This window comes from Streptomyces sp. NPDC023541 (assembly GCF_055559995.1).
The window spans coordinates 57672-115044 of the sequence record NZ_JBVHJO010000015.1; the positions used below are offsets into that span (position 1 = coordinate 57672).

The following is a 57373-nucleotide window of genomic DNA, read 5'->3' on the forward strand; positions in this document are numbered from 1 at the left end:
CAGGGGCGGCTGGACGAGGCGGAGCAGCTCGCCTCCCAGACGGCCGACGTGATCGAGCCGCGTCTGTCGCGGGCGACGCCGGACGAGTGTGCGGCGTGGGGATGGCTGGCGCTTCGGGCAGCGGCTGCTGCGGGCCGCAACAACCGCCCCGACGAGGCCCGGCACTACCACCGCGTCGCGAGCACCGCGGCGTCGGCTGTGGGCCGGGAAACGGAGGTGTTGTTCGAGACGGTCGATCCGGTGCTCGTCAGGGTCGATTGGGGGAAGTTGATCGGTGTACGTCAGGGTTCGGGGTGAGTGAAGTCGGGGCAGGGGCGTCTCGTAGGGTTCGGGGGTGAATCGAGACAACTCATCTGAATCCAGTGCCGGTCACGGCGGCGAGAGCGTCGAGGAGTTGCTGCGCGGGGTGCACGCGCGGCTGCTGCCCGTCGGGTTGATCACGCCGGAGGTCGCCGGTGGCATGCGGTACGCCCGGGTGATCGCCGACGAGCTGGTCTTCGTCTACGCCTTCGACGGGCCCACCAGCGTGCGCTCCCTCACCGACGACGACGTGGAGCGCGTCGGGATCGAGGAGTTGGGGCAGGCGGCGTACGCCAACCTGATGCGGGTGCCCGTCACGCACGAGGAGATCTCCCTGGAGGGGCATGCCACGCTGCAGTCCGTCTTCGGCGACTCGCACTTCGTGGCCTCCAAGGCGCTGTACCTCGGGGAACTCGCGCGGCAGGTCACCCATGCGGCCCTGCCGTCCGCCGGCGCCCTCGTCGTCGTCCCCACCCGGCACCTGCTGGCCTTCCACCCGATAGCCGACGGCTCGGTCGTGGACGCCCTCAACGACCTGGCCATGTACGCCCTTGGCGCCTACGAGGACGGCCCCGGGCGCCTGTCGCCGCGGGTCTACTGGTGGCACCGGGGCGGTCTGACCTCCCTCACGGTCGTCGACGAGGACACGCGCACGCTGTCGCTCAAGCCGCCGCAGGAGCTGCTCGCTTTGATGAAGGGCCTGGTCCGCCTCGATCGCGCCGGCCGGATCGCCACCCCCGCGGACGGAGCCGCCCCGGATCCGGTCGCACTGGCGCGTGCGACCGTCGAGTCCGTGGCGCGGCTCGCGGAGGATCCGTCGGGGCTGGGTGACGCCTTCGCCTCGGCCTTGGCGTTGGCCCATGTCCGCTGCACCGCCGATCCCGTCGTGTCCGAGCTCGACACGTGGGACGCCTGGGCGACGGCCGTGCGGCTCGGCTCCGCGCTGTTCACCGGATCCGAGTCGGAGCAGTGGTACCTGGGCGAGGAGAACACCCTCCGGTTGCCCGCCGCGGCCGCCGTCCCGCCCGCCGATGCCCGCGCCTGGCTCGACGCCGTCTACCTCGCGCTCACCTGCCGCGCGCACGACCGGGTGGCCCGGCTGTGCCGGGTCCCGCTGGAGACGCTGCGGGAGGACGACACCGTCGACGCCTACGTCCTGCACTGGGTCGACACCCTGCAGACCTACCTCTCCGGCGGCACCGGCGACGCGGTCGTGGAGAAGCTGCTCGCCACCATGCAGGCGTCCCTGCCCGAGACGCTGACCCACTCCCCGGACGAGTTCGTGAACCGCGTCGACTACCAGCCGGTCGCGCTCTTCCACCGCCTCTTCACCCGGGACCACGAGGGCTTCGGCGAGGCGCTCGCCGAAGCCCTCGCGGAACACGGCGGCTACTGGGCTGAGTCGGCGGCGCCGCGCGCCCGGGTGGCGCTCGGCCCGCTCGCCATGGCCTGCCTCGCCCACGACCAGGGATTCCCGATCGATCCGGAACGGCTGCCGCACCTGCCCAGGTACCTCGTCGACGGCAAGAGGGTCGAGCACATCTCCTGACGTATCGGCGGCGTGCCGCAGCGCGGGGATATTGTCCGATTGCGTTAGGTTTGCCCGCGTATGAGGTGCTGATGTTCCTGGAAGGACACTCATGGCGATCGAACTGGACAAGGTGCTCGACAAGGCGTGGGCCGACAAGTCGCTGGCCGATGTGCTGGCCGCGCCCGTGGCCGCGCTCAAGGGCGTCAGCGAGAAGGACGGCGAACTGCTCCACGAGGCGTTCGGAGTCAAGACCGTCGCCGATTTCGGGCAGCTGAAGTACGTGCGCTGGGCGCAGGCCCTCGTCGCGCTGAACCAGACCGTCAAGGTGTAGCCGGCCGGCGGTGCGCGTACTCGGGGTACGCGGTTCCGACGGTGAGAAGGCCGTCCTGCCCACCCGCTGAAGGGGTGGGGAGGACGGCCTTCGTCGTGCGGCCTGCGAGCGGCGGACCTACTCCGCCTCACCCTCCAGATTGCCCTCGGTGTCCAGGTACACCTGGCGCAGCGCTTCGAGGATCTGCGCGTCCGGCTTCTCCCACATGCCGCGCGACTCGGCTTCGAGGAGGCGCTCCGCGATGCCGTGCAGGGCCCACGGGTTGGCCTCTTCCAGGAAGGCGCGGTTGACCGGGTCCAGGACGTACGTCTCGGTCAGCTTGTCGTACATCCAGTCCGCGACCACGCCCGTCGTGGCGTCGTAGCCGAAGAGGTAGTCCACCGTGGCCGCGAGCTCGAAGGCGCCCTTGTAGCCGTGGCGTCGCATCGCCTCGATCCACTTCGGGTTCACGACGCGGGCGCGGAAGACGCGCGAGGTCTCCTCGACCAGGGTGCGGGTCTTGACCGTCTCCGGGCGGGTGGAGTCGCCGATGTACGCCTCGGGGGCCGTGCCGCGCAGCGCGCGGACCGTGGCCACCATGCCGCCGTGGTACTGGAAGTAGTCGTCCGAGTCCGCGATGTCGTGCTCGCGGGTGTCGGTGTTCTTCGCCGCTACCGTGATCCGCTTGTAGGCCGTCTCCATCTCGTCCCGGGCCGGGCGTCCTTCGAGGCCGCGGCCGTAGGCGTAGCCGCCCCACACCGTGTAGACCTCCGCGAGGTCGGCGTCCGTACGCCAGTCGCGGGAGTCGATCAGCTGGAGGATGCCCGCCCCGTACGTCCCCGGGCGCGAGCCGAAGATACGGGTCGTCGCGCGGCGCTCGTCACCGTGCAGGGCCAGGTCCGCCTGGGCGTGCGCGCGGACGTAGTTGTCGGACTCCGGCTCGTCCAGCGAGGCCGCGAGCCGCACCGCGTCGTCGAGCAGGCCGATCACGTGCGGGAACGCGTCGCGGAAGAAGCCCGAGATGCGCAGTGTCACGTCGATGCGCGGCCGGCCCAGCTCCTGGAGCCCGATCGGCTCCAGCCCGGTCACGCGGCGCGAGGCCTCGTCCCAGACCGGGCGGACGCCGAGCAGCGCGAAGACCTCGGCGACGTCGTCGCCCGCCGTGCGCATCGCGCTCGTGCCCCACAGGGACAGCCCGACCGAGGCCGGCCACTCGCCGTTGTCGGTGCGGTAGCGCGTGAGCAGGGAGTCGGCCAGGGCCTGGCCCGTCTCCCACGCGAGGCGGGACGGAACGGCCTTGGGGTCGACGGAGTAGAAGTTGCGGCCCGTCGGCAGGACGTTGACCAGGCCGCGCAGCGGCGAGCCCGAGGGGCCCGCCGGGACGAACCGGCCGTCCAGGGCCGCGACCACGTGGGCGATCTCGTCCGTGGTGCCCGCCAGGCGCGGCACCACCTCGTTCGCGGCGAAGGTCAGGACCGCCGCCACCTCCGCGGAGTGCCCGGCCGCGACGGCGGAGACCGCCGACGGGTCCCAGTTCGCGTCCTCCATCGCCTGCACCAGTGCGCGGGCCGTCTCCTCGACGGCGTCCGCCGAAGTACGGGTGGCCGCGGACTCGTCCAGGCCGAGCGCCTCGCGCAGACCCGGAAGGGCCGCGGTGCCGCCCCAGATCTGCCGGGCGCGCAGGATGGCGAGGACCAGGTTGACCCGGGCCTCACCCGTCGGCGCGCCGCCCAGGACGTGCAGACCGTCGCGGATCTGGGCGTCCTTGACCTCGCACAGCCAGCCGTCGACGTGCAGCAGGAAGTCGTCGAAGCCGTCGTCGTCCGGGCGCTCCTGCAGACCCAGGTCGTGGTCGAGCTTCGCCGCTTGGATCAGCGTCCAGATCTGCGCGCGGATGGCCGGCAGCTTCGCCGGGTCCATCGCCGAGATCTGGGCGTACTCGTCCAGGTGCTGCTCCAGCCGCGCGATGTCGCCGTACGACTCCGCGCGTGCCATCGGCGGCACCAGGTGGTCGACCAGGGTGGCGTGTACGCGGCGCTTGGCCTGGGTGCCCTCGCCCGGGTCGTTGACCAGGAAGGGGTAGACCAGCGGCAGGTCACCGAGGGCGGCGTCCGGGGCGCAGGCCGCGGACAGGCCCGCGTTCTTGCCGGGCAGCCACTCCAGGTTGCCGTGCTTGCCCAGGTGGATCATCGCGTCGGCGCCGAAGCCGCCGTCCTCCGCACGGGCCTGGATCCACCGGTACGCGGCCAGGTAGTGGTGCGACGGCGGCAGATCGGGGTCGTGGTAGATCGCGATCGGGTTCTCGCCGAAGCCGCGCGGCGGCTGGATGAGGATGAGGAGGTTCCCGCGGCGCAGGGCGGCGAGGACGATGTCGCCCTCCGGGTTCGCGGAACGGTCCACGAACATGTTGCCCGGGGCCTCGCCCCAGTGCTCCTCGACGCTGCCCCGCAGCTCGGCCGGGAGCTCGGCGAACCAGCGCTTGTAGTCGGCGGCGGGGATGCGGACGGGGTTGCGGGCCAGCTGCTCCTCGGTGAGCCAGTCCTGGTCGTGGCCGCCGGCCTCGATCAGGGCGCGGATCAGCTCGTCGCCGTCGCCCGAGACCAGACCGGGGATCTCGGTGACCGGGCCGAAGTCGTAGCCCTCGGCGATCAGGGTGCGCAGCAGCTCCACCGCGCTGGCCGGGGTGTCCAGGCCGACCGCGTTGCCGATGCGGGAGTGCTTGGTCGGGTACGCCGAGAGGACGAGGGCGATCTTCTTGTCGCGGCGCTCGATGTGACGCAGCCGGGCGTGGCGTACGGCGATGCCCGCGACCCGGGCGGCCCGCTCGGGGTCGGCCACGTAGGCGGGCAGGCCGTCCTCGTCGAGCTCCTTGAAGGAGAACGGGACGGTGATCAGACGGCCGTCGAATTCGGGCACGGCCACCTGGGTCGCGGCGTCCAGTGGCGAGAGGCCCTCGTCGTTCTCCTCCCAGGCGGAGCGGGAGCCGGTCAGGCACAGGGCCTGGAGGATCGGCACACCGAGCGCGGCGAGCGCGCCCGCGTCCCAGGACTCGTCGTCGCCGCCCGCGGAGGCTGTGGCGGGCTTGGTGCCGCCGGCCGCGAGGACGGTGGTGACGACCGCGTCCGCGGACCCCAGGGCCTCGACGAGCTCGGGCTCCGGGCTGCGCAGGGAGGAGACGTAGAGGGGGACCGGCCGGGCCCCGTGGGCCTCGATGGCCTCGCAGAGGGCGTGCACGAAACCGGTGTTGCCGCTCATCTGGTGCGCGCGGTAGTACAGAACGGCGACCTCGGGGCCGTCGGTCCGCCGCGCGGTGCGCTCCAGGGGGCCCCAGGTGGGGGCGGCGGCGGGCGGCTCGAAGCCGTGGCCGGTGAGCAGGACGGTGTCGGAGAGGAACCGGGCCAGCTGTTCGAGGTTGGCCGGACCGCCGTGCGCGAGGTAGGCGTGCGCCTCGGCCGCGATGCCGATCGGGACCGTGGAGGCCTCCATCAGCTGGGCGTCCGGGGCCTGTTCGCCGGTCAGGACCACGACCGGGCGGGTCTGGCCGGGGGCCAGCAGCAGGTCCAGGCCGTCCTGCCAGGCGCGCAGGCCGCCGAGGAGGCGTACGACGACCAGGTCGGCCCCGTCGAGGAGGCCGGGGAGGTCGTCGAGGGGAAGGCGGGAGGGGTTCGCGAACCGGTACGGGACGGGGGCGTCCGCCGTGTTCGCTGCGCGAGCGCTGAGCAGATCGGTGTCGGACGTCGACAGCAGCAGGATCATGCGGCGGCAGGCCTTCCTCGGGGTTTCCGCGCCCCGGGCAGTGAGGACAGCGGGAGTTCCTGACTCACCCGGCCGTGTGGCTCTGCCGGGTTCACAGTGGCGGGACCGCGCCGGATTCGCACCGGGCTTCCTCCCATGTCGCCGTCCTCGGCGACGGCGGACCGTGCGGGCCGCCGGTGGTCATCCTAGGTGGCGTTTGCGGTGGTCGGGAGTGGGGGTGGCCGGTGGCTCCGCCGGCCGGGGCGGGGTGGCGCGTCGGGTGCGGCTCGGCCAGGGGGCTCCGCCGGTGTGGCTCCGCCGGTTCGGGCGGGGTGGTCGCGTCGGGTGCGGCTCGGTTGCGGGGGCTCTGCCCCCGGACCCCCGCGCCTCAAACGCGGGCGGGGGTGGGATCTGCGCGGCGGGCTGGATCCGCGCGGTTGTGGCGCCGGCCGTCGGGCGGGGGTGGCGGTGGACACAGTTCCGGGGAGGGGAATCGTGGGTATGCTCGCCGCCATGCCCCAGCCCCCCTCCGCCGTATCGCGGGACGAACCCGTCATACGGGACCGCGGTGACGCCTGCCCCGGCGCGCTCCGGCTGCACGCGGCGGACGACGGGTACCTCGCACGCGTCCGGATCCCCGGCGGCGCGCTGACCGCGCATCAGGCCTCGCTCCTCGCGTCGGCCGCCGACCGGTTCGGCGACGGGCACCTGGAACTCACCTCCCGCGGCAACCTCCAGCTGCGCGGCCTCGCCGACGGCTGCGGCAACGGCCTCGCGGAGCTGCTCGACGCCGCCGGACTGCTGCCCGCGCCCGGCCACGAACGCGTACGCAACATCGTGGCCACCCCGGCCTCGCAGGACGTACTGCCCTGGGTGCGCGAGTTGGACCGGCTCCTGTGCGCGAACGCCCGCGTCACCGCGCTGTCCGGCCGCTTCCTCTTCGCGCTCGACGACGGCCGGGGGGACGTGGCCGCCCTGGAACCCGACGTCACCGTGCTCGGGCGGCCCGGCGAACGGGCCCTGGTGCGCCTCGGGGCCGCCGCCGGGGCGGTGGCCGTCGCCGCGCGGGAAGCGCCGCGGGCCGCGCTGCTCGCCGCCGAGTACTTCCTCGACGCCATGGACGCGGCCTGCACCCGGGCCTGGCGGGTCGCCGAACTTCCCGCCGGACACGCCCTGGACGACGGGGAGTTCGCGGCGCGGCTGGCCGCCGCCGGCATCGACGCGGTCCGCGTGCCCGCCGTGGACTGGCCGTACTGCGCCCCGCCCCTGCCCGGCCCGCACGATCCCCTGTGCGTGCTGCCTCCGTTCGGCCGGCTGAGCACCGACCAGTGGAGGGTCCTCGTACAGGTGGCCGAGCGCGGCGACGGGATGCGCATCACCCCGTGGCGCACCGTCGTGCTCCCGGGCGCCTCGGACCCGGCCCTGCCGGCCGGCGCGGGGCTGGTCGTCTCACCGGACAGCCCCTGGCTGTCCGTCACCGCCTGTACGGGGCGCCCCGGTTGTGCGAAGTCCCTCGCGGACGTACGCGCCGACGCGCGCGCCGTGGTGGACCGGGCGCGGGGGCCGCTGCCCGTGCACTGGTCCGGCTGCGAGCGCCGGTGCGGCCACCCGCGGGGCACGCAGTGGGTGGACGCGCTCGCCACCGCCGACGGATACCGGCTCTCCGTGCACGGGCGCACCCTGCCGAACCGGCCAGACCTGGCGGCCGCCCTGACGGCCGCACGCGAGAACACCTCATCACCCCAGAGTCCGAAGACGCAGTGAAGAAATGAGCGAGTACACCGTGTTTGAGTACGAGAAGGACGGCGCCGCGATCTACCGCCAGTCCTTTGCCACGATCCGCGCCGAGGCGGACCTCTCCGGGCTGCCCGCCTCGGTCGCCCAGGTCGCGGTGCGCATGATTCACGCCTGCGGGATGACCGACCTCCCGCAGGACCTGGGGTACACCCCCGAGGTGGTGCTGCGGGCCCGTGCCGCGCTGGAGGCGGGCGCGCCGATCCTGTGCGACGTCCAGATGGTCGCCAGCGGCGTCACCCGCAAGCGGCTGCCCGCCGACAACGACGTGATCTGCACGCTCTCCGACCCGGCGGTCCCGGACCTCGCCGCGAAGATGGGCACCACGCGCAGCGCCGCCGCCCTCGAAGTGTGGCGCGACCGCGGCCTGTTGGAGGGTTCGGTGGTCGCCGTCGGCAACGCGCCGACCGCGCTGTTCCGGCTGCTGGAGATGATCGAGGAGGGTGCCCCGCGCCCGGCCGCCGTCATCGGCGTGCCCGTCGGCTTCATCGGCGCCGCCGAGTCCAAGGACGCCCTCGCCGCCCACTCCTCCGGCCTCGACCACCTCGTCGTACGCGGCCGCCGCGGCGGCAGCGCCATCGCCGCCGCCGCCCTCAACGCCATCGCGAGCGTGGCCGAATGAGCGACGACGCGCAGCCCAAGGGCCGCCTCTACGGGGTCGGGCTCGGCCCCGGCGACCCGAACCTGATGACGCTGCGGGCCGTCGAGGTGATCGGCGAAGCGGACGTGGTCGCCTACCACAGCGCCCGCCACGGCCGTTCCATCGCCCGCTCGATCGCCGCGAAGCACCTGCGCGACACCCACATCGAGGAGCCGCTGGTCTACCCGGTCACCACCGAGACCACCGACCACCCCGGCGGCTACCAGGGCGCCATGGAGGAGTTCTACGAGGAGGCCGCCGCCCGGCTGGCCTCCCACCTGGACGCCGGCCGGACCGTCGCCGTGCTCGCGGAGGGCGACCCGCTCTTCTACAGCTCGTACATGCACATGCACAAGCGGCTCGCGGACCGGTACGACACCGAGGTCATCCCCGGAGTCACCTCGGTCAGCGCCGCCGCCGCCCGGCTCGGCACCCCGCTCGTGGAGGGCGAGGAGGTCCTGACCATCCTCCCCGGCACGCTGCCGGAGGAGGAGTTGACCGCCCGCCTCGCGGCCACCGACTCGGCAGTCGTGATGAAGCTCGGCCGGACCTTCCCCGCCGTGCGCGGCGCGATGGAGAACAGCGGCCGGCTCGCCGAGGCCCGCTACGTCGAGCGCGCCACCATGGAGGGCGAGCGAACGGGCGTCCTCGCCGACACCGACCCCGACAGCGTGCCGTACTTCGCCGTCGCCGTGGTGCCCAGCCGGATCGGCAACCCGGGCAGCGTGCCGTCCGGCCCCGGCGAGGTCGTCGTCGTCGGCACCGGACCGGCGGGCCCGCTGTGGCTCACCCCGCAGACCCGGCGCGCCCTCGCGGACGCCGAGGTGCTGGTCGGGTACACGACGTACCTGGACCGGGTGCCCGTCAAGCCGGGCCAGGTCCGGCACGGCTCCGACAACAAGGTGGAGTCGGAGCGCGCCGAGTTCGCCCTCGACCTCGCCCGCCGCGGCAAGCGGGTGGCCGTGGTCTCCGGCGGCGACCCGGGCGTCTTCGCCATGGCCACGGCGGTCCTGGAGGTCGCCGGGCAGGCGGAGTACAAGGACGTGCCCGTACGGGTCCTGCCGGGCGTGACCGCGGCCAACGCGGCGGCCGCCGCGGCCGGCGCCCCGCTCGGCCACGACTACGCGACGATCTCGCTGTCCGACCGGCTCAAGCCGTGGGAGGTCATCGCGGAGCGGCTGCGCGCGGCCGCCGCGGCCGACCTGGTGCTCGCCCTCTACAACCCCGGCTCCCGCAGCCGGACCTGGCAGGTGGCGCAGGCCCGCGAGCTGCTGCTGGAGCTGCGCGCGCCGCAGACCCCGGTGGTCGTCGCACGCGACGTGGGCGGCCCGGAGCAGTCGGTGCGGATCGTCACGCTCGCCGAACTGGAGCCGTCCGAGGTCGACATGCGCACGATCCTGCTGATCGGCTCCTCGCAGACACAGATCACCGAGCGGGCCGACGGCTCGCGGATCACGTGGACGCCGCGCCGCTACCCGTGACGGGGTCGCCCTGACCGGAAGTCGGTCCCGGGGTGCTCGTCCCACCCCGGGACCGATGTGTTCACACCTGCTGCCGCAGCCAGTCGAGCACCGCGGCCACCGATTCCGCCTCCGCCACGCCCTGCGGGACCGCCGGGCGGCGCACCACGAGGACCGGTACGCCGGCCTCGCGGGCGGCCGTCAGCTTGGGTGCGGTGGCCGAACCGCCGCTGTCCTTCGTCACCAGGACGTCGATGCGGTGCCTGGCGATCAGCTCCCGCTCGTCGGCCAGGGTGAACGGGCCCCGGGCGAGCAGGACTTCCAGGTGAGGCGGGACCGGCGCCTCGGGAGGGTCCACCGAACGCACCAGGAACCAGGTGTCGGTGAGGCGCGCGAAGGCGTGCAGGCCCATCCGGCCGGTGGTCAGGAACGCGCGGGAGCCGAGGCCGGGCAGCCGGTCGGCAGCCCCGTCGAGCGAGTCCACGAAGGTCCAGTCGTCGCCCGGCTCCGGCGTCCAGCCTGGGCGCCGCAGCGCCACCAGCGGGACCCCCGTGAGCGCCTCCGCCTCGGCGGCGTGGAAGCTCATCCGCTCCGCGAACGGGTGGGTGGCGTCGACGACACGGGTGACGTCGTGGGCGACGATCCAGGCCGCGAGGCCCGCGATACCGCCGAAACCGCCGATCCGGTTGTCGCCCGGCGGAAGCACGGGCGAGGCGACCCTGCCCGCGAGCGACGTGGTCACGCGGCAGGAGGCGTCGGTGGCCAGCGCCTCCGCGAGGCGGCGGGCCTCGGTGGTGCCGCCCAGGATCAGGACGTGGCCGCCCGTACCCGCCGGGTCCGGTTCAGCAAGCATGCCGGTCGCGCTCGGGGGAGTACAGGTGGCTGTCGCGGAACTGCTCCGCGCCCAGGGTGCGGCCCACCACGATTACAGCGGTGCGGACCAGGCCCGCCTCCTTCACCTGGCCGGCGATGTCGGCCAGGGTGCCGCGCAGGATCAGCTCGTCGGGGCGGCTGGCCATCGCCACCACCGCCACCGGGCACTCGGCCCCGTAGTGCGGCAGCAGCTCGTCGACCACCCGGTCCACGTAGCGGGTGGCCAGGTGCAGGACGAGCAGCGCGCCGCTGCGGCCCAGGGTGGCCAGGTCCTCGCCGGGCGGCATCGGGGTCGCCTGCTGGGCGATCCGGGTGAGGATGACGGTCTGCCCGACGGTGGGCACCGTCAGCTCCCGCTTGAGGGCGGCGGCCGCGGCGGCGAAGGCCGGCACGCCCGGGACGACCTCGTAGGAGATGCCGGCCGCGTCCAGCCGCCGCATCTGTTCGGCGACGGCGCTGAAGATCGACGGGTCGCCCGAGTGCAGCCGCGCCACGTCCTGGCCCGCCTCGTGGGCCCGTACGCACTCGGCGACGATCTCGTCCAGGTTCAGCTGCGAGGTGTCCACGAGGCGGGCGTCCGCCGGGCACTCGGCGAGCAGCTCGCGCGGCACGAGGCTGCCCGCGTACAGGCAGACCGGGGCGGCGGCGAGGGTCCGGGCACCGCGCACCGTGATCAGGTCGGCGGCGCCGGGGCCCGCACCGATGAAGTACACGGTCATGTCTGATCCTTCTCCTTGGTGTGCGTGTCCTGGGCGTCCGCCTGCGGGGCGTCCGGCTGCTTCGTCACCGACCACTGGGTGACCGGCATGGCTTGCCGCCAGCCCGTGAAACCGCCGACCGGCACGGCGTGCGCGACGGCCAGTTTCACCAGGTCGCCGCCGTGGCGCCGGTAGCGGTCGGTGAGGACCGCCTCCGACTCCAGGGTGACCGTGTTGACCACCAGCCGGCCGCCGGGAGCCAGCGCCGCCCAGGCCGCGTCCAGCAGGCCCGGCGCGGTCAGCCCGCCGCCGATGAAGACCGCGTCGGGGGCCGGGAGCCCGGCAAGAGCGTCCGGGGCGGCTCCGACGACCACGCGCAGGCCGGGCACGCCTAGCGCCGCCGCGTTACGGGTGATCCGCGCGGCCCGCTCCGGGACGCGCTCCACGGCCACCGCCCGGCACGAGGGGTGCATGCGCATCCACTCGATGCCGATGGAGCCGGAGCCGCCGCCGATGTCCCACAGCAGCTCGCCGGGGGCCGGGGCGAGCGCGCACAGGGTCGCGGCGCGGACGTGGCGCTTGGTGAGCTGACCGTCGTGCTCGTAGGCGGCGTCCGGCAGGCCGGGGGTCGCGCCGAGGCGCGGTGCGCCGTGCGCCGGGTCCCGGCGGCAGTCGACGGCCACCACGTTCAGGGGGTCGCCGGGCGCGTGGTCCCAGGTGTCGGCCGTGCCCTCGTACGCGTCCTCGCGCTCGGAGCCGAGCTGTTCCAGGACCCGCATCCGGCTGGGGCCGAAGCCCCGTTCGCGGAGCAGAGCGGCGATTTCGGCCGGGGACGAGGCGCCGGCGCTGAGCACGAGCACCCGGCGCCCTTCGAACAGCGCGGCGGCGAGCCGGGCGACCGGGCGGCCCACCACGGTGACCACCTCGGTGTCCTCCACCGGCCAGCCCAGACGGGCGCAGGCGTAGGAGACGGACGAGGGGTGCGGGCGGACCAGCAGGGAGCGCGGCCCGAGCTCTTCGGCGAGGGCGCGGCCGATCCCGTAGAACATCGGATCACCGCTGGCCAGCACCGCGATCCGCCGCCCGGCGTGCTCGGCCATCAGCTTCGGTACGGCGGGCCGCAGCGGGCTCGGCCACGCCACCCGCCGCCCGGGGCACTCGGCGGCGGGCAGCAGGTCCAGCTGGCGCGGCCCGCCGATGAGGACCTCCGCCGAGGACAGGGACGACCGCGCGGCGGCGGTGAGCCCGGCCCACCCGTCGGCGCCGAGGCCGACGACCGTCACGGGTATGGGGGGCGGTGCGGAGCTCACTGCGCTGTACCTCGGGGCGGGAAGGGGAAAGAGGGTGGACCCGCAGCCTACTGGCCGGCGGCGGCGACGCCCCGCCCACCCTCGCGAACCCGGGAGGGGGCCGCCGGGTCTACCCTCGGTGACCCACCGCGATCGAGGGAGCTGCCATGCCCGGCTGGAACGCCACGCACATTCCCGACCAGAGCGGCCGGACCGCCGTCGTGACCGGCGCCAACAGCGGCATCGGCTACGTCACGGCCCGCGAGCTCGCCCGGCGCGGCGCCTCGGTGGTCCTGGCCTGCCGCAGCGCGGCCCGCGGGCGGGCAGCCCTGGTCCGGCTGCGGGCGGAAGCCCCTGCGGCAAAGGCGGAGTTCATACCGCTCGACCTCGCCGACCTGCGCTCCGTGAGGGAGTTCGCCGCCGCCTGCGGAGAGCGGCACCCCGCGCTGGACCTGCTGGTCAACAACGCCGGTGTGATGGCGCTTCCGTACGGGCGGACCGCCGACGGGTTCGAGACCCAGTTCGGGGTCAACCACCTCGGGCACTTCGCCCTGACCGGGCTGCTCCTGCCGAGGCTGCGGGCCGCCGCTGCCGGGGCCCGCATCGTCAACGTCTCCAGCGGTTTCCACGTCCTGGGGCAGATCGGCTCCGGTGCGGACGGCCCCGCGGAGACGGGCGGCTTCGGCGGCTCCGGCAGCGAGCACGGCTACCGCCGCTGGGTCGCCTACGGCCGTTCCAAGACCGCCAACCTGCTCTTCACCCACGAGCTGGGCCGCCGCTTCGCCGCCGCCGGCTCCCCGATCACCGCTGCCGCGGCCCACCCGGGCTACGCCGCCAGCAACCTCCACGCCGGAGCGGCCACACTGGAGGGCCCCACCCCGATCTCGCGTGCGGCGGCCCTCGGCAACGCGGTCATCGCGCAACCGACCGCCTCGGGTGCGCTGCCCACCCTGTACGCGGCCACCGCGCCCGGGATCGGGCAGGACGCGTTCATCGGCCCGCGGTTCGGCTGGCGCGGCGCGCCGGCGCCGTCCTGGCGGGCGGGGTGGACCCTCGACGACACCGCGGGCGAACGGCTCTGGGCCGCCTCCGAGAAGCTGACGGGCGTCTCCTACGCGTCCCTGCCGCGCTGATCCGGCGCTCCGGCCGGGACCGGGTGCGTCAGACCGGCGGCATCAGGTCGCTCTCGCTGACGGTGTACGCCAGCGGGGGGTAGCTGAAGTCCGTCTCCCTGTTCTCCCGGCGCCGTAGCCGGTAGAACTCGCGCTCCTGCTCTTCGTCCGCCGCCGTGAGGCGCGCACCCTGAGGGAGATACGCCTGACCGCCGTGAAACCGGACGAACGTCTTCGACGTTCGAAACGTCACGCCCAGCCATTGGTTGTCCGCCACCCCGGCGGAGGTGTCCAGAACGATCCTGTGCCGCAGCCGCCGGTTCGATGCGACGGAGAAGGCGACGACGCCGTGGTGGGCGAGAGGGATCTCGGCCTTCTCGCCACCCGACCCCTTCGATTCGAAGACCAGCTTCCTCGGCGGGCCCGCTCCGGGGTTCTGGTAGCAGGAGAAGACGGCGATGAATGACTCGTCGGCCAGATCCAGGGCTTGGTCGCAATGGCCGCCCATGGTGGTGTAAGCGTTCGTGTAGCGCTCGATGAGGGCGTTGTTGAAGCCGACCGGAAGAGCCGCACGTTCCTGTACACGCCGCGCCAGCCGTTCGTGCACCGCCCGGAAACGCTGCGCAGGGCTGCCGTATCGAGTGGTGGTGCGTACGAGAGGCACACCACCCGCCTCGTCGATCTTGACAAGGGTGGCGCCTCGCCGGCCCTTGCCCACGTCTTCCCACCGAACCGACGCGGACAGCTCCGCGAAGAGGTCCTCGTCGGTCGGCACATCGCACGAGAGGATCTCATCCGAGATCCTCCACTGCGGGGGCAAGCCTGGGGGCAAGATAGTCTCCCGTGTTCATGCTGAAGCGGAATTGATCACCGTAATCGATGAAGGACGAGGTCCGGTTCTCCTCGGCGTACAGCCTGCGCAGCTCGTCCATGCCTTCCGGCGTGGGTTGCTCCAACGGCGCCAGGTCGCCGGCCACGTCGAGGAACGTGCGGCCGTCCTTGTGCACGGCTTCCGCTTTCGAGCAGCGCACCACGTATCCCAGGCGGGTCGGCAGCAACTCGGCGTCCAGCGACGAGGGCCGGATCGCGTGCGTGTACAGGCGGTTGGTGGACAGCGGCATGAGGAAGACGGAGCCGGGGTGGAGGGTCAGGGTGAACTGCGCCGGCAGCACGACCCCGTCGTGCTGTGCGGTGGGCTCCTTGAGGCGGAAGTGGAGCCTGGTCAGCCCGCTGGCACCCTTCACACCGAAGTCGAAGGCGTCTTCGGCCAGGGGCTGCAGCTCGTCGAGCCCGTCGTAGAAGGTGCAGAAGGCCATGATGCCGTTGGCGGGCATGTCCTTGGTCTTGTCGGCATGGGCCGAGATCCTGGCCTTGGACTGTTTGCGCTCGGCCGTCGCACGGGTGTTGTGGTAGATCTGCGCCAGTACGTGATTGAGCGGTGCATGGTCGCGGAAGACGGTGGCGGCCTCAAGGTTCAGGGCCTCGACGATGCGGGTGTCGGTGGGGCGGAAGCCCTCGGTCGGCCCCGAGAGGTTCGTCGAGCACCGGAGCAGGCGGAAATGCAGTGCGTCACCGCGTCGCGTGACGGGCGTCAGATAGATTCCGCTGCGGTGGGCCGTTCCCGGCTTGTCGGACTCCGTCAGGGACTGGAACGCGTGCTCGGCACTGATCCGTCCGAAGTGATCGGCGTCGAGTTCGAAGAAGCGGCGGTAGTACACGCCGACGCCGTGTACGCGCAGCGGGACTCGGCCGAGGCCGATGAGGGCCCACCGTCCGTCGACGTCCTCGCCGTAGCCGTGTGACAGCTCCCGGACGACGAACACCCGGGCAGCCGCATCCAGCAGGCGGCCGCTGATCCCGGACATGTCGCCGCACAGGTAGACGGTCTTCTGCGCGAGGTCGGCCGCCCCGGAGGCCAAGTCCTCCGGCGTGATCACGGACCCGAAGAATTCCCTGACCACGTCGTGGTCCCGCAACGCCGAAGGCGCGACCAGGATGTTGCCCGCGTCCTCGATACGGGCTTCTGTCGGCTCTGCCGTGCACATCAAGCGGTACCTGTCGTTCGCGCGCCCCGGTGGATCGATCAGAACAGTAGCCGGTCCCTCTCCGGAACAGGCCGGGTCAGGAGTGGGTGGAGCGCTCGTACAGGGCCCGCACGCCATCGCCGAAGTGGACGCTGTACGAGGTCTCGTCGTCGCCGCCCCCGTCGCGGCCGCCGATCACGCCGATCAGCGTGTGCCCGTCGGTGAGCACCGGGCCGCCGCTGGTGCCGTTGGGCACGTCCGCGCAGTCCAGCCGCAGCTGCGTCGGGCCGGCCGGGCGGGCCGTGGTCCGGCAGTCCAGGGGCTGCTCGGCGAAGTTCGGGTAGCCCACGAGCCGCGCGGGCACGGGGAGTTCGCGTCCGAAGGCGATGGTCTGCGCACCCGTGACGTCCTCCAGGCGCTGGCCGGGGTATCCGGGCCGACGCAGCCGGAGGAACGCGATGTCGTGGTCGGGGTCCTGGTCCGCAGTCCAGCGCGGGTCCACGTCGATCCGGGTGGGCACCCAGACGCCGTACGGTGCGATCCCGTCCCGGTAGCCGGGCGCGAAGGCGAGGTTGGTGCGGAAGCCGCCGGCGTACACGCAGTGGGCGGCCGTGGCGACGAGGTCGCCGGCGGGGGAATGGACCACGACGCCCGAGCAGTGGTGGTCGGGGTCGCCGTCGTTGCCGGGGGAGAAGAGCGCGCCGATCGCCGGTTCGGCGGGGGCGGGTCCGGCCACCAGAGGATCGGAGGGCTCCCACCCGCCGGATCGCCAGTTCACCGCGCCGCCGCCGGCGAAGGCCCTGCCGTCGGTCGGCGGCTCCGGGTCCTCGCGGACGATGCCGTCGAGCACGGCCGACGCCGTCCGGTCGGCACGCTCGGGATCCTGCTGGTAGAGGCCATGGACCGGATCGCCGTCCGCGCGGTTGGCGGCGATGCCGCTCAGCTCCCAGGCGACGTACCCGGCCCCCACGAGGACCAGGCTGCACAGCAGGCCGACGGCCACGGAGCCCCGCACCGCGGTCCGTCCCCGCTCCCGCCCCTGAACCCTGCTGGACATGTGGCCCCTCCCGCCCGCGTACGCGTCCGACTCTCGGTTCGATGGAGGGGAGGGCGACCCGGGTTCCGAGGTCGGGACGTGTCCGTTCTCACAGCCGATCCCAGCGCTGTGTGCATGCCATGGATTTGCCTCGCGGTCGCCGCACCGCGCGAAACCCAACCGGCCCGTGCGCGACCCGCATCGAGCCGCACGGGAAGCGGCGGGCGACCGGACCCACCGCGAAACCGGATGCGGGAGGTGCGTCCGGTTGAAAGGGTGACGCAATGCACCACCTCGACGGCCGCGCCCTGTACGGGGAGGCCGGCTTCGCCGAGTTCCCGCTGCCCGACGACCTCCATCCGGACGCCGCCGGCCACCGCCGCATCGGCCGGCGCTTCGCCGAGCACGCCTTCGGCTCCGCATGGGCCCGGTGACCCACCGGGGGTGTCCGGCGGATCACGGCCGGGCCCAAACTGTCCGACCTTGATCCGCCGGCCACCCCCAAACCGGGAGTTCCCTACCCCCTGCCGAGCGGTCGGCGCTACTTTGACGACACGACCTACGGGCGGCACGAGGGGGGCGGGGCGGCGATGCGTTTTCTCTTTGTCCACGGCACGGGAGTACGGCGCGAGCGGCACGACCGGCTCTTCGCCCTGGTCCGCGAGCGGCTGACGGCCAGGTTCCCCGAAGCCTTCGTCGACTCCTGCTACTGGGGCGACCGGTTCGGTGCGACCCTCGGCGCCGGCGGCCGGTCCGTACCCGGGCTGCGGCCCGCCGCCGGAGCCGCACCCGACGCCGTCGACGCGGAGACGGCCGAGTGGGCCCTGCTGCTCGCCGACCCGCTGTGCGAACTCCGGGTCCTCGCCGAGGCCGGCTGGGCGGACGCCGGCCAAGACACGAACGCACCCGGGGGCGGGGACGACGACGCCTTCGCGATGCCCGGCGTACAGCCCGCCGGGGTCCGGGTGCTCGCGCTGCTGGACGGCTTACCGCCCGCGCCGCCCCGCTCCGGGGACGAACTCGGCGCCCTCCTGCACGGCACCGGGCTCGCCGCCGGCTTCCCCGCCGCCCTGACCGCCGCCGCGGACTCCGCCGAAGCGGGCCGCGCCGCGGACCGGGCCACCGGCGAACCGCGGGCACGGGAGCTGGCCACCACCCTCGCCCGGGCCGTGACCGCCGGCGCGCTCGCCGCCGCCGGAGCCGACGCCGACTGCACCGGCGCCGAACGGGACCGCCTCGTCGAACTGCTCACCAACCGCCTCGGCGGCGACGCCCGCGTCCCCGGCGCCCGCGCGGCCGCCGTCCTCGGCCGGCTCGCGATGCGGGTCACCACCCAGCCCCTGCTCAACGCCTGGCGCGGATCCCTCACCGCCGGCGCCACCCCCGCGCTCGGCGACATCCTGCGCTACCAGGCACGCGGCCACGACCTGAGGGAATTCCTGCACGCGCGGATCGCCGCCGCCCCGGGGCCGACCGTACTCATCGGCCACAGCCTCGGCGGGATCGCCCTCGTGGACCTCCTCGCCCTCGCCGCCGCCCGCGGCGAGGCCGTCCCCGGCACGGAACTGCTCGTCACCGTCGGCTCCCAGGCACCCTTCCTCTACGAGCTCGGCGCACTGACCGCGCTCGAGCCGGGCGCGAAGCTCCCGTACGGCTTCCCGCGCTGGCTCAACGTCTACGACCGCCAGGACGTGTTGTCCTACCTCGCCGGGCCCGTCTTTCCCGGCGACCCGCGCGTCACCGACCACGAGATCGGCAGCCGCCAGCCCTTCCCCGCCTGTCACAGCGCCTACTGGAAACAGGACTCCCTCTACGAACGGATCGAACAGGCGGTGGCCGAAGCGGAGATCGGGTGATCCCCACCGGCTTCCTGCCCCCGGCCCTCGGCCCGCAGCGCACCTTCGCGCTCGTCGCCGGCGTCGAGCGCTACGACATCAGCCACCGCTGGAACCTGCGCGGCCCGGCCCGCGACGCCCTGCGCTTCGCGCACTGGCTGACCGGCCCCGCCCAGGTGCCGCCCGGGAACCTCCGGCTCCTGCTGTCCCCGCTCGACGAACCCGAAGCCCTCGACTGGCCGGACTCCCCGGCCATGGCGGCCCTGCGGACGGCGTACCGGCCGGCGACCGAGGAGAACGTGAAGGCGGCGCTGCTCGACGAACTCCCGCAGTGCGACGGCGACCTGTTGTGGATCTTCTGGGCCGGCCACGGCTACCTCGGGCCCCGCCAGGAGCTCATGCTGCCCTGTGCCGACGCCCGCCCCAGCCAGATCCGCCACCTCAACCTCGATTCGGCGCTCCGCTGGTGGCGCACCGACCTGGTCAAACACCGCAGCTTCCCGCTCCAGGCCGCACTCGTCGACTCCTGCCGCGTCGACGCGCCACGCGACGCCCGCTGGAACTTCGGCAGCACCGACTACGGCGGCGGCAGCTCGGTGCCGGGACGCCGCCAGTTCCGCCTCTACGCATCCCGCGAGGGCGAGGCCGCGCAGAACGACGCCGAGCGCGGCGCCGGCCGCTTCACCGAAGCCCTCCTCGCGGAACTCGGCGGACGCTCCGTACGCGAGAGCGTCAGCGGGCTCCCCGTCGCCGCCCGCAGCATCCACCGCACCTTCCGCGAACTGCGCGACCGCGGCGAGGGCTGGCAGCTTCCGCAGTTCCTCGTGGACCGGGACTGGGACGCCTGCTCCTTCCTCGACGACGACCTGGCCGCGGTCGCGCTGCCCCGGGCCGCCCGCCTCGACCAGCAGGCCTGGGACGGACTCGGCGCGCTCTTCGAGGGCCGCGAACTTCCGCGCTGCGCCTACGAGGCCTACGCCTGGGCGTTCAAGGCCGCAGGCTGCACCACCCCGGTCGGCGGCGGCCTGCCGGGCGACGGCCTCCTGGACGTGGTCCAGGACCTGGACGAACGCCAGGGCGGACACGGCGGGATGCCGCTGGCCGTGCCCTTCGTACGGTTCCTCGCGGACCGGGCCGGGACGGCGGGCGACGCGGCGTGGGCGGGGCGGCTGAAGGACTGGGTGGACACCACCCGCGAGCGGCTCGCCCTGCCGGTGCTGCCCCCGCCGCCGCCCCCCGCGCGCACGACCGTCGTACACGTGGGGCTGGAGCCGCCGCCGGACGGCGGGCCGGGCTTCCGCGCCCGGATGTGGCTGCGCGGCGAACGCACCGAGCACATATGGGAGTCGCAGGGCGCACCCGTACGGCTGGACACCGTACGGGAGGAACTCCTGCGGCAGCTCGCCCTCATCGGCGCGGCGCCGACGGACGGCGGCGGGGTCGGACCGCGGGCCCCGGGCGGCGTCGACCGCATCGAGTTCCACGTGCCGTACGAACTGCTCGACACCGACTTCGACCAGTGGCCGGTGCCCCGCGGCCCGGCCGGCCGGCACCGCGCCCTCGGCCTGCTCCACCAGGTCGTGGTGCGCTGCCCGCAGGAGCGCGCTGACACCCGCGCCGAGTGGCACACCAGCTGGCGGTGGCTGTGCACCCGGGGCGGCCGGCACCCCGAGGCCGTCCGGGTGGTGGAGGAGGCCGAGGTGACAGACGCGCTGGGGATGGAACTGGCCGAGCGGCCGGCACCCGCGTGCGTCCTGGCGCACACCACCTCCGCCCCGCACGCCGGGCTGCTGGAAGCCGTACTCGAAGGCGGTGTCCCGGTCGCGGTGTGGCGGCGCGGGGGCGGCGCGCCGCCGCCCCCGCTCCTCGACCTGCTCGCACCGGCCGGGCCCGACGGCCGCCCGGACCCCGGCGCACTGGACGTACTGGCCCTGCCCGCGCGTGTGCGGGAGGTGCGCCGGGCGGCCGCCGGCGCAGCCGCCGCAGGCGCGCGCGCCGCCGCGGGCGACGGCCAACCTCCGGCAGGGGAAGACCAGTTGGTCCTCCTGTGGGACGATCCCGACGACATACCCGACTCCCGGTCCCTGGCCTGACCCCCGACCACTGACAGACGGCGACACGACGATGGAGGCAGAGGCAGTGGTGAAGGACTGGTGGCTGTACCAAGGGGCCGGTGAGGGCGCGGAACGGCGCGCCCGCCTGGAAACCGCATCCCCGCCGCCCTGGCGGGACTTCACCGGCAGCCCCGACCCGGGCTACGCGCCCCCCGGGTGCGAGGGGTCCGCCTGGGAGCGCACCCGCCGGCGCGGCGAGGGCTACGTCCCCGACGAGCAGGAGAAGGACGTCGTCAACACGGCCCTGCACCTGCGCAGGCCGCTGCTGATCACCGGGAAGCCCGGCGTCGGGAAGTCCACGCTGGCCTACAGCATCGCCTCGGACCTGGGTCTGGGGCCCGTACTGCACTGGCCCATCACCAGCCGGACGGTGCTGCGCGACGGGCTGTACCTCTACGACGCCATCGGCCGCCTCCAGGAGGCCGGCCTGGAGCAACTGCGCAGGCCGACGGGTCCGGTGGGTCCGGTGGGCCCCGCGGCACCGGCCACCGTGACCGCCGGCGCGGCAGAACCCGCGGCCGAACCCGGCACCGAACCCGCCCACGCGCCCTCGATCTCCCGCTACCTGCGCCTCGGGCCGCTCGGCACCGCCCTGCTGCCGCAGGACCGGCCCCGCGTCCTGCTCGTGGACGAGATCGACAAGAGCGACATCGACCTCCCCGGCGACCTCCTCACCGTCTTCGAGGACGGCGGCTTCGTCGTCCCCGAACTCGCCCGTCTCGCCAAGGAGGACCCGACCGTCGCCATCGGCACCGACGACGACCCCGACGCCTCCGTGCACATCTCCCAGGGCCTCGTGCAGTGCCGTTACTTCCCCGTCGTCGTCCTCACCAGCAACGGCGAACGCGACTTCCCGCCCGCCTTCCTGCGCCGCTGCGTCCGCCTGCACCTGGAGCCGCCCGGCCCGGAGAAGCTCGCCCGCATCGTGCGCCGCCGGCTCGGCGTCGACGTCGAGGAGGGCGGCGAGTACCAGGAGCTCGTCCAGGACTTCATCGACCGGTCCGGGGACGGTGACCTCGCCACCGACCAGCTCCTCAACGCCATCCAGCTCCGCCTCGCCGGCGCCTGGTCCGCCCCCGCCGACCGCGACCGCTTCCTCAAGACCGTCATGCAGCACCTGACCGGGCCCACGGCGTGATCGAGGAACTGCTCGCGGCCCTCGCCGACGGCGCCGAGGACGCGGGCCCGCGTCCGGGCATCGGGGCGGAGGAGATCGCCGACATCCTGTGGCTGGCCGCCCGCGTGGACCCCGCCGGGCCCCGCCCGCCGCCGGTCGCGCCAGGCGACGACGTGGAAGCCGAGCGGCCACCGGGGGCCGACCCGCCGGCACCCGAGGCCGCCGCGGTCTCCGGCGGCCCGGCGGACGGGCAGCCTGCCGTCAAGCTCTTCCCCGCCTCCGTACCCGACCCCGCCGGGAAACCGGCCGACGAGGGCGCCGGCCGCCGCGGCTCACCCGTGCGGCTGCCCCGGGCCGCCTCCCTCGACGACCCGCTGGCCCTGATGCGGGCCCTGCGCCCCGTCGGGCGGCGCTCCATCGGCGGCCCCGGGGAGGAACTGGACGAGCAGCTCACCGTCGAGCGCAGCATCGAGCGGATGGTGCCGACGCCCGTCCTGCGGCCGGCCGAGAGCCGCTGGCTCGACCTGGCGCTGGTCGTCGACACGCACCACTCGATGCTGCTCTGGGCGGACCTCGTGGACGAACTGCGCCGCGTGCTGACCCGCAGCGGCGTCTTCCGCGACGTACGCACCTGGCAGCTGACGGGCACCGGCTCCGGCGCCACCCCGATGCTCACCCGCGGCCGTTCCGGCGCGCCCCGCAACCCGACGGAACTGGCCGACCCCGCCGGCCGCAGGCTGATCCTCGTAGTCTCCGACACCGTGGCGGGAGGCTGGTGCGAGGCCTCCGTACAGGGCGTGCTCCGGCACTGGTGCACGCACAACGCCGTGGCCGTGCTGAACGTCCTGCCCGAACGGCTCTGGACGCGCGGCGCCGTCCGACCCGTCCCCTTCGCCGTCCGCGCCGACCGTCCGGCCGCCGCCACCCGCTCCTGGCAGCGGGCGGCGACCGCCCGCCGCTCCCGCTCCCGCGCCGGCCGCCGGCGCGCCGCCGACGTCGTCCCCGTCGTCGGTGTCGCCCCGGGCAGCCTGGCCCGGCTGGTGCGGGTGGTCTCCGGGGACGGCCGCTGGCGGCGCCTGGCCTGTCTGCGGCTGGACGCGGAGCCCGGGAGCACCGGCGCCCGCGAAGCCCCGGCCGGCGGTGTCCGCAGCGCGCTGGAGGTGGTGGAGCGCTTCCGTGCGAGTGCCTCCCCGACCGCCCAGCAGCTCGCCGCCCACCTGGCCGCCGTACCGCTGACCCTGCCGGTCATGAACCTGGTCCGGCGCTCCCTGCTGCGGGACTCCGAGCACGGACACCTCGCGGAGGTCGCCCTCGGCGGGCTGTTCGCGCCCTGGGAGCACGAACGGAACGCCGATGAGGTGGAGTTCGAGTTCCTGCCCGGCGTCCGGGAGGCGCTGCTCGGCTCGCAACTGCGCGGTGAGGTGGCCGCCGTACGGGAGCTGGTCCGCCGGCGCGTGTGGGAGTACATGTCCCGCAACCGCGGCACCGGACCGGACTTCTCCGCGACCAGGGTCACCGACGGGCGGGAGGGCCGCCGGCGGGTGGCCGAGGGGTCCCTGCCGTTCGCGACACAGCCGCCGCAGGACCCGGGCCTCGCGGACCGTGTCGTACGCGTCCGCTACCACGGGCTGCCGGAGCCGCTGGAGGTCGGCACGCTCCTGACGCCCCGGCTCGTCCTCACGGTCGGGGACGCGGCCCCGGGGGCTGTCGGCTGGGTGCGCGCCGGCGACCGGGAGGTCTCCTGCCGGGCGGTGTGGTCGGACGACGCGATGCCCCGGGTGTTCCTGCTCCTGGCCGAGGAGGACCTGACCGGCCCGGAACCCCCGCCCGATCCGCTGCCGTGGCTGACGGCGGACCAGCCGCCGGGCCGCGTCAGGATCGACGGCCGCACCGACCAGGGCGACGCCGTCGCGCTGACGGGCGAGGTGGTGCCGTACGAGGGCGCCCGCAACGGCGAGCTGGTACGGCTCTCCGCGGAGCCGGAGGCCTGGACCCACTACCGCGGCGCCCCGGTCTCCCGCGACGGCGCGTTGATCGGCGTCGTCCACGGCGTCTGGCCGGACCGCATGGTGTTCCTCTCGGGCAGCGCGTTGCTGGAACAGCCGGACTTCCGAGCGGTGATGGCCGAGCACGGACAGGTCCGTTCCACGGAGGGCACCGTGTGCCTGGCTGTGCGGCTCGGTGACGACTGCGTCTATCCGGCAGGAAGTTCGCCGAGCGCGGAGGCCGTCAATCTCTTGATGCGGCTCGTGGAGGACACGGACGTCGCCGTGAGGCTGGCCGGGGGCGTGCAGGACCAGCCCGTGCAGGTGCTGCTGGTGGAGGCACCGGGGGCCCTCGGCAAGGCGGGTCTGCTGCTGTCCGCACTCCCGCGTACGGCTGCACTGTTCGCGGACCAGAGGACGGGAGGCGGACCCTTCTCGCTCGACATCGCCGTGGCAGCGGGGCCCGTGGAATCGCTGCCGGAAAGACGCGGCGTCACCGGGCAGGCCGCGTCCGAGGCCGGCCGGCTCCTCGGGCATTCCGGGATGGTGAACCGGAGCCGCTCGTCGCCGGGCTCGCTGGCCGTGGCCCTGGCCCGACCCGTGTACGAGGAGCTCGGCGCGATGGTCGGTCCCACGGCGCTGCGCACGCTCGTTCCGCTCGGCGGTGACACGGAAGGCTGGTTGTGCACCGGGGACTGCGCCGAGCTGGGCCTGGCCCTGACGGAGGCCGCCGAGCTCCGCGGGGCAGCCGTCGACTGGCTGACCTGCGGTCATCGTTCCGCGCAGCCGCCGCGCGCCCCGTGCACGGGGGTCCGGCTGCCCGGCCGCGACGTGTGCCTCGCCCATCTCGACCCCGATGAGGAGCACGCGTACCTGGGGGACCTCGGGCCCGCATCCCCGGTGGACCTCAGGGGAACCACCTTCGAGGGGGGGCTGCTGCAGCGGCTCCTGAACGCCTTGCGGGAATCGCGCTCGCAGCCCGTCACGCTGGGCGAGGCGGTCTTCGACCGCGCAACCTTCGTGGACGACTGGAACGAGGGCGGCATCGAGTTCTTGGCCGGTGCCTCCTTCAGCCGGGCCGTTTTCGCGGGACGGGCCAGGCTCGGGAACTCCACCTTCGCCGGACGGGCCTCCTTCGACGGCGCGGTGTTCCTGGGCGTCGGCGACTTCGACCACAGCCGGTTCCAGGCGGGAGCCGATTTCCGCCGTGCGCAGTTCCGCGGACTGGCGGGCTTCTCGGAGAGCGCCTTCCTGGAGGAGGTGTCCTTCGCCCGGGCGGTGCTGGAGGCCTCGGCGGACCTGAACGGGATGCAGGTGGCCGCCGAGGCCGACTTCTCGCGCGCGGTGTTCTGCGGTCTGACCGGGCTGAGCGGGGCTTCCTTCGCCGGACCGGTCTCCTTCGCCTCCACGACGTGGGAACTGGGACTGGTGTCCACCGGCGCCGTGTTCGAAGGGCCGGTGGACTTCGGCGGAGCCACGTTCCAGGGCCGGGTCCGTCTGGAGCAGCTGCGCCTCCAGGAGGCGCCCGGGTCCGCATTCGGGGACCGGCCCGGGCGCTGGGCCGTCCACCAGCGCCCGGACGGCACCTGGGACATCCGTCTGCTGGGCTCCGGGGATCAGTGAACGGGCGAGGTCCCGCCGGTCAGGAACCGCTGCGGGAGGTCTCCAGGTGGCGTGAGGGGCGGCCGTCCGGGGTGGGGAGGCTCGCCTCGATCTCGTCCAGGGCGCGGCGGGCCGTCGCGATGCGGTCGCGGACGTCGGTGTCGGGGCCCGCGGCCGGCGGCGGGCCCGGCTGCTTGCGGTCGCGGTCGGCCGCGTCCTCGATCTCGCGCGCCTCGTCGAGGGAGTTGAGCACCACCCCGATGAGGACGTTGACCAGGACGAAGGAGGCGAGCAGCGCGTAGGAGGCGTAGTAGACGATGCTGAGGCGGGAGATCTGCAGCCCCGCGCGGACGGCGTCGGTCAGCCCGTCCAAAGTGGTCAGCAGGAACAGCGTGAGCATCGCGCGGCCCACGGAGCCGTAGTGCCCCGGGTCCGACTCGGCGAAGCAGACCCAGCCGACCATCGCGTACACGTACAGCACCAGGCCGCCGACGAACAGGAAGCTGGCGGTACCGGGCAGGCTGCGGCCGACGGCGATCAGCAGGATGCGCAGGTGCGGGAGGAAACGGGCCGTGCGCAGCACCCGGGCCAGCCGCAGCAGCCGCAGCAAGGTGGTGTTCTCGCGGACGAAGGGGACGAAGGCGGAGGCGACGACCGCCAGGTCGAAGAGGTTCCACGGGTCGCGGAAGAATGCTTTCGGCCGGTCCGCGAAGGCGCCGACGCGCAGCAGCATCTCCACGCTGAACAGGGCCAGGCAGCACTGCTCGGCGGTCCGCAGCAGCCGCTGGTACTCCGCCGCGAGCCCACTGTACGTCTCGACACCCATCAGCGCGGCGTTGAACAGGATCACGCAGAAGACGACCATGCCGAAGGCGGGCGCCTCGGTGGCCACCCGGCACCGGGCCGCCAGCTTCATCCGGGCGCGTCCGGCGGGCCTGGGGTTGGTCATCGTGCTCCTCGTACTCTCGCGTGCACCACGGGCGAACGGCGGCCCACCCTCCCTAACGCCCCACAGCCGATCGGGTTTCACCCCTGCGCGCGCCCCAACGCGCCGAGGCGTGCGCCCCCACCGTCCGAACGGCGGTGGGGACGGACGGCCCTACGACAGTTGTCGTCGCACCAGGTCGTTGACCTCAGCGGCGTGCTCGTTGAGGTAGAAGTGGCCGCCGGTGAAGCGGTGGAGGACGAACGGGCCCTCGGTGTGGTCGGCCCAGCCCGCGGCCTCCTCCGCCGTCACCGCCGGGTCGGCGTCCCCGGTGAGGACCGTGATCGGGCAGGCCAGGGCGGGCCCCGGCCGGTAGCGGTAGGTCTCGGCGGCCTTGTAGTCGCCACGGATCGCGGGGAGCACCGACCGCAGCAGCTCGTCGTCGGCCAGGACGGCCGGGGCCGTGCCGCTGAGCCCCTTGATCTCGGCGAGCAGCTGCTCGTCCGGGGCGAGATGGACCAGCTGGTTCTCGCGGTGGTGCGACGGCGCCCGGCGGCCCGAGGCGAACAGGGCCACGGGAGCCGGTTCGCCGGCCTCCTGCAGCCGCAGCGCCACCTCGAAGGCCAGGGACGCGCCCAGGCTGTGGCCGAACAGCGCCACCGGCCGGTCGCACCAGGGCAGCAGCTCGCGGGTGACCCGGTCCGCGAGTTCCATCAGGTCGTCGACGCACCTCTCGCCCCGGCGGTCCTGGCGGCCCGGGTACTGCACGGGCACCACGTCGGCGTACGGGGACAGGGCCCGGGACATCGGGAAGTAGTAGCTGGCCGCGCCGCCCGCGTGCGGGAAGCAGAACAGCCGTACGGGGGCGTCGTCGGCGGGGTGGAAACGGCGCAGCCAGTCGCCGGTCGCCGGCGGGGCGACTGCGGAGGCGCGGTTCGTACGGATCATCGTCGGTCGGTGTCCTTTCGGTGGGGGCCGGTCCCGCTCACGGGCCGGTCCCGCTCAGGGAGCGGTCCAGGAGCCCGGCGGCCGCCAGCCGTGCGCGGGACGCCAGCGGGCCCGGGGAGGCGGCGCGGCACTCTCGCCGGCGTCGTCCGGCTGCCCGGCGACGGCGAGCAGGGCGAGGAGGACGGCCGCCAGTTCCGTGCTGTCGGGGGCGCCGCGCACGATCTTCAGGGGCGGGGGAGTGGCGGGCACGGTCAGAACGGCGGGTTGCCGTGCTTGCGTTCGGGCAGCGCCACGTGCTTGGCCCGCAGCATCTCCAGCGCGTCCGCCAGCACCTGCCGGGTCCCCGCCGGGTCGATGACGTCGTCCACCAGGCCGCGCTCGGCGGCGTAGTAGGGGTGCATGAGTTCCTGGCGGTACTGCTTGACGCGCTGCGCCCGCGCCGCCCCGGGGTCGTCCGAGGCGGCGATCTCCCGGCGGAAGACCACGTTCGCCGCGCCCTCGGCGCCCATGACGGCGATCTCGTTGGTGGGCCACGCGAAGGACAGGTCCGCGCCGATCGAGCGGGAGTCCATCACGATGTAGGCGCCGCCGTACGCCTTGCGCAGGATCACCTGCACCCGGGGCACGGTGGCCGCGCAGTACGCGTACAGCAGTTTCGCGCCGTGCCGGATGACACCGTCGTGCTCCTGGCCGCTGCCCGGCAGGAAGCCCGGCACGTCCACCAGCGTCACCAGCGGGATGCTGAAGGCGTCACAGGTCTGCACGAACCGGGCCGCCTTCTCGGAGGCGTTGATGTCGAGCACCCCTGCGAGCGAGGCGGGCTGGTTCGCGACGATCCCGACGACGTGGCCGTCCAGCCGGGCCAGACCACAGATGATGTTGGTCGCCCAGTGGGCGTGGACCTCGAACAGGTCGCCGTCGTCGACGATCTCCTCGATCACGGCGCGCATGTCGTACGAGCGGGCCGGGTCGGCGGGGACGAGTTCGGACAGTGCCGCGGCGCGCCGCCCGGCCGGGTCGGAGGGGACGACCGCGGGCGGCAGCTCGCGGTTGTTGGACGGCAGGAGCGACAGCAGGTGCCGCACCTCTTCGAGGCACTCCTCCTCGGTGTCGTACAGGAAGGCGCCGGCGCCGGAGACCGAGGAGTGGACCTGCGCGCCGCCCAGGTCGTCGTGGCTGATCCGCTCGCCGGTCACCGCCTGCACCACGTCGGGGCCGGTGATGTACATCTGCGCGATGCCGCGCACCATGAAGACGTAGTCCGTCAGCGCGGGCGAGTACGCCGCCCCGCCCGCGCACGGCCCGAGCATCACGCTGATCTGCGGGATCACCCCGGACGCCGCCACGTTGCGGCGGAAGATGCCGCCGTAGCCGGCGAGCGCGGTGACCCCCTCCTGGATCCGGGCGCCCGCGCCGTCGCTGAGCGACACCAGCGGGGCGCCGGCCGCCAGCGCGAGGTCCATCACCTTGTGGATCTTCTGCGCGTGCGCCTCGCCGAGCGAACCGCCGAAGATGCGGAAGTCGTGCGCGTACACGAACACCCTGCGGCCGTCGACCTTGCCCCAGCCGGTCACCACGCCGTCCGTGTGCGGCCTGCGGTCCTCCAGGCCGAAGCCCGTGGCCCGGTGCCGGCGCAACTGCTCGATCTCCCGGAAGGTACCCGGATCGAAGAGCAGGTCCAGCCGCTCGCGCACGGTCAGCTTGCCGCGGGCGTGCTGCGCCTCGGAGGCGCCCGGCGACGGCCCCAGCTCCACGGACTCCTTGATCGCTTTCAGTTCGGCCACTCGGACACCGACATCGGCAACTTTCATGCTCCACCCGTTTCCTCGGCCGTCGGGGGGCGCCCGCGGCGGCCCTGGACAGTGCCTGCCATTGAAGGCACCGACGGCGCGCGCCGAGAACAGCGACCGCCCCCTGACCGGGATAGGGGTCAGGGGGTCACCCGCCGGCCGTTCCGGGCGGGCGCAAGCGCCCCTTAAGCAGACGCCCGCATGATCCGGGGAATCGAGGTCCGCCACTCCACGGGCCCGCAGACCCGAGGGGACGCCGCGGATGTCAGAGCCACGCTTCGCCACCTTCACCGACCTCCTCCGGGCCAGGGCGGCCGAACTCGCCGACGAGGACGTGCACGTCTTCCTCCGCGAGACGGCGGGCGGGGTGGAGGCCGAGCACCTCACCTACGGGGCACTGGACCGCGAGGCGAGACGGATCGCCGCCCGCCTCCAGGAGTACGAGGCGGCCGGCCGGCCCGTGCTGCTGGCCTACTCCTCCACCGTCGAGTTCCTCAAGGCCTTCGCGGGCTGCCTCTACGCCGGAGCCGTCGCCGTACCCGTACCGATGCCCGGCGAGGCCGGCCGGGACAAGCGCCTCAACCGCACCACCGCGGTCCTGGCGGACACCGGCGCGAGCCTCGTGCTGACCGAGACGGCCGCCGCCCCCGAGGTCGCGCTGTGGCTCGCCCGCAACTCCCGGCCCGGCGCGGCGTGCCTGGTCACCGACGTGCCCGAGGCCGGCGACGCCGAAGCCTGGCAGCCGGTCACCGCCCGCCCTGACGACCTGGTGTTCCTCCAGTACACATCCGGCTCCGTCAGCGAACCGCGCGGCGTGAGCGTCTCGCACCGCAACCTCCTCGCCAACCAGGCCGCCCTGCAGAAGGTGCTGCGCACCACCCGCGAGGACCGCTTCGGCAGCTGGCTGCCCTACTTCCACGACATGGGACTGGTGGCCCACCTGCTGCACCCGGTCTGGCTCGGCAGCCACTGCGTGCAGGTCACCCCGCTGTCCTTCGTCAAACGCCCGCTGCGCTGGCTCCAGGCCGTCGACCGCTACGGCGTCACCGTGGGCGGCGGTCCCAACTTCAGCTACGACCTGTGCGTACGCCGCGTCAAGGACGAGCAGATCGCCGAACTGGACCTGTCCCGCTGGCGCCTGGCCCTCAACGGCGCCGAACCCGTACGCCCGGAGAGCCTCGACGAGTTCGCCCGCCGCTTCGCCCCCGCCGGGTTCCGCCCCGAGGCCCTCTACCCCTGCTACGGCCTGGCCGAGGCCACCCTGGTGGTCTCCGGCGGCGTCCCCGGCACCCCCCACGTCCGCAAGGACTTCGACCGGACCGCCCTGGAACGCGACCGGGTGCTCCACGCGGCGGCGGACGGCCGCGCACAGACCCTGGTCGGCTGCGGCACCCCTGTCGACGTGGAGGTCCGCGTCGTCGACCCGCTGACCCACCACGAACTCCCGGCCGGCGCCGTCGGCGAGATCTGGCTGCGCGGCCACAGTGTGGCCCGCGGCTACTGGCGCCGCCCCACCGAGACCGCCCACACCTTCCGTGCCAGCCTCAACGACGAGGAGAGCAACTTCCTGCGCACGGGCGACCTGGGCATGCTGGAGGACGGCGAGCTGTTCGTCACCGGCCGGCTCAAGGAAGTCGTCATCGTCAACGGCCGCAACGTCTACCCGCAGGACGTCGAGTGGGCCGCCCGCACGGTCAGCCCCGCGCTGACCTTCGGCGCGGGCGCCGCGTTCTCCGTGGACGCCGGGGGCGAGCAGCTCGTCCTCGTCCAGGAGGTCCGCGGCGCGGGCGGCGCCGAGCTGCGGACGGTCGCCCAGCGGATCCAGGCCCTGATCGGCAAGGAGTTCGAGATCCCCGCCGGCAACGTGCTGCTCGTGCGCCCCGGCACCGTACGCCGCACCAGCAGCGGCAAGGTCCAGCGCACCCTGATGCGCGGGCTGTTCCTCGACGGCGTGCTGCGCGGCGACTACGAGGTCCTGACCCCGGACGTACGGGCGCTGGCGCGGCCGCAGGACGTGCTCTTCGGCGAAGACCTGCTGCGGCCGGAGGGAGCCGACGGAGGAAGACGGTGGTGACGTCGCTCCTCGGCGAGCGGGCGGCCGGGCAGCGGCGCGAGCTCGCCGTCCGGGCCCGGGTGGCCGAGCTGGAGGCACGGTTCGGCGATCCCACCGACCCGGCCAACCCGGTCGGCTACACCGCCCTGCTGGAGGCCGACCGGGCCGCTGTGCCCTTCGCCGCCGGCGAGGCGCTGCTCGACGACTTCAACATCGCCGACGAATACGTGCCGCACGCCCTCGGCGGGCGGCTGGACGGCATGGACACCCTGGTCAGGATCATGCGCCCGGTCTTCCGCCGGGACGTGGGACTGGCCATGGGCCACGGCATGACCACCTTCATGGCGGCATCCGACGTCTGGACCGCCGGCAGCTCCCGGCAGCGCCGCTGGCTCGCCGGGCTGCTGAGGGGCGGCGGCAAGGCGGCCATCGCCCAGCACGAGACCGCCCACAGCAACGACTTCGTCCGCAGCCAGGTCACCGCCCGCCGCAGCGGCGACGGCTACCTGATCAGCGGCGGCAAGCCGATGGTCAACAACCTGGAGCGGGCCGGGGCGCTGGTCCTGTTCTGCCGCACCGATCCCGCCCCGGGCAGCGGCAGCCACTCGGTGCTGCTGCTGGAGCCGGGGCAGCTGACCGGCGCACGGGCGGCGGTGACCGCCCGCCGGACCCCCGTCGGGCTGCGCGGCTGCCGGTTCGCCGGGGTGGAGTTCGACGACTGCCCGGTGCCCGGCTCGGCCCTGCTGGGTCCGGAGGGCAGCGGGATCACGACCGCCCTGCGGTCGTTCCAGATCAGCCGGACCGTGATCGCCGCGACGGCTGTCGCGGCCCTCGACACCAGCCTGCGCACCGCCGTCCGCTTCGACCGGGAGCGCTCCGGCGGATGGCAGGCCGGCGGCCGGGACGGCGGCCGCACCGGCGCGGCGCTCACCAACGCCTTCGTCAACCTACTGCTGTACGACGCCCTCGCCGTCGTCGCCACCCGGGCCCTGCACCTGCTGCCCGCCGAGACCAGCGTGTACTCGGCGGCCCTCAAGTACCTGCTGCCCCGCGTGCTGACCGAGACCATGTACGACCTGTCCATCGTGCTGGGCTCGGGCTTCTACACCCGCGAGGGCACCCTGGGCATCTTCCAGAAACACGTCAGGGACGTGCCGGTGCTCAGCCTCGGCCACGCCGGGACGGTCGCCTGCCAGGCCACGGTCATCCCGCAGATGCCGCGCCTGGCCCGGTCCTCCTGGTTCGTCGAGGACGAGGCGCCCGCCGGCCTTTTCCGGCTGCACGGCGACCTGCCGCCGCTGCGGACCGAACGGCTCAGCCTCGCCTGCGGACGCGACTCCCTCAGCGCGACCATGCTCGCCGTCGCCGCGGGCATCGACGGCGCCGGCCCCGTCGAGCGGGCCCTGCGCACGCTCGCCGACGGACTCGTCGGGGAGCTGCGCGACGTACGCCGCCGGGTGCTCGCGCTGGAGGCGGCGGGTGCGGCGACCACCGCCCGGCCCGCGAGGTTCGCCCTCATGGACCGCTACGCGCTGCTCCTCGCCGCCGCCGCCGTGCTCGGCCTGTGGGACCAGGCCCGCTACGGCCCCGACCCGTTCCTCGCCGACCCGTCCTGGGCGGCCGCCGCACTGCACCGCATCGCCCGCCGGCTGGGCACGCGCGTCGCCGACCTGCCGGCGGAGTGCGAGACCCGGATCCGGCACGAGGTCCAGCTCCGCTTCAGCACGCAGACCAGCTACGACCTCTACTCCACTCCCATCCCCGGCTGACCGGCACCCGGCCGGCCCGCGGATGCGCCGTACGCACTGAAGGAGCCCCACGATGACCGTTCACACCGGCCGGCCCGCCGCCGACGGCGTCCTGCCGCACGAGTGGCTGTACGCCCGGCTCTCGGTGTACCTGCGGCGCGCACCCGAGACCATCGACCCCACCGTGCCGTTCGCCGAGTACGGCATGGACTCGGTGGCCGCCCTGAGCCTGTGCGGCGACCTGGAGGACGAGTTCGGCCTGGAGGTGGAACCGACGCTGCTCTGGGACCACCCCACCGTCGAGAGCCTCGTCGCCCACCTCGCCTCGGTGCTCCCGGCCGCCCCGGCCCACGCGCGGGACCGGCACTGATGGGGGACGTCGCCATCGTCGGGATCGACTGCGCGTTCCCCGGGGCGGCGGGCGTGCAGGCGTACTGGGACCTGCTCATGCGCGGCGGCGACGGTATCGCCCCGGTGCCCGCGCAGCGCTGGGAGGCCCGGGACTTCCCCGCCGTCGCAGGCAGCGGCGGCTTCATCGACGACGCCGATGTCTTCGACAGCGACTTCTTCTCGGTCACGCCCCGCGAGGCCGCCGCCATGGACCCGCACCACCGGCTCCTGCTGCCCTGCGCCTGGCGGGCCCTGGAGGACTCGGGCCGGGCCCCCGGCGACCTCGCGGGCACCGAGACCGGTGTGTTCGTCGGGGTGATGGGCGGTGAGTGGGGCCGCCTCACGATGAGCGACCTCGCCCGCGTCACCCCGCTGATCGGCTCCGGCAGCAGCGCCGGCATGGCGGCCAACCGGATCTCCTACCACTTCGACTTCACCGGACCGAGCCTCGCCGTCGACACGGCCTGCTCGTCCTCGCTCGTCGCCGTCCACCTCGCGGCGGGCTCCCTGCTGGCCGAGGAGTGCGACACCGCTCTGGCCGGCGGGGTCAACATCGTGCTCTCGCCCTCACTGGGGATGGTCTACGGACAGCTCGGCCTGGCCGCCGCCGACGGGCGCTGCAAGCCCTTCAGCGCGGACGCCGACGGGATCGGCCGCAGCGACGGCGTCGGCCTGGTGGTGCTGCGCCGGCTGGCGGACGCCCTCGCCGACGGCCAGCGGATCTACGCCGTGCTGCGCGGCAGCGCAGTCAACCAGGACGGCCGCAGCAACGGGGTGATCGCCCCCAACCGTTGGTCGCAGCAGCGCGTCCTCAGCTCCGCCTACCGGCGCGCGGGGGTCGCCCCGGACCGGGTCGCGTTCGTGGAAGCGCACGGCACCGGGACCGTACTCGGCGACGCCATCGAGTGCGCGGCGCTCGGCGCGGTCCACGCAGTGCCCCGCGACACCCCGTGCGCCATCGGCTCCGTCAAGGGCAACCTCGGCCACACCGAAGGCGCGGCGGGCATCGCCGGCCTCATCAAGACCGCGCTGGCCCTGCACCACCGCATCGTCCCCGCCAGCCTCTTCGCCGACCGGGAGAACCCGCAGCTGCGGCTCGGCGAGCGGGGACTGCGGCTGTTGAAGTCCCCGATGCGGCTGCCCCGCGGGGAGACCCTCGCCGGCGTCAGCAGCTTCGGCATGGGCGGGACGAACGCCCACGCGGTCCTCGGCTCGGCACCGCGCACCGCGCGTGGCGCGGGCCCCGACGGCGCCCGTACGCGCGCCGCGCGCGACGCCGCCGGCGTCTTCACCGTCAGCGCCGACACTCCCGAGGCCCTGCGCCGCAACCTCGCCGCACAGGCCGACGCGGTCGCCGGACGGCCGCCCGGCGCGGCGGCGGCACTGTGCCGGAGCAGCAACCTCGTCAAGACCGGCCTGCCGCACCGCTTCGCGGCCGCCGTGCGCGACACCGGCGAACTCGTCGACGCCCTGCGCCGGGCGGCGGCGCCGACGGACACGGCCGCCGAGCAGGGACGCCCGTGGGGCAGGCCCGTCGTTGCCTTCCTCTTCACCGGCCAGGGCAGCGAGTACCCCGGCATGACGGCGGGCCTGCACCGCGAGTCACCCCTCTACCGCCGCCACCTTGCCGAGGCCGACGAGGCGCTCGCCCCGCACCTCGGCGCGTCGGTGCGCGACCTCGTCCTCGGCGGCGACGAGCGGGTGCACCGGCCGCGGTTCGCCCAGCCCGCCCTGTTCGCCGTCGGGTACGCCCTGGCCCGCACGCTCACCTCGCTCGGTGTCACCCCGGCCGCCGTCCTCGGACACAGCCTCGGCGAGTTCGCCGCCGCCGTCACCGCAGGCGCCCTCGGCCTGGAGGAGGCCGCCCGGCTCGTCACCCGCCGCGGCGCGCTGACGGCCGAACTGCCCGCCGGAGGCGGCATGATCGCGGCGGGCGCCGGCCCCGGGGAACTCGCCGGTCTGCTGGCGGCCGAGCCGGGCACGGCCGTGGCGGCGCACAACGGCCCCGCGGACACCGTGGTCTCCGGGCCCCTGGACGCCCTGGAACGGATCACGGAGCAGCTCACCGGCCGCGGCGTACGGGTCGTTCGGCTGCCGGTCACCCACGCCTTCCACTCGCCCCTGATGGCCCCGGCCGCCGCGGGCCTGCGCGCCGAGACGGTGCGGTGCGCTCCGCCCGCCGTACCGCTCGCGTCGACCCGGCACGGCCGGGTGCTGCGCCACGACCTCATGGACGCCGGCTACTGGGCCGGCCAGATCGAGGAGCCGGTCCTGATGGACACCGCGCTGGCAGCGCTCGTCGCCGACGTCGCCCCCACCCATCTGGTCGAGATCGGCCCGCGCGGCGTGCTCCTGCAGATCGCCGCCCGGGGCGGGCGCGCGCCCGGCGCGGAATACCTGCACCCGGTCCCGGGACCCGCGGCCACCGGCCTGGAGCTCGCCGAGACCGTCGCGGCCCTGTACCGCGGCGGACTCGACCCGCTGTGGGAGGAGCTGTACGAGCCCGGGCACCGCGGCGTCGAGCCCCTGGCCCCGTACGTCTTCTCGTCGGCGCGGCGCTCCTGGGACCGGGAGTCCTTCGTACAGCCGGCCCGGCCGGTCACCGTGACCGTCCCCGACGCCCCGCACCCCGCCCGCGGCGCGGCGGACGGCCGTGACGCCGAAGACACGGTGCTGCACGCGGTGGTGCAGGCCGTCGCCGAGGTCGGCGGCCACCCGTCGGAGCGCGTCGTGCGCGAGGCCCGCTTCTACGAGGACCTCGGCTTCGACTCGGTGATGGTCATGCAGCTCAAGAACCAGGTGGAGGCCCGGCTGCCCCGGGTCGGAGAGGTGTCCGTGCAGCAGATGCTGCCCGCGTTGCGTTCCGTCGGCGCCCTGGCCGATTTCCTCTCGGACGTGCTCATGGCGAGGTCCTCGTGACCCGGGCACCCGACGCCGGCGACCGGCCCACGGTGTACCTCGCCTCGACCGGCACGGCGCTGCCCGGCGACCCGGTGGACAACACCGCGCTCGGCAGGCTGCTCGGCGTCAGCGAGGAGTGGATCGACATCTTCGTCGGCACGCGGACCCGGCACTTCGGCTGGGACCCCGTCACGGGCGAGGTCCGGGGCTCACTCGCCGACCTGTGCGCCGAGGCCGGGGCCCGGGCCATGGACGCCGCCGGACTCGGTCCCGCCGACGTCGAGTTCGTGGTCCTGGCGACCGCGACCCCCGACACGCTGCTGCCGACCACCGCGAACGAGGTGGCCGACCGGCTCGGCCTCGACCACCTGCCGGTCTACCAGATCCAGGCCGGCTGCTCCGGCGCCGTCCAGGCCCTCGACCTCGGCCGCACCCTGGTCCTCGGGGGCCGGCGGGCCGGACTGGTCCTCGGCGGGGACGTCACCCACCGGTTCCTGTCGCCGCGCCGGGACACCGCCCGGATGCCCACCGAGGAACTGGTCAACCACGTGCTGTTCGGGGACGGGGCCGGCGCCGCCGTCCTCACGGACGAGCCCGAGGGCGAGCGCATCGCCCTGCGCTCGGTGCTCAACTCCTGGGCAGGGCGCGGCCGTCCGCCCGGCCAGCTCCTCGACTGGTACGGCACCACCGACCGGGACTCGCAGCGGAGGATGCTGGCGGAGGACTACAAGGCGATCGAGGAGCACGTGCCCGCGATCTCGGTGGAGATCCTCTGGGAGCTGCTCGGCGGGCTCGGGTGGAGCCTGGACGACATCGCCTTCCTGCTGCCGCCGCAGCTGTCCGAGCGGATGACCGCCCGCATCGTCGAGCGGCTGCCGGCCGGACCCGCCCGGGAGATCTCCTGCGTCTCCGAGACCGGCAACACCGGCAACGCGCTGCCCTTCCTGCAAGTCGAACGGCTTCTGCCGGAGTTCGCCACCGGGGACCGGGCGCTGGCCCTGTGCGTGGAGTCCAGCAGGTGGATCAGAGCCGGGTTCGCCCTGGAGAAGGTGTGAGGGCCCGATGACGAGGGGACCGGACCGCTTGCGCGAGCTGCGCGGGCGAGGGCTGCTGGAGAAGGCCTACGACCAGGTGCCGGCACTGCTCGCCGAGGAGGACGGGCCCGGCGCCGCGGCGGCGGGCCGGCTGCTCGCCGGCCTCGACCACGCCGCCGTACTGGAGCACCACCCGCACACCCCCGTGGTGACGGTGGCGGTCACCGGCCAGTCCACCGCCGGCCACGTCGTCGAACCCCTCAGGGGCGAACTGGCCCGCCACGGGATGCTGCTGCGCCCGGTGCTCGGCGAGCACGGGACCTACCTGCGCGACCTCACCGATCCGGCCGGCGAACTGCGGACGGCCGCACCGGACCTCACCCTGTGCCTGCTGGACGCCGAGACCCTCTTCTCCCAGGTCCCCCCGGTGTGGGGACCCGAGGACGTCGAACGTGCCGGGGAGGAGGCGCTGGGCCGGTGCGCCGCCCTCGCGGCCGAGGTCCCCGGGACCCTGGTCCTCAACACCGTCCCGCTGCCCCGCTCCTGTAGCCACCAGCTCGTCGACCACCGCTCCCGGGCCCGACTGGGAGCCGTCTGGCGGGAGTTCAACGCCCGACTGCTGCGGCTGACCGAGTCCGCCACCCGGCTCGTGGTGATCGACCTGGAACCGCTGATCGGCGAGGGCGGGCCGGTCACCGACCCCCGGCTGGCCCGCCACGCCAAGGTCCACCTCGGTGCCGGACTCCTGGCCGCCTACGCCCGCGAGATCGGACACCTGGCCCGCGCCCTGCGCGGCAGGGTCCGCAAATGCCTCGTGCTCGACCTCGACGGCACCCTGTGGGACGGGGTGCTCGGCGAGGACGGGCCCGACGGCATCGCCGCGGCGGGCACCCTGCGCGGGGAGGCGTTCGGCGCCTTCCAGAAGTGCCTCAAACAGCTCGCCTCCCAGGGCGTGCTCCTCGCCGTGAGCAGCAAGAACGACGAGGGCCCCGTTCTGGAGGCGCTCGCCGCCCACCCCGACCTCGTCCTGCGCGAGCCGGACTTCGCCGCGGTCAGAGCCAACTGGGAGCCCAAGGACGGCAACCTCGCCGACATCGCCCGGGCCCTGGACCTCGCCCCCGACGCCCTCGTCTTCGCCGACGACTCCCCGGCCGAGCGCGCCCAGGTACGGCTCGGCGCGCCCGAGGTCGCCGTCGTGGCACTCGACGGGGAACCCGCGCTGCACGTGACCCGGCTCCTCGCCGACGGCTGGTTCGACACCCTGCGGCTGACCGCCGAGGACCGCGCCAGGACCGGCGAGTACCGAGGGCGGCGCGAGCGCGGGGCGCTGCGGGCGGGTTCCGGCTCGTACGAGGAGTTCCTGCGGGCCCTGCAGGTGAGCGTCGGGCTCGGCCCGCCCCGCCGTCACGAATTCGCCCGCGTGTCCCAATTGACCCTGCGGACCAACCAGTTCAACCTGAGCGGCACAGGCCTCCCGGAGGACGAACTGGCCCTGCTGGCGGCCGCTCCGGGGCGGCTCCTGCTCGTGGTGCGCAGCGCGGACCGGTTCGGTGACAACGGCCTGGTCGGCGCGGTGCTCGGGACCATCGCCGAGGGGGTGCTCCGGCTGGACGGCATGTGGCTCAGCTGCCGGGTGCTCGGCCGCGGCGTGGAGCGGACCTGCCTCGCCGTGCTGCTGGCCCGGGCGCGGGAGCTCGGGCTGACCGCGGTGAGCGCACGGTACGTTCCCACCGCCCGCAACCACCGCGCCCGGGACTTCTACCCGTCCTGCGGGTTCACCCCGGCGGAACCCGCCGGAACCGACGGCTCCGCCGACGGTCCGGTGGTGTTCCACCATGACCTGGTACGGCTGCCGGAGGTCCCCGCGCACGTGCGCGTCACCGAAACCCCGGGGGGAGGGCGGGCCGATGGGCCTCGATAGCCTCGAGGTGTTCCTGCGGACGGTCCGTGACGACCTCGGCCTGGACATCGGGTTCCCCGAAGGCGCGGACACGGCCCTGGCAGACCTGCCGGGCTGGGACTCGCTGAACCTGCTCCGACTGGTGGCGCTGTTGGAGGAGTCCGGCCACCGGGTACCGGTACACCGCCTGCTGGAGGCACGCAGTCTCCGGGAGGTCCACACCCTCGTGAAGGAGTACGGATGACTGCCCCGGGCAGCCCCTCGCTCGGCCCGCCGCTCGGTGAGCCCGTCGCCGTGGTACCGGGAGGTGACTCGTGGGACCGGGTGCGGGACGACCTGGCCACGCACGGGACCGCCCTGGTGTACGCGTGGCTGAGGGACCTGGAGCCGGTCGTGCCCTCCGGCGACGGGCTGCGCGAGCTGCTCGGCCGCGACTGGACGCGCTACCTGGACCTGACCCACGCCGACGTACGGGGCCGCTACATCGCCTCCCGGATGCTCCTCAAACACGCGGCGAGCGCGGTGCTCGGCAGCGATCCCGCCGACCTGGAGCTGGCCTACGGGCCGACCGGCCGCCCGTACCTGCGCGGCTGCGACCAGATCGACATCAGCCTCAGCCACACCGACGACCTGCTGCTGGTGGGCCTGACGACCTGCGGGCTGATCGGGGTGGACGCCGAGCGCGCCGACCGCGAGATGCACGGCAGCGGACTCGGCCGGCACATCTGCACCCCGTACGAGTCGGTGCTGCTGTCGGGGATGCCGGAACCGCAGCGCAACGACGCCCTCGTGCGGCTGTGGACGCTCAAGGAGGCCTACAGCAAGGCGATCGGGCAGGGCATGCAGTTCCGCTTCACCGAGTTCGGCTTCGGCCCCGACGGCCGGGCCGTGCGGGTCCAGCGGCCCGACGGCACCGCGGGGACCGGGGACGAGTGGATCTTCCGTACGTTTCCGGTCGCCGACGGCTACGTGGTCAGTGCCGCGGTCTACGACGCGGGCTTCGGCCGGCTCCAGGACGCCCACGTCACGACGATGCTCGACCAGGACTGCGTGGACGCCATCACCGAGGCGCTCGACGAGGACCTGGACAGCCCTTAGGTCGTGTCGTCGAAGTCCCGCCCGGCCGGCGGGGCCTGGACGGCACTCCCTCAGGGCTGTCCCGCAATCCCCGGCGGGCGCACGACGCCGGCTACGGCACCTCGCTGCGTTGTCGGAACGCCCGAATACGCCCAGTATGGGGGCGCCCCTCCGCCTTGCGATGCACCGCATCTGACGCCGTGCGCTGATCCACCGGGGATTGCGGGACAGCCCTTAGGAGGACACCGAGTCCCCGGCGAGCATCTCCTGCCGGGCGGCGTTGTAGCCGGCCTGGAAGCGGCTGGTGGCCTCCAGCTCCTCGGTGATCTCGGCGATGTGGCGGCGGCAGGTGCGCACGGACATGCCGAGCCGCCGGGCCACCATCTCGTCCTTGTAGCCCTTGGTCATCAACCGGATGATCGACCACTTCAGCTCGTCGGAGGAGGCGGGGGAGCGCTGCGAATCCACCACGTAGGGGCTGGCCCCGTCCCACAGGTACTCGAAGACCGAGCACAGGAACGCCACCAGGGTGGGCTCGCGCACGATCGCCGCGCCGGGCGTGCGGTCGCCGGCGGAGCGCTCCGGCAGGAAGGCCACCTCCCGGTCGTAGATGATCAGCCGGTCGATGACTTCGTCGGCGGTGCGGATCTCCGCGCCCTGTTCGCTCACCTCGCGCACGTAGCTGCGGGTCGGCAGGTCGTTGCGGGCGGTGTGCTGGTAGATGGTCCGGATCCGGACCCCGCGCGAGAGGGTCGTCAGCGCGGACTCCCGGGCCTGTGCCAGCGCGTAGGCGGGCCGGGCGCCGCCGGGCTGGACGGTGAGCATCTCGCTCTGGCAGCTCTGGGTGAGGTGGTTGAGCATCGACTGGATCCGGGAGACGTCGGTGATGACGTCGAAGGCCTCCAGCCGGTTGCGGACCCGGCGGCCCTCGAAGTACAGGGGAGTCAGGGACAGCAGCTTGGCCCGGACGTCCGTGACCGCCTGCTGGAGGTCGCGTATGTGCCGCTCGGCGGGTGCGACGAGGGACGCGGCGGCGACGTCGGGCGTGACGGGGGTCAGTTCGGCGGGGTTTCCCGGCATCGCCTGTAAGAGGCGGACCCCGCTCAGCACCTGTTCCACCCGGGAGATCTCCTCGGGTGTCAGCGACAGCTGTTCGGCGATCCGTTCGCGCTCGAAGCGGCCGTACTCGACGGCCAGGCCGTATGCCGCGGCACTGACGTCGTCCAGCTCGGCGAACCCCGAATCCGAGCCCTCCCCTGCAAACATGTCAGCCCCCGCTGATTGATGTATTTGCTGCCACGTAACTTTACGCCAACGTACCGCCCTTGGCGGGATTGATCGAGAGCCAGCACTCTGTTCCCATCAACCGGGCCGCTGAGCCGGAAGTGGCGAGCGGTTCGGATGAGCAGATCTCGATCTTCGACTGGGGGAAGTCGTGAGAACAGTTTCCGTTAAGGTCTTCTCGATATGCTTGACTGCGGTGGCGGGTGTGGTAGTGGCGGTGGGAGTTCAGCACATGTCCGGACCGGTCGTGTCCGGCGCGTCCGCCGAGTCGTCCGTCACCGTCCGGCTGACCGACGTCGACACCGGTGCCGGTACCGACATCGGCGCCAAGCCCGAGGACGACCAGTGGACGTGACCTGACGTCACGTCCGGCGGTTCACGAAGCGCTCCCCGCACGGCAGATGCGGGGAGCGCTTCCGCGTACCGGAGCGCCGACGACGGCGAGCCGGGCAGCCGGCACCGCTATCGCGCTCAGCAGTACGCCCCGCTCCGCGGACCAGCGACCGTCGAAGGCGGTCGGCCCGGCCGGCGAGAGGGCCTCGGGGTCCGGCAGCAGCCGGGCGTGGAAGGTGCCCCGCCCCGGGTCCACGCTCACCAGGGCGTCGGTGAAGTCGAGTTCCTGGCCGGTGAGCGGGAACCAGGTCTTGTAGACGGCCTCCTTGATGCTGAAGAGCAGCCGGTCCCACGCCACACCGGGCGCGGTCCGTTCCAGCCCGGCGACGAGATCGAGCTCGCGGGGCAGTGCGATCGAGTCGAGGACGCCTTCCGGCATGGGGGCGTTGGGTTCCGCGTCCACCCCGACCGAGGCGAACTCGGCGGAGCGGGCGAGTGCCACGCCCCGGAAGCCGGCGCAGTGGGTCATGGATCCGACGACCGAGGGCGCCCACTGCGGGGCACCGCGCCGGCCCGGCACCACGGGAGCCGGGGGCAGCCCCAGCTCTCCCATGGCGCGGCGGGCGCACCACCTGACGGTGCCGAACTCCAGCCGCCGCTTGGGTACGGCGTTGCGGATGAGGCGTTCCTCCTCGGGGTAGAGGAAGACGTCGGCGGGGTCGGTGGTGGCTTCGGCAGTCGCGACGTTCGCGGGCAGGAGCTTTGTGAGCACGGTGTTCCCTCGGGTCGCTGTTCCGGTCGGACAGCTCCCACGTTCACGCCGCCGCGCCACCCCGGCCAGCGTCGAAGGCGCAGGTCAACCGGACACACCCGGGTGCGGCCCGGTTCTCTCCCAGACCGCTGCCATCCAACGGCCGGCCGGCCCCGAGCCTGCCGGTCCTCCGGCAGCCGGCGGCCCCGGCATTGCCATCCCCCTGCCATGTGCCCGAACAAGGGTGCGTCGGCGTCAATTGAGGGGTGGTTAAGGGGTGTTGGAGCGGGCGCCGACCGGGCACACTCGCGTAATGCCGCACGGAAACCTCATGGGTATCAGCGACCTCCATGTCGGATTCCCGGAGAACCGCCGGATCGTCGAGGACCTCTATCCCGACAGTCCCGCCGACTGGCTCATCGTGGCCGGCGACGTGAGCGAGTCACTCGACGATCTCCGGTGGGTGCTCGACCTCCTCACCCGGCGCTACGCCACCGTGGTGTGGGCGCCCGGAAACCATGAACTGTGGACCGTCCGGGACGACCCCGACCCCCTGCGCGGGGAGGCCCGCTACCGGCGGCTGGTCGAGATCTGCCGGTCCTTCGGCGTGCACACTCCGGAGGACCCCTACCCCGTCTGGGCGGGGCCGGGCGGCCCGCTCGTCGTGGCCCCGCTCTTCCTGCTGTACGACTACACCTTCCGCACGCCCACCGCCGCCACCAGGGAACAGGCCCTGGAACAGGCCTACGAGGCCGGGGTGGTGTGCTCCGACGAGTTCATGCTGCACCCCGATCCCCACCCCTCCCGGCAGGACTGGTGCCGGGCCCGCGTCGCCGCCACCGAACAGCGGCTGGCCGCGTGCGGCCCCGACCTGCGCACGGTCCTCGTCAACCACTTCCCGCTGGTCCGCGCCCCGACGGACGTACTGCGCCACCCCGAGTTCGCGCAGTGGTGCGGCACCGAGCTCACCGCCGACTGGCACGTCCGCTTCCGCGCCGCCGCCGTCGTCTACGGGCACCTGCACATCCCGCGGACCACCTGGTACGACGGCGTGCGCTTCGAGGAGGTCTCCGTCGGCTATCCCCGCGAGTGGCAGCGGCCCGGCCACCCGCGGAATATCCCCCGCCGGATCTTCCCCGTCGCCCGTCGCGGGGATTGATGCCAGGCAACTTCCGGACACCACCGGGTGCCGGATCCGGCCCCTAGACTGAGCGGGAATTCTCGCTCGCTCCACGCTCGAACACCCCCGTTCGGTATTCGTGTTCACATTTCGAATGCGTCGAATACATCGAATGCTTTGAACGCCTCGCATACGCGGAACGGGGATCCTGGGGGATTTTCATGCTGCCGTTCCGCCGTGCCGAGGAAATGTCCGTGTCAGCAGCGCTGCTCGACGGCTGCGCCGAGGGAAATGCCGGACTACTGCTCGTCGAGGGGGCGGTCGGCTGCGGAAAGAGCGAATTCCTCGAAACGACCGCCGCGCACGCCGAGGACCGCGGGGCCCTCGTCCTGCGGGCCGGCGGCGACGCCGGCGGACGCGGCCGCCGGCTGGGAGTCCTGCGCCGGCTGGCCGCCGACGCACCGCCCGGGTCCCTGCCCCTGCCCTCGTCACCGGACGACGCCGAGGACCCCTTGGCCCTGCGGGACTTCGCGGTCGCCGTCCGCGAACTGAGCGCCGCCGCACCCGTGGTGATCTGCGTGGACGACCTGCACCACGTGGACGAGCCCTCGGGCCGCCACCTGCTCCACCTCGCGCGCGAGATCCGCCGCGCCCCCGTCCTGCTGGTCCTGACGGCCTCCCCGCACGAATACGACAGTGACCCGCTGCTGCGCACCGAACTGCTCCGCCTGCCCCACTTCGTCCGCCTGCGGCTCGGGCGGCTCACCCCCGACGCCGTCCACGCCCTGCTGCCCGGCCGCACCGAGGCGGAGGCGGCCCGGCTCCACGAGGCCAGCGGCGGCAATCCGCTGCTGCTGCGGGCCCTCCTGCAGGACCCGTCGGAACGGCCCGGCGACGCCTACGCCCAGGCCGTCCTCACCTGCCTGCACCGCTGCGGACCCGCCACCCCCCGACTCGGCGCGGCGCTCGCCGTACTGGACGGCCCGGCCACGCCCGCACACCTCGCCCGGCTGAGCGGCACCGACGAGAGCACCGCCCTACGCGCCCTCGCGGCCCTGGAGGACGCCGGACTGCTCGTCCCCGACGGCCCGCACGGACGGCGCGGACACCGCGGACTGCGCCACCCGGCCGCCCGGGCCGCCGTACTGGACCGGCTCGACCCCGCCGACCGGTCCGCCCTGCACACGGAGGCCGCCCTGCTGGCGCGCGCGTCGGGCGCGCCCGACACCGAGGTCGCCGGACAGCTCCTCGCCGCACACGACACCCGCCCGGAGTGGGCCCTGCCCGTCCTGCGCTCCGCCGCGGACCAGCACGTGGCGGAGGGCGACCCCGACCGTGCCGTGGCACTCCTGCGGCTCGCCCACGAGGCCTGCCCGGACGCCACGTCCCGCGCCGAGGTGGACGTCAGGCTCGGTGTCGTCCTGGGCCGCACCGACCCGGCGGCCGCGGAGCACCGCCTCGCGGCCCCGCTTGCCGCCGCCGGCGCCGGACAGCTCGGTCCGCAGGCCCTCGCCCCCCTGGCCAGGGCGCTGGCCGCGCAGGGCCGCATCGACGAGTCCGCCGACGTGCTGGAGCGGCTGACGGCCGGCGGCACCCGAGCCGGCGGCGCCCGCCACGGCGGCATCCCCGGCGGCGACCCGCTGGACGGCCTGTCGGCGTTCCCCCGGTGGGCCGCCGGCCGGCGGAGCGCCCCGGCGGGGTCCGGCACCTGCCCCGCCGTCAGCTCCGCCGGGACCACCGTCCACCCGGCGGCCCTGTGGGCGCTCCCCGTGGAGGCGGAGGAAGGCGCCGCCGCCCGGTCGGCCGAGCTGTTCCTGCGCGGCGCCACCCTCGCCGAGGGCACCGTCGAACCGGTGGCGCAGGCCCTGCGCACCCTGCTGTACCTGGACGGCGCGGCCCGGGCCCTGCCCTGGTGCGAGGAGTTCACCCACCAGGCGGCCCGGCGCGGGGCCACCGGCTGGCAGGCCGTGTTCGCCGGGCTCACCGCCGAGGCCCGGCTGCGCCTGGGCGACCTGACGGGCGCGGCGGAAACCGCCGGGGAGGCCTTGCGGGCGGCGCCGGCCCGGGGCGCCAGCGTGCTGCTCAGCGCGCTGGCGGGCACCCGGGCGCGGGCCCTGACCGCGACGGGCCGGCTGGAGGAGGCAGCGGCAGCCCTGGGCGGGCCCGCCTCCGCCGTGCACACCGGCGGCGTGCACGCCCTGGCGCACCTGCGCGCCAGGGGCCACCACGCCCTGGCGACGAGCCGCTTCCACGCGGCCCTGGGCGACTTCCTGGACATCGGCCGGCACGCGAAGCGCTGGGGCCTGGACCGGCCCCGGGTCCTCCCCTGGCGCACGGACGCCGCCGAGGCCCTGCTCCGGCTCGGCGAGGCCCACCAGGCGGAGCGCTTCCTCGCGGACCAGCTCACCACCCGCGACGCCGCCGACCCCTGGGTGCGCGGCATCTCCCTGCGGCTGCGGGCGTCCCTGCGCGAGCCCGGGGAACGCCAGGCGATGCTGGCCAAGGCCGTCGACGAACTCCAGCGCTCGGGGGACGCCTACGAACTGGCCCGCGCCATGTCGGACTTCGGGCAGGCGCTGCGCGAGGCGGGCGATCCGGCACGGGCCGCCATGGTCAACCGCAAGGCATGGCACCTCGCGAAGACCTGCGGGGCCGACGCCCTGCGCGAGCGGATCCTCCCCGGCCACACCGAGGACGACACCGGCGGGGGAGGCCGGGCCGACGCCCCGGACCCCGGACTGGTGGCGGCCCTCAGCGAGTCGGAGCGGCGGGTGGCGCTGCTCGCGGTGCACGGCCACACCAACCGGGAGATCGCCAGGAAGCTCTACATCACGGTCAGTACGGTGGAACAGCACCTCACCCGCGTCTACCGCAAACTGAACATCCCCGGTCGGCAGGCCCTGCCGGTCGACCTCGACCCGGCGGCCGCCGGGCAACCCGTCTGAGGCGGGCGGCGGGCGGCGCGTGGGCGGTCGCCATGGCAAGGCCGTGGCAAGGACATGGCAAGCCCGGCCCGGTGGGCCCTCCCGTGGCAGGCTCCTGGCACGGATCGGACCCGCCGCACCCCCCGTTACCGTCTCCGAACGCCGAACAGGTGGCTTCCGCGCGCCGCGTCCGGGAAAGTCGGTCATGAGCCGTAGCCCGCAGGGAGGGCACCATGACCACAACACACGACCAGCCGTGGCGCACCGCGTCGCCCGGAGAGGTCCGCGACGCCATGCTCGACCGGGTCGAGGAGGAGCTCGCGCGGCTCCTCGCGCAGGAGCACCGCCGCCGGCGCACCTCCGACCCGCGCAGCGCCGTCCTGGTGATGGGCGTGGCCGAGCTCGTCCAGGCTGGCGGCGAACGGGCCCGCCCCGCCATCTGCCTCACCGGCTACCTCGCCGCCGGCGGCGACCCCGACGACGGCGCAGCCCCGGCGGCCGCCGCCGCCCTCGAACTCCTTGACACCTGCTGGGTGATCCGCGCCGACGTCCGGGACAACGCCCCGCTGCGCCGCGGCATCCCGACCCTGCACATCAGCCACGCCGCCGAACACGAGCGCAACGGCTGGCGCGGCGAGCCGCGCCGGTTCGGCGAGGGCACCGCCGTGCTCGCGGGCGACCTCGCGCTCGCCTACGGCGACCGGCTCGCCGCCGGACTGCCCCAGGAGGCACGCCTGTTGTGGGACGACCTGCGGGCCGAGCGGGCGATCGGCGCACACATGGAGGCCGCCGCGGCCACCGAGTACCTCGACGACGCCTGGCCCGGCCAGTGCCTCGACGGCTGCGCCACCGGATGCGGCGCCGGCTGGTACGGGCTGCGCCACGCACTGCTGATCGGCGCCGCGCTCGCGGGCCGCGACGACCTCCGCGAGGCCTATGAGGAATACGCCCGCGTCCTGCACGCCGCATGGCGGATCCGCGGATTCCTCGGCGGCGGCCCGGGCTTCGACGGCGACGCCCAGTTCCTGCGCGACGTGTTCTTCGACGACCGGGCGCGGGACCGGGCCGAGGAGACCATCGCCGCGCTCGTGGTCCGCGCCGACAAGGCCGTGGCCGGAGCCGGGATCACCCCCGCGTGGCGCGGGGAACTCGGGGCCCTCGCCCGGGAGATCGCCGGCTGACGCTGTCCTGTCGTCCGGGACGCCCGCCGGGCCGCCGCCACCCCGCCCGACTCCCGCCCGAGCCCCGCCCCGGCCCCCGGCGAGCCCCGGCTCCCGCCCGGGGCCTGTCCCGGCCCCGGCCTCTCGCGCCCGGGGCCTGTCCCGGCTTCCGCCGAGTCCCGTCCGAGCTCGCCCCAGCCCTGCCCGAGGCCCGTCCAGGTTCCCGGCCGGTCTCAGGTGGGAGCCGGACGGGGGGTGCCCGGCCGTAGCCGGGCCAGCCAGCTCCGCAGGGCCTCCCGGCGCACCTGGCCCCGGTCGTCGCGCGGCAGCGCCCCGACGATCTCCAACCGGGTGGGCAGGAAGGCCTCCGCCACACCCAGGGAGACGAGGTGCTCGCGGAGCTCTGCCGGCCCCGGCGGCCCCTCGTCGGCGGCCGGGACCACGACGGCGCACGGCAGCTCCCCGTGTTCCGGGTCGGTGTAGGCGACCACCGCCGCCTCCCGTACCCGGGGGTGGGCCAGCAGCCGCTCCTCCACTTCGGAGACCGGCACCATGAAGATGGCGCCGGTCCGTGTGCCGGCCCGGGACAGGACCCGTATCCCGCCGTGCCGGTCGGCCGCGGCCAGGTCCCCCGTGTCCAGCCAGCCGTCCGCGTGCTCCCAGGTCGCCACCGGCGCCGGAGCACCGTGCCGCCAGGTCGCCAGGCAGACCGACGGGCCGCGCACCTCCAGCGCCGAGCCCGCGGGCCCGGCCGACACCTCCAGCCCGCCCAGCGGGCGGACCCCGTCACCACCGCCGGGCACGTCCCCGGAGAGCGCGCCCATGCCCAGCTCCGGTGCCCCCCACACCGAGAGCACCGGTACCCCGAACACCTCCCGCAGCTCCTCGGCGAGCGGCGCCGGCGTACTGGTACGGCCCCCCGACAGCACAAGCCGCAACCGCCGCTGCGCCCGAGGCCGGCGGCGCTGCGCCGTCACCAGCTCGGAGAGGTAGGCCGGTTCCGCGTACACCTGGTCGACCCCGGCCGTGGCCATCAGGTCCAGGCAGCGGCCCGGGTCCCACACGTCCTGGCACACGCCGGTCCCGCCGACGGCCAGCGGCCAGCACACGGTGTAGATCAGGGAGGCCAGGGAGGTGAGCGGCAGGGTGCTGAGGAAGACCTCGCCCGGCCGCCGTCCGGGCCCGTCGGGAGCGCTCTGCGCGGAGATGTTGGCGTACAGGGTGTTGGGGGAGTGCAGCACCGAGGTGTAGGCGTCCCGCAGCCCCATGACGCTGATCAGCAGGGCGGGCCGGTCGGCCCGCCCGCCGCGCGGCCTGCTCCGCCGGCCCGCCGCCGTGCGTTCGTGCGCGGTCCGCAGGAAGTGCGCGGTGAAGTCCACGGCTGCGGTCGCCGCCGCGTCGCCCACGACGACCCGGTGGCGCAGCCACGGCAGCCGGCCGGCCAGGTCCGCCAGGGCCTCGGCGTGGGCGAAGCCCTCCCACACGTCGGGCACCACGCAGATCCGGGCCCGGGTGGCGTCCAGGATCCGGTGCAGACCGTGGGCCCGTACGGTCGGCAGCACCGGCACCGCGACCGCGCCGACCCGCAGACAGGCCAGGGTGAGCGCCGCGGTCTCCCACCAGTTCGGCAGCTGGTAGGCGACCGGGTCGCCCGCCACGACGCCCAGGGACGACAGGGCGGCGGCGAACCGGTCGACGTACGCGGCGAGCTCGGCGTAGGTGACGGTCACCAGGCGCCGTCCGGCGGGCCGGTGGGCCCGGTCGGAGACGATCGCGGGACGCTGCGGCGCACCGGCGGCCGTCCGGTACAGGTCGTCGAGGAAGGTCTCCCCGCGCCACCAGCCGGCGGCCCGGAACCGCTCGGCGACCTCGGCGGGCGGCGTCAGGTCCGGCGGCCGGGCGGGCGGGCGCCCGGAGCGGCCCGCCGTACGGACGGCGCCCGCAGGGGACGTCGGGTGCGTCGGGCCCGTCGGGGCCGACCTCGTCAGGCCCATCTGCCCACCGCCCCCGCGACCTGCACCCGGGAGGAGCACCCCAGGCGGCGCATGACCTGCCGCACGTGGTTGACCACCGTCCACTCGGAAATGTCCAGCCTGGCTGCTATCTGGCGGTTCGTCATACCTTCGGAGACCAGCAGCGCCACCTGGACCTGGCGCGGGGTCAGCGACTGGTCCTCGGGAGCCGGTCCGCTCGACGGGCGGCGCGCCGGCGCGGGAGCCGACAGGGCCTCCGCCACCGCCTCGGACGCGGTCATCCTTACGCCCTCCGCCCAGGCCAGCGCGAAGTCCGTCCAGTCCATGCGTGCGCCCAGGTCCGTCCGGGCCCGCTCGGCCGCCGACCGCCACTCGTCCGGGACCGCGGCGCCCGTCGCGGCGCGCAGGGTGTCGGCCGCCGCCAGCAGCCGCACCGTCCGCGGCCGCTGGGCCGGTGCGGTGCGCATCAGCAGCAGCGAGAACTCCTCCAGCAGACCCGGCAGTTCCGTCCGCTCGCCAACGGCCCCGAAGAGCTGCAGGCCCTCCCGCAGCGCCCGGTCGGCCCGGGCCGGCTCGTCGCCGTCCAGGGCCAGCGCCGCCTCCTTGCGCAGGGCATGGGCGAGGCCCCGTCCGTCCCGGCTCCGCCGCAGGACCTCCACCGCCCGGTCCAGCAGCTCCTGGGCCCGGCGCCGGTCGCCCTCGGCGCGCAGGACGCCGGCCAGCGAGACGGCCGCCCCGGCGGCGCCGCCGGTGACGCCCATCGCCTCCAGCGCGCTGAGCGCCGTCACCAGCACGGCCCGCGCCCCCGGCGGGTCGCCGGCCTCCAGCAGGGCCGCGCCGAGGTGGGCGGAGACGAGCGCGTTCTGTCGGCGGTCGCCCACGCCCTTGCCCAGGGCGAGCGCGTGCCGGTGGCGGCGGACCGCCTCCTGCGGATCGCCCAGGGCGAGCGCGAAGACGCCGGACATGTCGGCGAGGCGGGCCCGCACGGCGTCCGGCAGCGCCGGACCGCCCTCCCCGTCGAGCTCGTCGCACCACTCCAGGCCCTCCCGCAGCCGCCCCTGGACCAGCCAGGGCAGGCGGCAGCCGAGCGCCATGGTGGCGGCCGCCCCGGCGTCGCCCCGTTCGCGCAGCCGCCGCAGGGCCGCCGTCACGTTCGCCCCCTCGGCGGCCAGCTCCCGCAGGAGACGGTCCTGTCCGGTGCCGCGGAGCCCGGCCCGCGCGGAGCCCACCAGCGTCCGGTAGCGCTCGGCGTGCGCGTCACGGGCCGCGTCCTCGCCGTCCGCCTCCGCCAAGGCGTCGCGCGCGGCGGAGCGCACGGGCTCGGAGACGGCCAGCCGCAACTCCCCCCGCTCCTCACCCACCACGACCAGCAGGCCGCGGTCCATCAGCGTGTCGACGGCCGGCTCGGCCGACAGCCGCGCCGCCGACAGGCCGAAGCCCGGCTCGTACACCGAGAGCCGGCCCAGCAGCGCACGGGCCGGGGCGTCCAGGCCGCGGCAGCTCCACTGCGCGAGGGCGGCGAGCGAGCGGTGCCGCTCGGGCGCGTTCGCCGGCCCGCCGGACAGGACGGTCGTACGGTCCCGCAGCCGCACCGGCAGCAGGTGCGCGGGCAGCAGCCTCATCCGCCGCGCGGCGAGTTCGACGGCGAGCGGCAGCCCGTCCAGCAGCGTGCAGATCTCCGCGACGGCCCCGGCGTTCTCCGGAGTGAGTGCGAAGGCCGGGTCGGCGGCCCGGGCCCGCCGTACGAACAGCTCCACCGACGCCACCTGCTGGAGCTCGTGCGGATCGGCGGCGGCCGCGTCGCCGCCGGCCGGGCCCGGGACAGGCAGCGGGTTCAGCGGCAGCAGCAGCTCCCCGTACACCCCCAGCGGCTCCACCGCCGTGGCCAGCACCACCACCCGCGGGTCACCGGCGAGCGCCTCCAGCGCCCCGGCGGCTCCCGGGCGGGCCTCGTGGTCGCAGCCGTCGAGCAGCAGCAGAACCCGGCCGGGCTCCTGCTGCCCGTCGCGTGCGGGCGGTGCGGACAGGGCGGGCAGCGCGGACAGGGCGGGCGGCGCGGACAGGGCCGACAGCGTGCCCGGCGCCCCGGCGTCGAGGACCTCCACCCGGCGGAACTCCGCGCCGATCTCCCGTACGACCTCCAGCGCCAGCCGGCTCTTTCCCACCCCGGCCCGCCCGGTGACCGTCACCAGCCGTACCAGCGGGTCCCGCAGCCGCTCGCGCAGCATGGCCGCCTCGAGCTCCCGGCCGACGAGCTCCGTCACCGGGCCGAGCGCTGCCGGCAGGGTGCCCATCGTGCTCATGGTGCTCCTTTCGCAGGGTTAGCGGTGACCGGCCGGGCCGGCCCGTCTCGTGGGGACACCGGCCGGGTGGATGCGCCACAGGCCGGGGCTGATCTCCACGGCGCGTGACGCCGGGCCGCAGCCGCTCTCCGGCGGCCGGCTCAGCGCCCGCAGCGAGCGCAGCGCGTACACCTCCAGCCGCCGGTCGCGCAGCGCCCCCGCCAGCTCCAGGCACTCGCCGAACCACGCCCGGGCGCTCTCCGGCCCCTCCTGCGCCAGTGCCAGCAGCGCCCGCGCGCGGCTCGCCTCGTACCGGCCGCGGGTGCGGCCCGGCGCCGACAGGGCGGTGAGGGCGGGCTCCAGCAGTGCGGCGGCCTCCGCGGACTGCCCGGCGTCCAGGCGCAGTTCGGCCAGGCCCACCAGGGCGCGGGCGGCCTCCTCCTCGTCGCCGGCCCCGCGAGCCAGTTCCAAGGCGCCCGAGAACAGCTCGTGCGCCTGCTCCACGCGCCGGTACTGCCAGGCGAGTTCACCGAGCGAGCGCCGCATCCGTGCCTGCGCCGACCGGTCGGCGCAGCGCCGCGCGGCGTCCAGCCCCAGCGCGTACACGGCCTCCCCGTCGTCCGGCACCCAGCCGGCCAGGGCGTCCGTCAGCCGTACGGCCAGTGCCCACAGCCCCGCCCCGTACGCGGTCCGGGCCAGGCGTACGAGCCCGCGCGCGCCGGAGTCGGACACCCGGCCCGGCTCCGCCGCGGCGGCGGCCGCGTACGCCCGGCACACGCGTTCCGCCGCCGCCCGGACCACCTCGGGCGGGTCCTCCAGCGCCAGCCGTTCCACCGCGAGCAGCCGCAGCAGCTCCGGAAGCCGGCAGCCGTCGTGGTCCACGGCCACCAGCCGCTCGTCGGCCAGCGACTCCAGCACCGACGAGGCCTGTGCCCCGGTCAGGTCGAGGGCGGCCGCGGCCTGCCGGGCGCCGAACCGGCCGGGCGGCAGCAGGGACAACAGCCGGAAGGCCCGCCGCTGCGGTTCGGGGCAGGCTCCGTAGGCGTCCAGGAGGCGGGCCCGGACGTCCACGTCACCCGTGCGCAGCACGTCCAGGCGTCCGGCCTCGTCCCGCAGCCGGTCCGCCAGGACGGCGGCCGTCCAGTGCGGACGGGCGGCGAGCTGCGCCGCGGCGGTCCGCACGGCGAGCGGGAGCCGGCCGCACAGCTCGGCGATCTCCGCGACCGTGTCGGGCCCGATGCCCGGCCCGAGGGCCGGCGCGGCCGCGGCGCCGAGCGCCCCGGGCCGGGTCCCGGCACGTCCGGTGAACAGCCCGCCGAGCCGCTGGGCCTCGTCGGGACGCCACGGTCCGAGGAGCACCGACCGCAACCCGGGGAGCCCCGCGGGCACCCGGCGTGCCACGAGCAGCACCACGGCGCCCCGCAGGGCGGGCAGCAGGGGCCGTACCTGGGCCTCCGAGCCCACCCCGTCCAGGACCAGCAGCAGCCGGGGGGCCTGCCGAGCGCCGTCGGCGGGGGTCGCGCCGGGCCCGGCGGAAGCGGGCGGCAGCCGCTTGAGGACGGCTCCCGCGCCCGGCGGCAGACCGGGGCCGGTGCCGTCCCGCAGGTCCAGGTAGAGCCGCCCGTCGGGGAAGGCGTCGGCGACCCGGTGCGCGGCCTCGACGGCCAGCGCGGTCTTCCCGGCGCCCGGCATGCCCGTCACGGCGACGCAGCCGCCGGCCGGGGCGCTGCGCAACATCCGCTCCAGCTGGTTCAGTTCGTCCGTGCGGCCGGTGAAGCAGGGGTCGGCGGCGGGCAGTGCGCCGGGCGCCGAGGACCAGCCGGCGGCGCCCGCGCCCGCACCGCTGTCGGCGACGGCCGCGGGCAGCCGGTCGTGACCGGGGTCCCGGGCCGCCCCGGCCTGCCTGCCCGCCGTCACCGCGGTCGTGCCCGCGGTCGTCCCCACGCCCGGGCCCGGGCCGGCGGCCCGGCCCCCGGCACGCGTCAGCGCCGGGTCGCCCTCCAGGATGCGCCGCTGGAGCCGGGTCGACGACGGGCCCGGCTCGATCCCGAGCTCCTCCACGAGGGTCCGGCGCAGCGTCGTGAACACCCGCAGGGCCTCGGCCTGCCGTCCGCACCGGTACAGCGCCACCATCAGGTGCGTGTGGAACTCCTCGTGCATCCGGTGCTCGGCGACCAGTTCCTGCAGCTCGGCGACCAGTTCGCGGTGCAGCCCGAGGTGCAGCTCGGCCCGGATCCGCTCGTCCAGGGCGGTGGTGCGCGCCTCGGCCAGCCGCACGGCGGCGCCCTCCAGCACCGGCCCGTGCGGGGTGTCCGACAGCAGCGGCCCCCGCCACAGCGCCAGCGCCCGCCGCTGCAGATCGGCCGCGGCGCTGAAGTCCGAAGCCTGCAGGGCCTGGTGGCCCCGCCGGGACAGGTCCTCGAAAGCCAGCGCGTCGACGGCGTCCGCGCCGACCCGCAGCAGGTACCCCGGGCGCCGGGTCACCAGGGCCTCGCGGCCGTTCGCCGGATCGGCGCTCCGGAGGGTCTTGCGCAGGTGGGACACGTACACCTGGAGGGTGGTCGTCGCCGTGCGCGGCGGTGCGTCCGGCCAGAGCTCGTCGATGAGGCTCTCCACCGACACGACCTCGTTCGCGCGGATCAGGAGCGTGCCGAGGACGACCCGCAGCTTGGCGGCCTGCGGAGCGTACGAGGGCTCCCGGCCGCCGTCCGTGGGGGCCGCGGCGCCGGTGACCTCCAGCGGGCCCAGGATCCCGAAGCGCATCGTGCTCAGTGGTCCTGCACCACGGTGGTACGGGCCTCCGCCACCGCGCGCCGCCGCTGGGTCAGGATGAGCGTCATCGGGACGGACGGCCGGCCCTCGTCGTCCCGCCCGAGCGGTCCGGCCACCGCGACGCAGCGCAGCGGCAGTTCACGCTCCGCAGGCCCGCGGAAGTGGATCCGGCAGGCGCCGAGGGTGCTGTGCGCGGAGCTCAGCCCGTGCGCGCGGCCCGCGGCGAGCAGCGAGGTCTGGCGCAGCGCCTCCAGCAGGTGCAGGCCGGAGTACTGGCCGTCCTCGCCGGTGAACAGGGGGCTGACGGGGGTGGGGAGGAGCCAGGTGCTCAGCCGGCCGCGCGAGACGTCGGTGGGCTCGCTGACCACGATGTTCTCGGGCGCGTAGCGGCCCGCCTCGGCGGAGCCGGCCGGGCGCAGCGGACCGTCCGGCGCGTCGTCGATCTCCGGTGCGGCCTGCAGGGCCCGCCGGGAGTGCTCCACGTGCTTGCGGTACAGCTTCGGCATCAGGAAGACCAGCCCGGCCGCTCCCGTCGCGCACGGGCGGCCGTCGATGGTCACCTGGAGGTGGAAGTCGAGACCGCGCGGTACCTCGGCCACCACGTTCGCCGGACGGGCCCGAATGTGGGTGGCCAGGGGCACGGGACGGGGGCCGCCCGGGTCCGTGCGCCAGGCGGAGAGGTCGGTGAAGTCGAGGGTGAAGCGGTAGAACAGGCCGGGCCGGTCGTCCGGGACGCCGAAGTAGCGGTGGCCGACGAACTCGCCGATCTCCCGGACCGTCTCGGTCGCGATCTGCAGGTCGTGGAAGCGGCCAGGGCCGTCGTTGAAGAGCGGGTGGGTGACGGGAGTGGCGCCGACGAGGGTGAAGTTCTCCTCACCCAGGCTGGGTGCGTCGAGGGCGTAGTACGCCCGCGAGGGCGGACGGTGGATCAGGTGCTGGGTGCCCGCGGTCGCGTGTCCATGGATGGTGGGGGGCGAGGCCGTGCCGTTGTCGACTGTCATGTCCCTCTCCTTCTCTGCAGCCATGGTGGGGCGGCCGCGGAGCGGGCAGCCAGCCGGAGCCGGTGTCAGCAAAGTGCATGGCAGGAACTCGTCCGGCCCGCCGGCCGGGCCCGCGGGGCCGGGGCTTTAGCGCCGTCCATGCCGCCTGCGGGAGTGTGGGTACCGGAGAGCCTCCGTCAAGTCCCGTAAGAGCAAAGGGGGCTTCACGGACCCGAGCCAAGGCCCCGCCCCCTCGGGGCATCCCCCACCCTTCGGGCGCGGGGCCTTGGCATCCCCGCTTCCCCCGTTCCGCCCGACGTCCCGTTCGCCCGCCCCCGTTCACCCCGCTCTCCCCGATCCCGGAAGGGAGCCCCCGATGGCCACCACAGGGACCGTGCGCACGCGAGGCGCGGCGCCGCCCGCGCCCGGGCCGTCGGCCCGGCTGCGGTTCGGCTACGCCTCGGGGTCCCTCGTCACCGCGACGTTCACCACCCTCCCCGGCCTGCTGCTGCTCCCGTACCTCACCGACACCCTGGGCGTGGGAGCGGCGCTCGCGGGGCTCGTGGTGTTCGTGCCCAAGGCCTGGGACGCCCTGCTCAACCCGCTCGTCGGCCGCGCCAGCGACCGTACCCGCACCCGCTGGGGCGCCCGCCGCCCGTACGTCCTGTGGGGCGGGCTCGCCATGGCCGCGGCCTTCGCGCTGACGTTCGCGGGCCCGCTGCCGGGCCCCGCGGGCGCCTGGTTCACGGCGGCCGGATACCTGCTCACCGCCACCGCCTTCGCCTTCTTCCAAGTGCCGTACGTGGCCATGCCCGCCGAGCTCGCCACCCGCGACGAGGACCGCATGCGCCTGGTCGGCGGGCGGGTCGCGGTCATCGGAGTGGCCGCCCTCGTCACCGGAGCCGCCGCCCCCGCCCTGATCGACGCCGGCGGCGGCGGCCTCGCCGGACACCGCTGGGCCGGCGCGTTCGGCGCCGCGGTCATCGCCCTCGGCGCGCTCTGGGTCTTCGCCGGCACCTCCGGCTCCGGGTCGTGTGCGCAAAGTCCCGCCGGCGCGGCGGGGTCCGGCCCGGAGCCCGCCGCGTCCGCCCTCCGGGCGGCCGACGCCACTGTGCGGACACCCCCTGGTCCGCCCGCCCCGGTCCGGGCCGCCGACATCGAGCCCGGCCTGCGCCGCCAGTTCGCCGCCGCCCGCGCCAACCCCTCCTTCACGGCGCTGCTGCGGTGCGCGGTCGTCCAGTCCGCGGCCACCGGCGTCCTGCTCGCGGGCGCCCCGTACTTCGCCGACCACGTGCTGCGGGACCCGGCCGGGGTGGCCCCCCTCGTCGTCGCGTTCGTCGCCCCCAACCTGCTGACCGTCCCGCTCTGGTCGCGGCTGCGCGGCCGCCGCGGCCACGCCCTCGCGTCCGGCCTGTTCGCGGCCGGCTGCCTGCTCCTCCTCGCGGCCCCCGTGCTGCCCGACGCCGCGGTGCTGGCCGTCATGGCCCTAGCCGGCACCGGCCACGCCGGTCAGCTGCTGTTCCTGTACGCCATGCTGGCGCAGTGCACCGCCCGTACCGAGCACCGCAGGGCG

Annotated in this window: 41 protein-coding genes, 1 pseudogene and 1 riboswitch (2 of these 43 only partly in view); of the genes and pseudogenes, 25 read left to right on the forward strand and 17 right to left on the reverse strand. The window is 74.7% G+C overall.

What is annotated here, in order from left to right:
- From ACZ3X1_RS29470 to ACZ3X1_RS29480, 3 genes are all read left to right on the forward strand, one after another.
- On the forward strand, positions 1–297 hold the 3' portion of the coding sequence (locus ACZ3X1_RS29470) for a hypothetical protein (protein ID WP_467281591.1). Its footprint begins 201 nt before the window's first position; 297 of the gene's 498 nt are visible here — the last part of the coding sequence; its start codon lies off the left edge, out of view; the stop codon is at positions 295–297.
- A 37-nt stretch (positions 298–334) separates the two neighbouring features.
- Positions 335–1849, forward strand: coding sequence for an immunity 49 family protein (locus ACZ3X1_RS29475; RefSeq protein ID WP_467281592.1), 1515 nt, complete (start codon positions 335–337; stop codon positions 1847–1849).
- 91 nt (positions 1850–1940) lie between these two features.
- The gene (locus tag ACZ3X1_RS29480; protein WP_467281593.1) at positions 1941–2162 is read left to right on the forward strand and encodes a hypothetical protein; all 222 of its coding nucleotides are present in this window, start codon (positions 1941–1943) and stop codon (positions 2160–2162) included.
- Between the two features lie 117 nt (positions 2163–2279).
- Here ACZ3X1_RS29480 and cobN read toward each other — a convergent pair whose 3' ends face one another.
- Positions 2280–5897 carry a cobaltochelatase subunit CobN gene (cobN, locus tag ACZ3X1_RS29485; RefSeq protein ID WP_467281594.1) on the reverse strand — a complete coding sequence of 1206 codons (3618 nt, stop codon included), beginning with the start codon at positions 5895–5897 and terminating at the stop codon, positions 2280–2282.
- A 46-nt stretch (positions 5898–5943) separates the two neighbouring features.
- Positions 5944–6062, reverse strand: a riboswitch (cobalamin riboswitch).
- A 327-nt stretch (positions 6063–6389) separates the two neighbouring features.
- Between cobN and ACZ3X1_RS29490 the strand changes: the two genes are divergently transcribed.
- The 3 genes from ACZ3X1_RS29490 to ACZ3X1_RS29500 are packed head-to-tail and all read left to right on the forward strand — an operon-like array spanning position 6390 to position 9791.
- Positions 6390–7640 (forward strand): cobalamin biosynthesis protein CobG, encoded by a 1251-nt coding sequence (locus tag ACZ3X1_RS29490; RefSeq protein ID WP_467281595.1) that lies wholly within the window; start codon positions 6390–6392, stop codon positions 7638–7640.
- 4 nt (positions 7641–7644) lie between these two features.
- On the forward strand, positions 7645–8292 hold the full coding sequence (locus ACZ3X1_RS29495) for a precorrin-8X methylmutase (protein ID WP_362630842.1): 648 nt from the start codon (positions 7645–7647) through the stop codon (positions 8290–8292).
- Entirely contained in the window at positions 8289–9791 is a 1503-nt protein-coding gene (locus tag ACZ3X1_RS29500; protein ID WP_467281596.1) for a precorrin-2 C(20)-methyltransferase, read from the forward strand. Before ACZ3X1_RS29495 ends, ACZ3X1_RS29500 begins: the two co-directional genes overlap by 4 nt.
- Positions 9792–9852: 61 nt before the next feature.
- Here ACZ3X1_RS29500 and ACZ3X1_RS29505 read toward each other — a convergent pair whose 3' ends face one another.
- Genes ACZ3X1_RS29505 through cbiE form a run of 3 tightly spaced genes read right to left on the reverse strand, consistent with a single transcriptional unit; the run spans position 9853 to position 12651 of the window.
- Positions 9853–10623, reverse strand: a complete 771-nt coding sequence (locus tag ACZ3X1_RS29505) for a cobalt-precorrin-6A reductase (protein WP_467281597.1) — start codon at positions 10621–10623, stop codon at positions 9853–9855.
- A complete protein-coding gene (cobM, locus tag ACZ3X1_RS29510) occupies positions 10613–11362 on the reverse strand; it encodes a precorrin-4 C(11)-methyltransferase (protein WP_356815388.1) in 750 nt (249 codons plus the stop codon). Before cobM ends, ACZ3X1_RS29505 begins: the two co-directional genes overlap by 11 nt.
- Entirely contained in the window at positions 11359–12651 is a 1293-nt protein-coding gene (gene cbiE / locus ACZ3X1_RS29515; protein ID WP_467281598.1) for a precorrin-6y C5,15-methyltransferase (decarboxylating) subunit CbiE, read from the reverse strand. The genes cobM and cbiE overlap by 4 nt, the downstream gene beginning before the upstream one ends.
- A gap of 146 nt (positions 12652–12797) precedes the next feature.
- Here cbiE and ACZ3X1_RS29520 point away from each other — a divergent pair, with 146 nt between their 5' ends.
- Positions 12798–13763 carry an oxidoreductase gene (locus tag ACZ3X1_RS29520; protein WP_467281599.1) on the forward strand — a complete coding sequence of 322 codons (966 nt, stop codon included), beginning with the start codon at positions 12798–12800 and terminating at the stop codon, positions 13761–13763.
- Between the two features lie 28 nt (positions 13764–13791).
- On the opposite strand, the gene ACZ3X1_RS29525 is transcribed toward ACZ3X1_RS29520, so the two are convergent.
- The 3 genes from ACZ3X1_RS29525 to ACZ3X1_RS29535 all read right to left on the reverse strand — a co-directional run bounded on the left by ACZ3X1_RS29525 (position 13792) and on the right by ACZ3X1_RS29535 (position 16823).
- A complete protein-coding gene (locus ACZ3X1_RS29525; RefSeq protein WP_356815385.1) occupies positions 13792–14562 on the reverse strand; it encodes an alpha-ketoglutarate-dependent dioxygenase AlkB family protein in 771 nt (256 codons plus the stop codon).
- Complete coding sequence (locus tag ACZ3X1_RS29530; RefSeq protein ID WP_467281600.1) at positions 14534–15787, reverse strand: hypothetical protein; 1254 nt, start codon at positions 15785–15787, stop codon at positions 14534–14536. Before ACZ3X1_RS29530 ends, ACZ3X1_RS29525 begins: the two co-directional genes overlap by 29 nt.
- Before the next feature lie 76 nt (positions 15788–15863).
- Positions 15864–16823, reverse strand: a complete 960-nt coding sequence (locus ACZ3X1_RS29535; RefSeq protein WP_467281601.1) for a trypsin-like serine peptidase — start codon at positions 16821–16823, stop codon at positions 15864–15866.
- A gap of 263 nt (positions 16824–17086) precedes the next feature.
- Between ACZ3X1_RS29535 and ACZ3X1_RS29540 the strand changes: the two are divergent.
- The 5 genes and pseudogenes from ACZ3X1_RS29540 to ACZ3X1_RS29560 form a co-directional block, all read left to right on the forward strand.
- Positions 17087–17236 (forward strand): annotated as a pseudogene (locus ACZ3X1_RS29540) (lipase); the annotation flags it as partial.
- A gap of 156 nt (positions 17237–17392) precedes the next feature.
- Positions 17393–18658: a hypothetical protein gene (locus ACZ3X1_RS29545; protein ID WP_467281602.1), complete on the forward strand. Its 1266-nt coding sequence runs from the start codon at positions 17393–17395 to the stop codon at positions 18656–18658.
- Positions 18655–20730, forward strand: coding sequence for a VMAP-C domain-containing protein (locus tag ACZ3X1_RS29550; RefSeq protein WP_467281603.1), 2076 nt, complete (start codon positions 18655–18657; stop codon positions 20728–20730). Before ACZ3X1_RS29545 ends, ACZ3X1_RS29550 begins: the two co-directional genes overlap by 4 nt.
- 31 nt (positions 20731–20761) lie before the next feature.
- Positions 20762–21889, forward strand: coding sequence for an AAA family ATPase (locus tag ACZ3X1_RS29555; RefSeq protein WP_467281604.1), 1128 nt, complete (start codon positions 20762–20764; stop codon positions 21887–21889).
- Positions 21886–25476, forward strand: coding sequence for an SAV_2336 N-terminal domain-related protein (locus tag ACZ3X1_RS29560; RefSeq protein WP_467281605.1), 3591 nt, complete (start codon positions 21886–21888; stop codon positions 25474–25476). The genes ACZ3X1_RS29555 and ACZ3X1_RS29560 overlap by 4 nt, the downstream gene beginning before the upstream one ends.
- 19 nt (positions 25477–25495) lie before the next feature.
- On the opposite strand, the gene ACZ3X1_RS29565 is transcribed toward ACZ3X1_RS29560, so the two are convergent.
- From ACZ3X1_RS29565 to ACZ3X1_RS29580, 4 genes are all read right to left on the reverse strand, one after another.
- A complete protein-coding gene (locus ACZ3X1_RS29565; protein WP_356815707.1) occupies positions 25496–26404 on the reverse strand; it encodes an ion transporter in 909 nt (302 codons plus the stop codon).
- 150 nt (positions 26405–26554) lie between these two features.
- On the reverse strand, positions 26555–27328 hold the full coding sequence (locus ACZ3X1_RS29570) for a thioesterase II family protein (protein WP_467281606.1): 774 nt from the start codon (positions 27326–27328) through the stop codon (positions 26555–26557).
- A 54-nt stretch (positions 27329–27382) separates the two neighbouring features.
- The gene (locus ACZ3X1_RS29575) at positions 27383–27577 is read right to left on the reverse strand and encodes an acyl-CoA carboxylase epsilon subunit (protein ID WP_356815710.1); all 195 of its coding nucleotides are present in this window, start codon (positions 27575–27577) and stop codon (positions 27383–27385) included.
- Positions 27578–27579: 2 nt separating this feature from the next.
- Positions 27580–29139, reverse strand: coding sequence for an acyl-CoA carboxylase subunit beta (locus tag ACZ3X1_RS29580; protein ID WP_467281607.1), 1560 nt, complete (start codon positions 29137–29139; stop codon positions 27580–27582).
- Positions 29140–29380: 241 nt separating this feature from the next.
- Here ACZ3X1_RS29580 and ACZ3X1_RS29585 point away from each other — a divergent pair, with 241 nt between their 5' ends.
- The 8 genes from ACZ3X1_RS29585 to ACZ3X1_RS29620 are packed head-to-tail and all read left to right on the forward strand — an operon-like array spanning position 29381 to position 40242.
- A complete protein-coding gene (locus tag ACZ3X1_RS29585) occupies positions 29381–31192 on the forward strand; it encodes a fatty acyl-AMP ligase (protein ID WP_356815712.1) in 1812 nt (603 codons plus the stop codon).
- Entirely contained in the window at positions 31189–32940 is a 1752-nt protein-coding gene (locus tag ACZ3X1_RS29590; RefSeq protein WP_467281608.1) for an acyl-CoA dehydrogenase, read from the forward strand. Before ACZ3X1_RS29585 ends, ACZ3X1_RS29590 begins: the two co-directional genes overlap by 4 nt.
- Before the next feature lie 52 nt (positions 32941–32992).
- Positions 32993–33289 carry an acyl carrier protein gene (locus ACZ3X1_RS29595; RefSeq protein ID WP_390078987.1) on the forward strand — a complete coding sequence of 99 codons (297 nt, stop codon included), beginning with the start codon at positions 32993–32995 and terminating at the stop codon, positions 33287–33289.
- A complete protein-coding gene (locus tag ACZ3X1_RS29600) occupies positions 33289–36228 on the forward strand; it encodes a type I polyketide synthase (protein ID WP_467281609.1) in 2940 nt (979 codons plus the stop codon). Before ACZ3X1_RS29595 ends, ACZ3X1_RS29600 begins: the two co-directional genes overlap by 1 nt.
- Positions 36225–37265, forward strand: a complete 1041-nt coding sequence (locus ACZ3X1_RS29605) for a 3-oxoacyl-ACP synthase III family protein (protein WP_356812591.1) — start codon at positions 36225–36227, stop codon at positions 37263–37265. Before ACZ3X1_RS29600 ends, ACZ3X1_RS29605 begins: the two co-directional genes overlap by 4 nt.
- Positions 37266–37272: 7 nt before the next feature.
- Positions 37273–39165 carry an HAD-IIIC family phosphatase gene (locus ACZ3X1_RS29610; protein ID WP_467281610.1) on the forward strand — a complete coding sequence of 631 codons (1893 nt, stop codon included), beginning with the start codon at positions 37273–37275 and terminating at the stop codon, positions 39163–39165.
- Positions 39152–39388, forward strand: coding sequence for a phosphopantetheine-binding protein (locus ACZ3X1_RS29615; RefSeq protein WP_362630779.1), 237 nt, complete (start codon positions 39152–39154; stop codon positions 39386–39388). The genes ACZ3X1_RS29610 and ACZ3X1_RS29615 overlap by 14 nt, the downstream gene beginning before the upstream one ends.
- Positions 39385–40242, forward strand: coding sequence for a 4'-phosphopantetheinyl transferase family protein (locus ACZ3X1_RS29620; RefSeq protein ID WP_356812594.1), 858 nt, complete (start codon positions 39385–39387; stop codon positions 40240–40242). Before ACZ3X1_RS29615 ends, ACZ3X1_RS29620 begins: the two co-directional genes overlap by 4 nt.
- Before the next feature lie 213 nt (positions 40243–40455).
- On the opposite strand, the gene ACZ3X1_RS29625 is transcribed toward ACZ3X1_RS29620, so the two are convergent.
- Positions 40456–41487: a LuxR C-terminal-related transcriptional regulator gene (locus ACZ3X1_RS29625; RefSeq protein WP_356812595.1), complete on the reverse strand. Its 1032-nt coding sequence runs from the start codon at positions 41485–41487 to the stop codon at positions 40456–40458.
- A 250-nt stretch (positions 41488–41737) separates the two neighbouring features.
- Here ACZ3X1_RS29625 and ACZ3X1_RS29630 point away from each other — a divergent pair, with 250 nt between their 5' ends.
- Positions 41738–41860, forward strand: a complete 123-nt coding sequence (locus tag ACZ3X1_RS29630; RefSeq protein ID WP_467281611.1) for a hypothetical protein — start codon at positions 41738–41740, stop codon at positions 41858–41860.
- A gap of 21 nt (positions 41861–41881) precedes the next feature.
- Here the strand turns inward: ACZ3X1_RS29630 and ACZ3X1_RS29635 are convergent, their stop codons facing one another.
- Positions 41882–42610, reverse strand: coding sequence for a 4'-phosphopantetheinyl transferase family protein (locus tag ACZ3X1_RS29635; protein ID WP_467281612.1), 729 nt, complete (start codon positions 42608–42610; stop codon positions 41882–41884).
- 310 nt (positions 42611–42920) lie between these two features.
- Here ACZ3X1_RS29635 and ACZ3X1_RS29640 point away from each other — a divergent pair, with 310 nt between their 5' ends.
- The 3 genes from ACZ3X1_RS29640 to ACZ3X1_RS29650 all read left to right on the forward strand — a co-directional run bounded on the left by ACZ3X1_RS29640 (position 42921) and on the right by ACZ3X1_RS29650 (position 47814).
- Positions 42921–43748 carry a metallophosphoesterase family protein gene (locus tag ACZ3X1_RS29640; RefSeq protein WP_436840774.1) on the forward strand — a complete coding sequence of 276 codons (828 nt, stop codon included), beginning with the start codon at positions 42921–42923 and terminating at the stop codon, positions 43746–43748.
- A gap of 209 nt (positions 43749–43957) precedes the next feature.
- Complete coding sequence (locus tag ACZ3X1_RS29645; protein WP_467281613.1) at positions 43958–46654, forward strand: helix-turn-helix transcriptional regulator; 2697 nt, start codon at positions 43958–43960, stop codon at positions 46652–46654.
- 212 nt (positions 46655–46866) lie between these two features.
- Positions 46867–47814, forward strand: a complete 948-nt coding sequence (locus tag ACZ3X1_RS29650; RefSeq protein WP_467281614.1) for a polyprenyl synthetase family protein — start codon at positions 46867–46869, stop codon at positions 47812–47814.
- A gap of 212 nt (positions 47815–48026) precedes the next feature.
- Here the strand turns inward: ACZ3X1_RS29650 and ACZ3X1_RS29655 are convergent, their stop codons facing one another.
- From ACZ3X1_RS29655 to ACZ3X1_RS29670, 4 genes are read right to left on the reverse strand one after another with little or no spacing between them, the layout of a single operon-like run.
- Complete coding sequence (locus tag ACZ3X1_RS29655) at positions 48027–49787, reverse strand: AMP-binding protein (protein WP_467281615.1); 1761 nt, start codon at positions 49785–49787, stop codon at positions 48027–48029.
- Positions 49778–52069, reverse strand: coding sequence for an ATP-binding protein (locus ACZ3X1_RS29660; protein ID WP_467281616.1), 2292 nt, complete (start codon positions 52067–52069; stop codon positions 49778–49780). The genes ACZ3X1_RS29655 and ACZ3X1_RS29660 overlap by 10 nt, the downstream gene beginning before the upstream one ends.
- Positions 52070–52087: 18 nt before the next feature.
- A complete protein-coding gene (locus ACZ3X1_RS29665; protein WP_467281617.1) occupies positions 52088–54811 on the reverse strand; it encodes an AfsR/SARP family transcriptional regulator in 2724 nt (907 codons plus the stop codon).
- Positions 54812–54816: 5 nt separating this feature from the next.
- Complete coding sequence (locus tag ACZ3X1_RS29670) at positions 54817–55821, reverse strand: AfsA-related hotdog domain-containing protein (RefSeq protein WP_467281618.1); 1005 nt, start codon at positions 55819–55821, stop codon at positions 54817–54819.
- Between the two features lie 355 nt (positions 55822–56176).
- Here ACZ3X1_RS29670 and ACZ3X1_RS29675 point away from each other — a divergent pair, with 355 nt between their 5' ends.
- Positions 56177–57373, forward strand: the 5' portion of a protein-coding gene (locus ACZ3X1_RS29675; protein WP_467281619.1) for an MFS transporter. 246 nt of this gene lie beyond the right edge of the window; the window shows 1197 of its 1443 coding nt (coding positions 1–1197); its start codon is at positions 56177–56179; the stop codon falls past the right edge of the window.

What these genes read in the sequence shown, in the direction of transcription:
- ACZ3X1_RS29490 (WP_467281595.1), top strand. Translation starts at nt 6,390, where the DNA reads ATGCCCCAGCCCCCCTCCGCCGTATCGCGGGACGAACCCGTCATACGG.
- cobM (WP_356815388.1), bottom strand. Translation starts at nt 11,362, where the DNA reads ATGACCGTGTACTTCATCGGTGCGGGCCCCGGCGCCGCCGACCTGATC.
- ACZ3X1_RS29600 (WP_467281609.1), top strand. Translation starts at nt 33,289, where the DNA reads ATGGGGGACGTCGCCATCGTCGGGATCGACTGCGCGTTCCCCGGGGCG.
- ACZ3X1_RS29505 (WP_467281597.1), bottom strand. Translation starts at nt 10,623, where the DNA reads ATGCTTGCTGAACCGGACCCGGCGGGTACGGGCGGCCACGTCCTGATC.
- ACZ3X1_RS29535 (WP_467281601.1), bottom strand. Translation starts at nt 16,823, where the DNA reads ATGTCCAGCAGGGTTCAGGGGCGGGAGCGGGGACGGACCGCGGTGCGG.
- ACZ3X1_RS29495 (WP_362630842.1), top strand. Translation starts at nt 7,645, where the DNA reads ATGAGCGAGTACACCGTGTTTGAGTACGAGAAGGACGGCGCCGCGATC.
- ACZ3X1_RS29640 (WP_436840774.1), top strand. Translation starts at nt 42,921, where the DNA reads ATGGGTATCAGCGACCTCCATGTCGGATTCCCGGAGAACCGCCGGATC.
- ACZ3X1_RS29670 (WP_467281618.1), bottom strand. Translation starts at nt 55,821, where the DNA reads ATGACAGTCGACAACGGCACGGCCTCGCCCCCCACCATCCATGGACAC.
- ACZ3X1_RS29555 (WP_467281604.1), top strand. Translation starts at nt 20,762, where the DNA reads ATGGAGGCAGAGGCAGTGGTGAAGGACTGGTGGCTGTACCAAGGGGCC.
- cobN (WP_467281594.1), bottom strand. Translation starts at nt 5,897, where the DNA reads ATGATCCTGCTGCTGTCGACGTCCGACACCGATCTGCTCAGCGCTCGC.
- ACZ3X1_RS29650 (WP_467281614.1), top strand. Translation starts at nt 46,867, where the DNA reads ATGACCACAACACACGACCAGCCGTGGCGCACCGCGTCGCCCGGAGAG.
- ACZ3X1_RS29655 (WP_467281615.1), bottom strand. Translation starts at nt 49,787, where the DNA reads ATGGGCCTGACGAGGTCGGCCCCGACGGGCCCGACGCACCCGACGTCC.
- ACZ3X1_RS29580 (WP_467281607.1), bottom strand. Translation starts at nt 29,139, where the DNA reads ATGAAAGTTGCCGATGTCGGTGTCCGAGTGGCCGAACTGAAAGCGATC.
- ACZ3X1_RS29625 (WP_356812595.1), bottom strand. Translation starts at nt 41,487, where the DNA reads ATGTTTGCAGGGGAGGGCTCGGATTCGGGGTTCGCCGAGCTGGACGAC.
- ACZ3X1_RS29520 (WP_467281599.1), top strand. Translation starts at nt 12,798, where the DNA reads ATGCCCGGCTGGAACGCCACGCACATTCCCGACCAGAGCGGCCGGACC.
- ACZ3X1_RS29620 (WP_356812594.1), top strand. Translation starts at nt 39,385, where the DNA reads ATGACTGCCCCGGGCAGCCCCTCGCTCGGCCCGCCGCTCGGTGAGCCC.
- ACZ3X1_RS29645 (WP_467281613.1), top strand. Translation starts at nt 43,958, where the DNA reads ATGTCCGTGTCAGCAGCGCTGCTCGACGGCTGCGCCGAGGGAAATGCC.
- ACZ3X1_RS29595 (WP_390078987.1), top strand. Translation starts at nt 32,993, where the DNA reads ATGACCGTTCACACCGGCCGGCCCGCCGCCGACGGCGTCCTGCCGCAC.
- ACZ3X1_RS29570 (WP_467281606.1), bottom strand. Translation starts at nt 27,328, where the DNA reads ATGATCCGTACGAACCGCGCCTCCGCAGTCGCCCCGCCGGCGACCGGC.
- ACZ3X1_RS29545 (WP_467281602.1), top strand. Translation starts at nt 17,393, where the DNA reads ATGCGTTTTCTCTTTGTCCACGGCACGGGAGTACGGCGCGAGCGGCAC.
- ACZ3X1_RS29615 (WP_362630779.1), top strand. Translation starts at nt 39,152, where the DNA reads ATGGGCCTCGATAGCCTCGAGGTGTTCCTGCGGACGGTCCGTGACGAC.
- ACZ3X1_RS29480 (WP_467281593.1), top strand. Translation starts at nt 1,941, where the DNA reads ATGGCGATCGAACTGGACAAGGTGCTCGACAAGGCGTGGGCCGACAAG.
- ACZ3X1_RS29630 (WP_467281611.1), top strand. Translation starts at nt 41,738, where the DNA reads ATGTCCGGACCGGTCGTGTCCGGCGCGTCCGCCGAGTCGTCCGTCACC.
- ACZ3X1_RS29500 (WP_467281596.1), top strand. Translation starts at nt 8,289, where the DNA reads ATGAGCGACGACGCGCAGCCCAAGGGCCGCCTCTACGGGGTCGGGCTC.
- ACZ3X1_RS29565 (WP_356815707.1), bottom strand. Translation starts at nt 26,404, where the DNA reads ATGACCAACCCCAGGCCCGCCGGACGCGCCCGGATGAAGCTGGCGGCC.
- ACZ3X1_RS29665 (WP_467281617.1), bottom strand. Translation starts at nt 54,811, where the DNA reads ATGCGCTTCGGGATCCTGGGCCCGCTGGAGGTCACCGGCGCCGCGGCC.
- ACZ3X1_RS29585 (WP_356815712.1), top strand. Translation starts at nt 29,381, where the DNA reads ATGTCAGAGCCACGCTTCGCCACCTTCACCGACCTCCTCCGGGCCAGG.
- ACZ3X1_RS29530 (WP_467281600.1), bottom strand. Translation starts at nt 15,787, where the DNA reads ATGTGCACGGCAGAGCCGACAGAAGCCCGTATCGAGGACGCGGGCAAC.
- ACZ3X1_RS29610 (WP_467281610.1), top strand. Translation starts at nt 37,273, where the DNA reads ATGACGAGGGGACCGGACCGCTTGCGCGAGCTGCGCGGGCGAGGGCTG.
- ACZ3X1_RS29660 (WP_467281616.1), bottom strand. Translation starts at nt 52,069, where the DNA reads ATGAGCACGATGGGCACCCTGCCGGCAGCGCTCGGCCCGGTGACGGAG.